The 57,671-nt window shown below is 34.9% G+C and carries 39 protein-coding genes (2 of these 39 running past the window's edge); 13 read left to right on the forward strand and 26 right to left on the reverse strand.

Features of this window, described 5'->3' with window-relative positions; genetic code table 11:
- A protein-coding gene (locus tag BSF42_RS16045) for an AraC family transcriptional regulator (RefSeq protein WP_216360285.1) crosses the window boundary here: on the reverse strand, nt 1–680 show its 5' portion. It extends 118 nt beyond the left edge of the window; 680 of the gene's 798 nt are visible here — the first part of the coding sequence; it begins with the start codon at nt 678–680; its stop codon lies beyond the left edge, outside the window.
- A gap of 340 nt (nt 681–1,020) precedes the next feature.
- Between BSF42_RS16045 and BSF42_RS16050 the strand changes: the two genes are divergently transcribed.
- A complete protein-coding gene (locus BSF42_RS16050; RefSeq protein ID WP_095954105.1) occupies nt 1,021–1,479 on the forward strand; it encodes an RNA methyltransferase in 459 nt (152 codons plus the stop codon).
- A gap of 76 nt (nt 1,480–1,555) precedes the next feature.
- Here BSF42_RS16050 and BSF42_RS16055 read toward each other — a convergent pair whose 3' ends face one another.
- Together BSF42_RS16055 and BSF42_RS16060 are read right to left on the reverse strand one after the other, a co-directional pair.
- Nucleotides 1,556–1,849, reverse strand: a complete 294-nt coding sequence (locus BSF42_RS16055; RefSeq protein WP_141248468.1) for a hypothetical protein — start codon at nt 1,847–1,849, stop codon at nt 1,556–1,558.
- A 129-nt stretch (nt 1,850–1,978) separates the two neighbouring features.
- The gene (locus BSF42_RS16060) at nt 1,979–2,230 is read right to left on the reverse strand and encodes a hypothetical protein (protein ID WP_095954107.1); all 252 of its coding nucleotides are present in this window, start codon (nt 2,228–2,230) and stop codon (nt 1,979–1,981) included.
- Nucleotides 2,231–2,582: 352 nt separating this feature from the next.
- Between BSF42_RS16060 and BSF42_RS16065 the strand changes: the two genes are divergently transcribed.
- The 10 genes from BSF42_RS16065 (at nt 2,583) to BSF42_RS16105 (ending at nt 14,811) form a co-directional block, all read left to right on the forward strand.
- Nucleotides 2,583–3,566, forward strand: a complete 984-nt coding sequence (locus BSF42_RS16065; protein WP_095954108.1) for an SDR family NAD(P)-dependent oxidoreductase — start codon at nt 2,583–2,585, stop codon at nt 3,564–3,566.
- A gap of 200 nt (nt 3,567–3,766) precedes the next feature.
- Nucleotides 3,767–7,012 (forward strand): CheR family methyltransferase, encoded by a 3,246-nt coding sequence (locus tag BSF42_RS16070; RefSeq protein WP_095954109.1) that lies wholly within the window; start codon nt 3,767–3,769, stop codon nt 7,010–7,012.
- A 211-nt stretch (nt 7,013–7,223) separates the two neighbouring features.
- Complete coding sequence (locus BSF42_RS16075) at nt 7,224–9,365, forward strand: catalase (protein ID WP_095954110.1); 2,142 nt, start codon at nt 7,224–7,226, stop codon at nt 9,363–9,365.
- Between the two features lie 17 nt (nt 9,366–9,382).
- Nucleotides 9,383–9,952 (forward strand): ferritin-like domain-containing protein, encoded by a 570-nt coding sequence (locus BSF42_RS16080; RefSeq protein ID WP_095954111.1) that lies wholly within the window; start codon nt 9,383–9,385, stop codon nt 9,950–9,952.
- A 237-nt stretch (nt 9,953–10,189) separates the two neighbouring features.
- Nucleotides 10,190–11,326: a glycosyltransferase gene (locus BSF42_RS16085; RefSeq protein WP_095954112.1), complete on the forward strand. Its 1,137-nt coding sequence runs from the start codon at nt 10,190–10,192 to the stop codon at nt 11,324–11,326.
- On the forward strand, nt 11,323–12,462 hold the full coding sequence (gene glf, locus BSF42_RS16090) for a UDP-galactopyranose mutase (RefSeq protein ID WP_095954113.1): 1,140 nt from the start codon (nt 11,323–11,325) through the stop codon (nt 12,460–12,462). Before BSF42_RS16085 ends, glf begins: the two co-directional genes overlap by 4 nt.
- Nucleotides 12,462–13,601: a hypothetical protein gene (locus BSF42_RS16095; RefSeq protein WP_095954114.1), complete on the forward strand. Its 1,140-nt coding sequence runs from the start codon at nt 12,462–12,464 to the stop codon at nt 13,599–13,601. The genes glf and BSF42_RS16095 overlap by 1 nt, the downstream gene beginning before the upstream one ends.
- A 150-nt stretch (nt 13,602–13,751) precedes the next feature.
- Nucleotides 13,752–13,916 carry a hypothetical protein gene (locus BSF42_RS22500; protein ID WP_172426707.1) on the forward strand — a complete coding sequence of 55 codons (165 nt, stop codon included), beginning with the start codon at nt 13,752–13,754 and terminating at the stop codon, nt 13,914–13,916.
- Nucleotides 13,917–13,922: 6 nt separating this feature from the next.
- The gene (locus tag BSF42_RS22505) at nt 13,923–14,213 is read left to right on the forward strand and encodes a hypothetical protein (RefSeq protein ID WP_095954115.1); all 291 of its coding nucleotides are present in this window, start codon (nt 13,923–13,925) and stop codon (nt 14,211–14,213) included.
- Between the two features lie 190 nt (nt 14,214–14,403).
- Nucleotides 14,404–14,811: a lipocalin family protein gene (locus BSF42_RS16105; protein WP_095954116.1), complete on the forward strand. Its 408-nt coding sequence runs from the start codon at nt 14,404–14,406 to the stop codon at nt 14,809–14,811.
- A gap of 47 nt (nt 14,812–14,858) precedes the next feature.
- On the opposite strand, the gene BSF42_RS16110 is transcribed toward BSF42_RS16105, so the two are convergent.
- Nucleotides 14,859–15,749: a LysR substrate-binding domain-containing protein gene (locus tag BSF42_RS16110; RefSeq protein WP_095954117.1), complete on the reverse strand. Its 891-nt coding sequence runs from the start codon at nt 15,747–15,749 to the stop codon at nt 14,859–14,861.
- A 129-nt stretch (nt 15,750–15,878) separates the two neighbouring features.
- On the opposite strand from BSF42_RS16110, the gene BSF42_RS16115 reads away from it, so the two are divergent.
- Nucleotides 15,879–16,436: a hypothetical protein gene (locus BSF42_RS16115; RefSeq protein ID WP_095954118.1), complete on the forward strand. Its 558-nt coding sequence runs from the start codon at nt 15,879–15,881 to the stop codon at nt 16,434–16,436.
- A gap of 11 nt (nt 16,437–16,447) precedes the next feature.
- Nucleotides 16,448–17,422 (forward strand): NAD(P)H-quinone oxidoreductase, encoded by a 975-nt coding sequence (locus tag BSF42_RS16120; RefSeq protein WP_095954119.1) that lies wholly within the window; start codon nt 16,448–16,450, stop codon nt 17,420–17,422.
- Between the two features lie 97 nt (nt 17,423–17,519).
- Here the strand turns inward: BSF42_RS16120 and BSF42_RS16125 are convergent, their stop codons facing one another.
- The 22 genes from BSF42_RS16125 to BSF42_RS16230 form a co-directional block, all read right to left on the reverse strand.
- Nucleotides 17,520–18,914 carry an aldehyde dehydrogenase family protein gene (locus BSF42_RS16125; protein WP_095954149.1) on the reverse strand — a complete coding sequence of 465 codons (1,395 nt, stop codon included), beginning with the start codon at nt 18,912–18,914 and terminating at the stop codon, nt 17,520–17,522.
- Between the two features lie 100 nt (nt 18,915–19,014).
- Nucleotides 19,015–19,320, reverse strand: a complete 306-nt coding sequence (locus BSF42_RS16130) for a putative quinol monooxygenase (protein WP_095954120.1) — start codon at nt 19,318–19,320, stop codon at nt 19,015–19,017.
- A 93-nt stretch (nt 19,321–19,413) separates the two neighbouring features.
- Nucleotides 19,414–20,208, reverse strand: a complete 795-nt coding sequence (locus BSF42_RS16135) for a type 1 glutamine amidotransferase domain-containing protein (RefSeq protein WP_216360286.1) — start codon at nt 20,206–20,208, stop codon at nt 19,414–19,416.
- A 129-nt stretch (nt 20,209–20,337) separates the two neighbouring features.
- Nucleotides 20,338–20,907: a Crp/Fnr family transcriptional regulator gene (locus tag BSF42_RS16140; RefSeq protein WP_095954121.1), complete on the reverse strand. Its 570-nt coding sequence runs from the start codon at nt 20,905–20,907 to the stop codon at nt 20,338–20,340.
- A 131-nt stretch (nt 20,908–21,038) separates the two neighbouring features.
- The gene (locus BSF42_RS16145; protein ID WP_095954122.1) at nt 21,039–22,067 is read right to left on the reverse strand and encodes a rod shape-determining protein; all 1,029 of its coding nucleotides are present in this window, start codon (nt 22,065–22,067) and stop codon (nt 21,039–21,041) included.
- A 154-nt stretch (nt 22,068–22,221) separates the two neighbouring features.
- A complete protein-coding gene (locus tag BSF42_RS16150) occupies nt 22,222–24,693 on the reverse strand; it encodes a glycoside hydrolase N-terminal domain-containing protein (RefSeq protein ID WP_095954123.1) in 2,472 nt (823 codons plus the stop codon).
- Nucleotides 24,694–24,804: 111 nt separating this feature from the next.
- On the reverse strand, nt 24,805–26,157 hold the full coding sequence (locus BSF42_RS16155) for a glycoside hydrolase family 27 protein (RefSeq protein WP_253251085.1): 1,353 nt from the start codon (nt 26,155–26,157) through the stop codon (nt 24,805–24,807).
- Between the two features lie 83 nt (nt 26,158–26,240).
- Entirely contained in the window at nt 26,241–28,661 is a 2,421-nt protein-coding gene (locus BSF42_RS16160) for a sugar-binding domain-containing protein (RefSeq protein ID WP_095954125.1), read from the reverse strand.
- A 65-nt stretch (nt 28,662–28,726) separates the two neighbouring features.
- Nucleotides 28,727–30,706: an alpha-L-arabinofuranosidase C-terminal domain-containing protein gene (locus tag BSF42_RS16165; protein ID WP_095954126.1), complete on the reverse strand. Its 1,980-nt coding sequence runs from the start codon at nt 30,704–30,706 to the stop codon at nt 28,727–28,729.
- A gap of 20 nt (nt 30,707–30,726) precedes the next feature.
- Nucleotides 30,727–32,166 (reverse strand): glycoside hydrolase family 28 protein, encoded by a 1,440-nt coding sequence (locus BSF42_RS16170; protein WP_095954127.1) that lies wholly within the window; start codon nt 32,164–32,166, stop codon nt 30,727–30,729.
- A gap of 257 nt (nt 32,167–32,423) precedes the next feature.
- A complete protein-coding gene (locus BSF42_RS16175; RefSeq protein ID WP_095954128.1) occupies nt 32,424–34,061 on the reverse strand; it encodes a sodium/sugar symporter in 1,638 nt (545 codons plus the stop codon).
- 55 nt (nt 34,062–34,116) lie between these two features.
- Complete coding sequence (locus BSF42_RS16180) at nt 34,117–35,259, reverse strand: acyltransferase family protein (RefSeq protein ID WP_095954129.1); 1,143 nt, start codon at nt 35,257–35,259, stop codon at nt 34,117–34,119.
- 227 nt (nt 35,260–35,486) lie between these two features.
- Complete coding sequence (locus BSF42_RS16185; RefSeq protein ID WP_095954130.1) at nt 35,487–38,627, reverse strand: glycoside hydrolase family 2 TIM barrel-domain containing protein; 3,141 nt, start codon at nt 38,625–38,627, stop codon at nt 35,487–35,489.
- A gap of 43 nt (nt 38,628–38,670) precedes the next feature.
- Nucleotides 38,671–39,549 carry an inositol oxygenase family protein gene (locus BSF42_RS16190; RefSeq protein ID WP_095954131.1) on the reverse strand — a complete coding sequence of 293 codons (879 nt, stop codon included), beginning with the start codon at nt 39,547–39,549 and terminating at the stop codon, nt 38,671–38,673.
- A 622-nt stretch (nt 39,550–40,171) separates the two neighbouring features.
- A complete protein-coding gene (locus BSF42_RS16195; RefSeq protein ID WP_095954132.1) occupies nt 40,172–44,206 on the reverse strand; it encodes a two-component regulator propeller domain-containing protein in 4,035 nt (1,344 codons plus the stop codon).
- A gap of 52 nt (nt 44,207–44,258) precedes the next feature.
- The gene (locus tag BSF42_RS16200; protein WP_095954133.1) at nt 44,259–46,085 is read right to left on the reverse strand and encodes a metallophosphoesterase; all 1,827 of its coding nucleotides are present in this window, start codon (nt 46,083–46,085) and stop codon (nt 44,259–44,261) included.
- Between the two features lie 248 nt (nt 46,086–46,333).
- Nucleotides 46,334–47,185 (reverse strand): DUF4861 family protein, encoded by an 852-nt coding sequence (locus BSF42_RS16205; RefSeq protein WP_095954134.1) that lies wholly within the window; start codon nt 47,183–47,185, stop codon nt 46,334–46,336.
- A 356-nt stretch (nt 47,186–47,541) separates the two neighbouring features.
- Nucleotides 47,542–48,108 carry a hypothetical protein gene (locus BSF42_RS16210; RefSeq protein ID WP_095954135.1) on the reverse strand — a complete coding sequence of 189 codons (567 nt, stop codon included), beginning with the start codon at nt 48,106–48,108 and terminating at the stop codon, nt 47,542–47,544.
- Between the two features lie 13 nt (nt 48,109–48,121).
- Complete coding sequence (locus BSF42_RS16215) at nt 48,122–50,398, reverse strand: GH92 family glycosyl hydrolase (protein ID WP_095954136.1); 2,277 nt, start codon at nt 50,396–50,398, stop codon at nt 48,122–48,124.
- A gap of 109 nt (nt 50,399–50,507) precedes the next feature.
- A complete protein-coding gene (locus BSF42_RS16220) occupies nt 50,508–52,829 on the reverse strand; it encodes a GH92 family glycosyl hydrolase (protein ID WP_095954137.1) in 2,322 nt (773 codons plus the stop codon).
- A gap of 312 nt (nt 52,830–53,141) precedes the next feature.
- Nucleotides 53,142–54,755, reverse strand: a complete 1,614-nt coding sequence (locus BSF42_RS16225; RefSeq protein ID WP_095954151.1) for a RagB/SusD family nutrient uptake outer membrane protein — start codon at nt 54,753–54,755, stop codon at nt 53,142–53,144.
- Nucleotides 54,756–54,774: 19 nt separating this feature from the next.
- Nucleotides 54,775–57,671, reverse strand: partial view of a TonB-dependent receptor gene (locus BSF42_RS16230; protein WP_095954138.1) — the 3' portion only. The gene runs 115 nt beyond the window's last position; 2,897 of the gene's 3,012 nt are visible here — the last part of the coding sequence; its start codon lies beyond the right edge, outside the window; it ends in the stop codon at nt 54,775–54,777.

Genomic DNA, 57,671 nt, shown 5'->3' on the forward strand with positions numbered 1-57,671 from the left:
TTTATCGATTTTGTAGTGTGGTAAATCTGCTTTCGCGCATGCACCATAATTCTTTCGTGAATAATATCGATAGGCGTTCTATCTGATAATGAAGAAAACAAATTGGATAATGTTTTGGGAGATTTATTTAGCTTTGAAGCATAAAAGGCAACGTCGTGATGTTTTACAAAGTAATTTTCGACCAGAAATCTAAATTCTCTTAAAATATCTGCTTCACGTTCTGAAGATGTGGTGTTGTTTTCTTTTTTTAACTTCCTGGCGCAAAGAATAATAATCTGTTTTAAGATCGATTGCAGCATATCGTACTGCATATTATCTTTCGATTTCATTTCATTGCAAAAAATATCCCAAGAGTTTTCAAAAACATGAAGTTCATTTTCTGCAATAGACAATATAGGAACGCTGGTTATATTAAAAAATAAGGTTCCTTTAAGACTATTTTCTACTTCATCTCCCATATTATAAATAAAGGGAAGATTAAACTTTATTAATCTAGCCGATTCAAAACCAATATTTTCAATACTATGATGATTGGTCAAAATAATGATATCGTTCTTACAGACCGTATAAACTATTTGGTTGACAACAATATTCATGGTGCATCCTCTATTCCATACAAAAGTCATATCTGTTGAAATGGTGTCAAAAGGAACAGCGTTAGTTACCTTGTTAATTTCCATAACTTTAAGTAATTCAAGAGTATTGTTTTCAAAAACCATAATTACGAGCTTTAGTATGTTTTGTCTATCAAATGGCTTTACTATAAAAAATTACCTTCATAACTAAAAGCAATTTATCCCAAACCATTTCATTTTAAAAAGCCAAAACATATACCAAAAAAGGAACAGGCATGATTAACAGCACATTGGTCTGGAATAACAAAAATTAACTCTCGAAATAAGAGAAATGAAATTGAAGCTGTCGAAATATCGAGACTATATTTTAAAGAATTCCAGTTGAATTTGGATTGTACCGCAATAAAAATTGACTTATGTATTTTGAGTTTGTACTTTTGCCCTTATGAATGATAACTTTGTAAACGAATATTTTGGCATAGGAATACAAAATGGTAAAACACCAGAAAACTTAGGTGTTTTGTGGCGGTCTGCTCAAAACTTAGGCGCTACATTTATATTTACCATTGGTAACCGATATGCAAAACAAGCCTGCGACACTCATGATGCTGTAAAAGCTATTCCTTACTTTCATTATGAAACTTTTGAAGCTTTTTTTGAAAACCTGCCTAAAGGTGCGCGATTAGTCGGAGTAGAATTATCTGAAAGCGCAGCTGATTTAGAAACATTTGAACACCCAAGACGCTGCGTTTATATATTGGGTGCTGAAGATCATGGTTTGTCCAAAAAAGTAATGGACAAATGCCATCATTTAGTAAAATTTAAATCTGTAAAAAGTTTAAATGTAGCCGTGGCGGGAACTATCATAATGTACGACCGAAATCTGGCTAAACCGCGTTCTTAAAAATGCTTTTATCTTCACATAAAAAAACTCTCAATTATGTTGAGAGTTTTTTGTTTTTATAAAAGAAGAGCATTTTTTAAATAGAGTCTGTTTTTACATTCTGATTTCCTTTCTGTTTGGAACCTTCTGTACCAGAGCCTGTCGATCCTTCTCCAGTTGCTCCTGTAGTTCCGTTTTTTCCATTTTCATCAGATTTTAAAGTTGCAGATGAATCTACCGCCGGAGCAATCGTATCTACAGACATGTCCATTGTGTCAGATTTCATCTCATTAGAATTTACATTGTTAGCATCTCCATTCTTTTTACATGAAAATGCGAATACTGTTATTAAAAATAGTATTACGATTTTAGTTTTAAAAAGTGTTTTCATTGTTGTTTTATTTAGGATTATTAATTTTTGGAGCCCAAAATAAAATTTATTTCGCGCCTGATTCAACATATAAAAAAAGCCTATTAAATAGGCTTTTTAATGTTCAATTCTAATCACAGTCCATTCAATTTAAGGATTTTTAGGGGTTGTTTTAGAACCCGAAATAGTATCCTTACGATTTGTAGTTGTGGCAGGAGCTGTACTTTTTGATTTTTTTCCAGCTTTATTTGTATGCTGGCTTTTCAATGTATCCGTTTTCTGCGTTCTGCTTTTCTGCATCGTAGAATCTGCTGTGGTTTTTGTTTTTGTTGTCGGCGTCTGCTGTGCGCTTGCTGCTCCAGCAAAAATTAATAGTGCACAGCTTAAAATTAAATTTCTCATAATATTGATTTTTAATACGTTAATAATGAACAACAGAAATTACTATCTATTGATTGAAACAAATATTAGAAACAAAATGAACATTTTTTTACATATTTATAAAAACAACCTTACATCATTACCACAATAACAATTTGATTTTCAACAAATTAAAAGCATCAAATAAATTTCGTACCGATTATCTGCTGAAAAAAACACTTAAAAGAAAAACTTATTGAAAAGCTTGGTTCAAGTTTCTATTTTAATACGCTGTAAATTAAAGTTTTCTTAAACCTCACTTCCTGAGCAATTATTTTTAGTACCTTATATACAGATTATTAGATATTATTATTCGCTACTTAAAATACTAAACATGGAAGATATAAAAACAGACGAAAACAGCCTTAAAGGAAAAATTGTAGTCATTACAGGTGCAAGCAGCGGTGTAGGCCGTGCTGCAGTCGAGGCTTTTGCAAATCAGGGATGTAATATAGTGGCAGTTGCCAGAGGTCAAGAAGGTATAGATGAGGTGGTCGACTATTGTCGTCGGTTAAATGTTTTGGCTGTTGGCGTATCTGCAGATATGTCAATCGCTGAAGATGTGGAAAGAGTAACCAAAGAAGCCTTGTCTATAGGCGGAAAAATTGATATTTGGGTTAATAATGCCGGAGTCATGGCGAGTGGAAAATTTGAAGAAATTCCTTTAGAAATTCACCATCAGGTTATTAAAACCAATTTATTTGGGTATATGCACGGTGCTTACAATGCCATCAAAGTTTTTAAAGACCAAAACGAAGGAATTTTAATCAATAATATCTCTATTGGCGGCTCTATGCCTGCGCCTTACAGTGCTGTATATTCTGCTTCAAAATTCGGAATAAGGGGAATGATGGAATGTCTTCAGGGTGAAATATCCAGTCGTAAACATATTCATATTTGTAATGTCTATCCGCAATTACAAAATTCAACAGGAAATCTGCATTCAGCGAAATACTCTGGCTTCGATATGAAAATTCCTTTTATTGCATCTGATCCGCGTGATACCGCCGCTAAAATGGTTGAATTGGCTAAACATCCCAAAAAAGATTCGTTTCCAGATTTCCGTTCCGGAGCCATCACAAACATGTACCGATTATTTCCAAAGACCATAAGTAATACCACATCTGCAGCTGTTCGTCTAAAAATGAAACTTAATAATGATAAACAGGATAATCCAGGAAATGTTTTGCAGCAATCTAAAGAACCATTACGTGTCTATGGAAATCCACCAACAAAAACGTCAAAAAACTTAAGCTTGGCATTATTTGCAGGATTAGGTTTCGGAGTCGCTTTAATGTTGATGGGAAAGAAATCATAAATATTGTTTGTTGAAGCTTAAGATAACAACCTAAAAGTATGGCAATTATAGAATTATTATCTTTAATAATACAAATTCAAAACTTAAAAACTAATTACATTTAGAGGTTATGTCCTATCAATAAACTGCTGGATTTCTAAGGAATTTTAGTAGAAAAATTTTAAGCATAATGAATCTTTTCATTTAAAACTTAAAAATGCATGAACAAGCCTAAAGAAATTGAAGACAAGATAACTTCTCCCCTATTTCCAGTTGTTGGTATTGGTGTAACAGCTGCAGAAATTGAAATATTAAAAAAAATAATTTTTGAAATTCCTGCAGTATCAGGTATGAGTTATTTGATTATTGAAAATTTATATTTTCCGCAATCAGAAAAGCTGGCAGAACAGCTTACGGCATTTTCTAAAATTCCTGTTGTCGAAATTATAAATGAAATAGAATTACATCCCGATCATATCTATATTGTTCCCGAAAACAATTTTTTGGTTTTAGAAAACGGAATTTTAAAACTTAAACCGAGAACACGAAGCAGCAGGGTTAACAACTGTCTTGATGTTTTTTTCGAATCTCTTGCCACGGTTTATAGTACTTATGCCTTAGGAGTAATTCTATCTTCAAATCCGTTAGATGGTGCGGCGGGACTAAAAAAACTTAAGGAATTTGGCGGGGCAACAATTTCAGTTTTATCGAATAAAAATCAAAATAACTATACAGCAGAATTTATAGATTATTATGCTGAACCTGAGAGAATTGTTTCTAAGCTACTAGATATACAAAATAGTTACTTAATAACTCATGCTTACTTTGAGGGAGAAATTGATGTTAGTGAACAAGAACTTTTTAACGAAATTGTTTCCATTGTATCTGTTAAAACAGGAACCGATTTTCATCGTTATAAATACCAAACCCTTCGAAGACGTATCGCCAAAAGAATGGTAAATACCAAACAGGATACCATCGAAAAATATTTAAAATTACTTAAAGACAATACAAAGGAACAGGATCTTTTATTTCATGATTTTCTAATTCCTGTAACTTATTTTTTTAGAGATCAATCGTATTTTGATAATCTGGCGATGACTGCGTTTCCTTCACTAATTGAAAATGTAAGCAATAAGAATATCCGAATCTGGTCGGCTGGCTGTTCAACTGGTGAAGAAGCTTATTCTCTTGCTATTTGTATAGATGAATATCTCAATAAAACGAACAATAACGATATAAAAATCCAAATTTTCGCTTCTGATTTATCTGAAAAAAATATTGCGAAAGCGCGTACTGGTGTATATACGCTGCAAGATTTGAAAAATATAAGTGAAGAAAGAATCGAACAGTATTTTACTAAAAAAGACAGCGGTTACCATGTCAATAAAAACATTCGTGACAAATGTGTTTTTGCCATTCATGATTTAACGAAAGATGCACCTTTCGCCAAAATTGACTTTGTATCCTGCCGAAATGTTCTTATTTACTTTGATCCGAATCTGCAAAATCAAATCTTTGAATCCTTTCATTATGCACTTAGAAATAAGGGAATTTTATTTTTAGGAAAAGCAGAATCGGCAAATAATGTCCAGAACTTGTTTACCTTATTAGAAAAACAGGAAAAAATATACATTCGCAAAGATGCTGCAATAAAACACAAAATTTTTCACCCAGATTTTAATATCGCAGCCAGCAAAATAAAAAATATTCCTTCTATCACAAATAATGAAATCGATTATAGAAAAATTGCCACTGATATTCTTTTAGAACAATATTCTCCGGCCGCCGTCATAATTAATGAAGATTTGGAAATTGTACATTTTCATGGAGATACCAGTCCGTTTTTACAGCCTCCTCCCGGAAAACCAAGTTTCAATATTTTAAATATGGTTAACGATGAAATTGGTTTCGAGCTAAGAAATGCTGTTTTAAAAGCCCGAAATGAGAAAAAGAATTTTTCTGGAGAAAGTATTGCCGTCAAAAAACTTTCTTTTATAACCTCTTTTGAAGTTATATTTCTTCCTTCTAATATCGAATTACTATTGATTATCTTTTGTAAAAAAAACATTTTACCACCAGAACAAAATAATTCAGGCGAAAATCGAACCGAAGAATTAGAACGAGAATTACTGCAGCTTCGCGGTGATTTTAAAAGGGTTACCGAAGAACAGCAGATTTATTTTGAAGAACTGCAGACTACTAATGAAGAATTATTAAGCAGCACCGATGAATTACAGCTTATAAATGAGGAACTTGAAACTTCGGCAGAAGAACTCCAGTCTAATAACAAAGAATTATCCTGTATCAATGATGAGCTTCAGGATGGCCGTGATGAACTAGCCTCGATGCGTAATTTTTACGAATCAATAGTCAATACAATTCGAGAGCCTTTAATTATTATTGATAAAAATTATATCGTTAAAAATGCAAATCCTTCTTTTTATAAATATTTTAAAACCCAGCAGGAAAAAACAGAAGGATTTTCAATTTTTGAAATTGCAGACGCGCAGTGGAATATTCCACAATTTAAGGAAACTGTTTTAAAGAAATTAGCTCAAAACAATATCGTTGAAAACTTTAAAATAGAATTTCGTACTCCAACAGGTGAGCAGCACATATTGATTCTTAATGCCTCTCCTATTTTAAACTCAATTCCTGAAGGCATGATTCTTATAGCTTTAGAAGATGTTACTGAACTGGAACACAGCGACGAATCTTTAAAAAGTAAAAACATGGAGCTTTTGGGATACAGCAGACAATTAGAATCTTTTACTGACGCTGCCAGTAATAACCTGTTAGAACCCATAAGAAAAATATATATGTTCGGTAAAAAAATTCTGGACAATGAAGCCAATTTAACCGAATCTGGCAGGCATAATGCAAAAAGATTATTAAGTGCGGCAGTAAATATGAATCAGCTTATTGAAGACCTTATAGATTATTCAAAAATAAATTTTTCAAAAAAAGAATTCAAAAAAACAGATCTCAATATAGTACTCAAAAAAACACTCAGCGACTTAAAAACTGCAATTAGCGCTTACAAAGCTGTTATAATAAATGATCCTCTTCCGACTCTTAGGGTTATAGCGCCGCAAATGCAGCTGCTTTTTACCCATTTAATTTCAAACGCTATTAAATACACCAAACAAGGCACGACACCTGAAATTAAAATCAGTATAGATTATCCGTCAACGGAAGCAATGGCAGATTTAGGTGCCGATCCAGAAATAAATTATATCAAAATTTATGTAAGCGATAACGGAATTGGTTTTAATAAAGATTTTGAAAAGTTGATTTTTACACCTTTCTATAAACTTGACAGCAATGATCTGCAATACGGAAGCGGACTCGGATTAACTTTGGTAGAAAAAATTACAGCTAATCATAAAGGTTTTATAAAAGTTTCCAGCCAGCCATCAATAGGAACAACTGTAAATATTTTTCTTCCCTTACAGGCAATATAAACAGACGAAATTCTAATATTTAAGTATAATTATTTTCTTATTCAATTGAATTACTGGTAATTGTAGAACTATATATTGTAATAATATAAAAACGTCACTTTAGTATAATTTAATTTTGGATTGAAAGAAAAATCATAACTCTAACTAGTTACTACAGGCAAGAGTTATGATTTTTCTACAATTTAAATGTATTTAACTAATATGATATTTTATGAAAAATTTTCAAGACGAAAAACAACGCGATTTATCAGTCAACAAATCAGATGGCACTAACAAATTCCTGACTACAGATCAGGGCCTGCGAATTAATGATGATAATAATTCGCTGAAAGCCGGTGAAAGAGGACCTTCTCTACTCGAGGATTTTATTTTGAGGGAAAAAATAACGCATTTTGACCACGAAAGAATTCCAGAAAGGATTGTTCACGCACGCGGATCAGGAGCTCATGGATTTTTCGAAGTAACAAATCCAATTCCAGAATTAACCAAAGCTGGTTTCTTAAAAGAAAAAGGTCTAAAAACACCCGTTTTTACGCGGTTTTCGACTGTTGCAGGCTCAAGAGGTTCTACAGATCTTGCAAGAGATGCCAGAGGATTTGCAGTTAAATTTTATACTCAAGAAGGTATTTATGACTTAGTTGCCAATAACATTCCGGTTTTCTTTATACAAGATGCGGCGAAATTTCCCGATCTTATTCACGCTGTAAAACCAGAGCCACATAATGAAATACCACAAGCTGCATCTGCACACGATACTTTTTGGGATTTTATTTCCTTAATGCCAGAATCAATGCACATGATTATGTGGGTAATGTCTGATCGTGCCATTCCGAGAAGTTATAGAATGATGGAAGGTTTTGGCGTTCATACTTTTAGACTAATCAACGAAAGAGAAGAATCTGTTTTTGTGAAATTTCACTGGAAACCAAAATTAGGAACGCACGCAGTTGCTTGGGATGAAGCTCAGAAAATTTCAGGAAAAAATCCAGATTTTCACAGACAAGATTTATGGGAAGCAATTGAAATGGGTAATTTCCCAGAATGGGAATTAGGCGTTCAGGTAATTCCTGCTGAAGATGAAAACAAGTACGAATTTGATCTTCTGGATCCAACAAAATTGGTTCCCGAAGAATTGGTGCCTGTTACTATCGTCGGGCGAATGGTCTTAAACAAAAATCCTGATAATTTCTTCGCAGAAACAGAGCAGATTGCCTTCCATCCAGGTCATATTGTACCGGGAATCGATTTTAGTAATGATCCACTTTTACAAGGAAGATTATTTTCTTACACCGATACACAGCTTTCTAGATTAGGAAGTCCAAATTTTCATGAAATCCCGATTAACAGAAGTGTTGCGCCGGTTCACAACAATCAGCGTGACGGACATATGCGTCAGGAAATCAATAAAGGCCGTGTAAGTTATCATCCCAATTCACTTGGCGGAGGCTGTCCTTATCAGGCAAAAATCGAAGAAGGCGGTTTTGCAAGTTTTAATGAAAGAGTTGACGCACACAAAGTGAGAGAAAGAAGTGAAAGTTTTAATGATCATTTCGGACAAGCCAAATTATTTTTTAACAGCCAGACGCCAGAAGAAAAAAGTCATATTGTAAAAGCACTGCGTTTTGAACTTGGAAAAGTTGAAACAACCGCTATACGCGTAAGAGTTTTAGGTCTGCTTTCTCAAATCGACAGCAATCTTGCTGAAAAAGTAGCTCTTGGACTTGGTGCAACCGTTCCGCCAATTTTGGAAACGCCAATTAACAAAGGTGTGTCTCCAGAAAACGAAGGAGGACCTCAGGAACCACAAACGGTAGAATCGTCTGTTTCTTCGTCAGAAGCATTGAGTATGATTAAAAATCCAACCAACTCACCAACAATTGCTTCAAGAAAAGTAGCTATTATTTGTTCAGACGGCGTTTCTGAAGCTGCTGTATTGAATATGAAAAGTGCACTAAAAAAAGAAGATGCCAAAGGATGCATTATTGCACCTCATCTTGGATCTATAGTAACTGACGCAGACGGTGCAATTCCAGCCGAATTTAGTTTTTTAACTGCATCATCGGTATTATTTGATGCTGTTTACATTCCACACGGTTTAGGATTGAATGCATTGGCTGAAAATGATGATTTATTTGAGTTCCTTAATGATGCTTACAAACACTGTAAAGTAATTGGTGCAGATGGCGAAGCTTCAGAAATTATAAGCAGCGCTCCTTTCGCATCAAAAATCACAAATGACGATGCTGGAATTATTTTGACAAGCGACATTGCCGCTCAAGGATTTGCACAGGATTTTATCGCCGCAATGACACTGCACCGTTTTTGGCAGCGTGAACCAAACTTATACAATTAAAACAAAAAAAAACAACCATGAAAAATTCAGAAAAAAACATAGAAAACAAAGGAGTTAAAAACAACATGAAAAACAATTTTGTTGAGCCGGCATCAGACGCTGCAACAGAATTGAAAGAACTTTTTATTGACAGTCTTAAAGATATTTACTGGGCAGAAAATGCATTAGTGGGCGCTTTGCCAAAAATGGCGGATAATGCTACTTCTGCAGCACTTTCAAGCGCGATTTTAGAACATCTTGACGTAACCCAAAATCAAGTTAAGAGATTAGAAGAGGTTTTTGAACTTTTAGGCGAAAAAGCCGAAGGAAAAAAATGTGAAGCAATGGCTGGACTTTTGAAGGAAGGAGACAGTATTCTTTTAGAAACTGCTCCTGGAGCCGTTAGAGATGCTGGAATAATTGCTGCATCTCAAAAAATTGAACATTATGAAATTGCAACATACGGAACCTTAGTCGCTTTCGCGAAAACATTGGGTGAAAACAATGCTGCAAAACTTTTAACGCAAACTCTTGCCGAAGAAAAAGAAGCCGACTGCGTATTAAATGACGTTGCTTTAAATGCTGTAAATATTGTAGCAGCCGAATAAGATTTTTCGAATCTTAATCCTTACTTCTATTATCATAAAAACATCTGTACGCTGTACAGGTGTTTTTTTTATGCTTTAATTTAAACATAAATAACTGACTGTGAATTATGTAACCCTCATGATTCTGTATGTAAATAACGTCTATACTTCCCCAATACATTTGCCTCATTCCTTTTTTGTCCCTCCCTACACAATACTAACGAGTCATGAAAATATGACTTACTTAATTCAAATCAGATGATAAATAATTTAAAGAAAGCAAAAAAAAATAATGATTTAGAAATACATCATTTAGAACAAAAAGCCCAACATTATGATATGATTGTTTTTTGTCATTTAAGATGGCAGTTTGTATATCAGCGCCCGCAGCATATTATCAGCCGAATGGCTCAAACTATGAAGGTTTTATTTATTGAAGAACCTTTATATAATGACTCGCTTAAAAGTTCGGAAAACCTAATTATAGTTAATGAAATGCTTCATGTATTACAACCTAATACTAAAGACATAGAATCAATTACAAGAATTATTTCAAATTATGTGAAAAATAAAAATATAACTGTTGGATGGTTTTACTCGCCCTCTTTTTCTCCTTTGTTAGGTTCTTTTGATTTTGACACGATAGTTTACGATTGTATGGATGAGCTTTCGTTGTTTAAACAAGCTCCCGCTCACTTAATTGATCAGGAAAAATATTTAATGGCTAATGCCGATATTATTTTTACCGGTGGTAAATCATTATACGAATCTAAAAAACAATTTAACGCCACGGTACATTGTTTTCCAAGTTCTGTAGACGAACAGCATTTTGCGCAGGCTCTAAACGGAATCGCCCTTGCAGATGATATTTCGGATATTCAGCATCCAATTGTTGGTTATTACGGTGTGATCGACGAGCGAATCGATTTAGAACTGCTTCATGAAACTGCCAAAAGGCTTCCAAATGTTTCTTTTGTAATGATTGGACCATTAGCCAAAATCGACGAAACTGATCTCCCTAAAGAAACGAATATTCATTATCTCGGAATGAAATCTTATAACGAACTGCCGCATTATTTAAAAGCGTTTGATATTGCAATGATGCCTTTTGCGCTTAACGATGCAACCAAATATATAAGTCCAACCAAGACTTTAGAATATATGGCTGCAGGAAAACCCATTATTTCTACTAAAATTATTGATGTCATTCGCGATTACAGCATCTGCGTAAGCTTAATTGAAACTGCAGCCGATTTTTGTGAAGAAATTAATTTTCTATTGAATAAAACAGATCGTCTTTCAATGGAATTAGAATATTATAAAATCCTAAAGAAAACATCTTGGGATAGTACCGTTGAAAAAATGAATTTAATCGTTAAAAGCTTCGCAAAATGAAAAACATCGACATTTTAATCATAGGCGCAGGTATCTCAGGAGCTGTATTGGCAGAGCGCTATGCCTCAATTGGAAAAAAAGTTTTAATTATTGAAAAACGGAATCATATTGCGGGCAACTGCTACGATTACGTAGATGAGAACAAAATATTAGTTTCTAAATATGGAGCGCATCTATTTCACACCAACGAAGAGTCGGTTTGGGAATATGTCAATCAGTTTTCTGACTGGTATTTTTGGGAACATAAGGTAATTGCAAGGGTTGATGACAAAATGGTTCCAATTCCGGTAAATATTACAACGGTCAACGAATTGTTTAATACGAATATTTCCACCGAAGACCAAATGAAAAACTGGCTGGAAGAAAATCGGACACCTTTAGAAAAACCAGCAAATGGCGAAGAAGCAGTTTTAAATCGGGTTGGTCCTATTTTGTATGAGAAAATGTTTAAACATTATACCAAAAAACAATGGGACAAATATCCTGCTGAACTTGATGCTTCTGTTTTAGACCGAATTCCGGTAAGAACGAATTATGATGATCGTTATTTTTCTGATATTCATCAGGCTTTGCCCAAAGGAGGTTACACGCAGTTATTCGAAAATATATTAGACAACCCGAATATCGAAGTCCTTTTAGAAACGGATTATTTTGATGTAAAAGATGAATATGCCAATTATGAGAAACTGTTTTATACAGGACCAGTTGATCGTTTCTTCGAATTCAAACACAGCCTGCTGGAAAAACTGGAATACCGCTCCATTAATTTTGTTAGTGAGACGGTCGATGGCGAATTCTATCAGGAAAATTCCGTTGTAAATTATCCGGGAACAGAAGTTGATTTTACCCGAATTATAGAATACAAACATTTTGGAAACCAGATTTCAGAAAAAACCACCGTTGTCAAAGAATTTACGGTAGACGAAGGCGAACCTTATTATCCAGTTCCAAATCCGCGAAATCAGGAAATTTATGCACGCTATAAAACAGAAGCGGATAAACTGATTGATGTTCATTTTGTGGGAAGGCTGGCAAATTATAAATATTTCAATATGGACCAAGCTTTTAAAAATGCCTTGGATCTTTTTGATTTACTTGAAAAAGAAAATGAACCATTATTTAAAACTGCTGTATAATGGAAATTTTCAATACTTTTTTTATGGGAGGATTTGAATGTGCCGACCATATTAACCGTTCGGGCAGCAGGGTGAATCTTTTAAAAGAAACCCAGCACGATATTCGCTGTTACGAAGATTACGAAAATCTAGCAGCTATAGGAATAAAGACCGTTCGTGAAGGTATCTGCTGGAGTTCGGTAGACACTAATTCTTCTTTCTTTAATTTTTCAAATGTTCTAGTTAGAATCAGAGCAGCAGAGAAATACGGAATTCAGCAGATCTGGGATTTAATTCATTTTGGATATCCAGACGATTTATCTCCTACGCATCCTCTTTTCTGTAAGCGTTTTGAGCAATTATGCCAGGCTTTTGCAACTTTCTATAAAGAGAATTCAAAGCAAAAATTATTTGTTGTTCCAATAAATGAAATCAGCTTTTTGTCTTGGCATTCCGGCGATGTGCGAGGAACTGTGCCATTTGCAACAAACAGCGGATGGGATATTAAATATCATTTGTGTAAAGCAGCCATTTTGGGTATAAAAATGCTCAAAAAAACAGATCCGAACTGCACTGTTATTTTGGTTGAACCGCTGGTAAAAATTCATGCCTCAGAAATTTACGATGATGTCAATCTATTAAACGAACCTCAGTTTCAGGCTATGGATATTATTGCTGGAAGAATGTGTCCTGAACTGGGCGGTTCTGAAGATTTACTTGAAATTCTCGGCTTTAATTATTATTGGAATGGCCAATGGAAAGGAAATGGAGAGCCTTTTAACTGGCCCGATTACCAGCATAAGAGAATTCCATTTTCTCAAGTGTTACGAACCGCATACGACCGTTATAAAAAACCAATAATTCTTACTGAAACGGGACACTTTGGAAATCTTCGTGTAGAATGGCTTGAAGAAATAACAGCCGAATGTGTATTGGCTAAAAAAAATGGAGTGGATTTACAGGGAATCTGTATTTATCCTGTCACAGACCGTCCAGACTGGGACGATTTATCGAATTATTGCCAGTGCGGGATTTGGGATTTGGACGAAAATTTTAATCGAATTCCCTATCAGGAATATATTGACGCTCTTGTAAAAGCACAAATAAGTTTTAAGAAAAAGAAATATAAAATTCATCATTTCATGGATCTTTTTAGATAAAGGAAGATTAAAATAATCAGCGGGCAGAAATGCAATTAGAAATATTGTAAACTACTGTTAATTATACAATTAATACCGCCCTTAAATATAAATATGTAATATGCCACAACTGTACATTTACCATTATTAACAATTTAAATATTATTTATTATGAATACTTCAAACGCAAAAAAAAGCACTGATAGTGCTAAGGCATCAGATAAGAAAACTGATAAAAAAGAAAGTACATCAAAAAGCGATTCTAAGAATGATTCAAAGAATGATTCAAAATCTGCTGCTGATACAAAAAAAGGAACAACCACAACTAAAAAGTAATTATTTATGAGTTTAGATGAAAAAGAAAATTACGGTCAGGAAGACCAGTTTTTTCAAAATGACAGAAAACAATATGACGATCCTGATATTGATTCACCACCTGATCATACGATAACAGAAAATGCAGAACCAGACTACAATACTGATCTCGTTTCTAATAGAGATGAACTTGAAGAGGAAGATGATTATTTAGAAAATGATCTTGAGGACGATGACGACGATGATCTTGAAGATGACGATGAGGATTCAGAAGATGATGATATTGAAGAGGAAACAAACACTTATGATAAAGAATAGTTGATATACTCTTTAAAAAGGAAGCCGCCTAGATTTAGGCGGTTTTTTTATTGGTATCATTAGCTTAAAAAATTCAACACTAAACTTAACATTCTAATAATCTAAGAATTACAAGATTAATCTTATATTTGATTTCAAGAATTCAAATTCTTAGAATCCTGTAAAGCTAAATGAGTCCTATCTAAAGATTATGAAAAAATTATTACTATTGTCACTTCTTCAAAGTATCTTAATTTCTTGCTCAAACGATAATGATATCATTCCCGACGGTACATCTGGTGATATTCATGGCTCATGGCAGTTAAAAGCCGTATATGTTTCAGGAGTTAGACAGTCTTTAAGTGAATGCCGTCTTTATGAAGGTGTAGCATTTGAAGATAATTCTATTATAATGGTGAAAACTGAAGAAAAAGTTAGTGCACCTTGCACAATTACCACTGTCGAAGGAACTTTTCAAAGAACAGACAATACTTTATCGATCACATTTCCTAATGAGAACAAGAAATCTAAGATCAAGGAACTTACATCTGTAAAATTGGTTTTAATTTCTGAAAATGCAGCAGAAACGCTGGAGTACGAAAAAGCGACACCTCTTTAAAATATTACTAAAACTTACTGTATTTCATAATGACTGATTAGGGTTATCTAAACCAAGTTTAGCATGGTCGCTTTTTTCTTAATTAAATTATGAAAAAGCACAAGTGACGCTTTTCTATAAATTCCTGAAGGAAATATAATAGTTGCTTCACGAGTAATATTCTTGCTTTCTATTGGAACTGCTGTAAGTTCGGAAAAATGAAATAAAGAAGTATCCATTAATATAGTGGCCCATTTTTTTGTATTAACCAGTTCCAACAAGCTGTGAATATCGTTGATCTCTATTTTGGCGTTTAATTTTGTATTATTTTTTAAAAGCGTTTCATCTAGGAAATTCCTTATGCTGTAACTTTCCGACGGCAGCACTAAAGGCAATGCTGCTATTTTTTGAAATGTAATTTTTTTAAGGGTACTCAACGGATGTGATTTATGAACAATCAATGAAAGATTTGCAGAAAAAAGAGGTATCACATCAAGTTGATTATCGTCGGACGAAGGCATAAAGGAAAGCATACAATCAATTTCATACGAACGTATTTTTTGCATTAAATCTGATGTAGAACCTAATACAATCTGAATCTGAATATCTGGAAATTCCTCATTAAATTCTGTAGCCGATTGCAGTAATAAATTTACAAGACCATAAGTAGATCCAATAATTATTTTTCCTGTTTTCAGGTTATTCAAATCCATTAAAACCTGTTTTCCTTCTTCTGCCTGACGAATCGTTCTTCGCGCATATTCAAGCATTATTTCTCCTGACTCTGTCAGTTTAACCCTCCTGCCAATTCTATCAAAAAGAAGCACATTTAGTGACGTTTCCAACTCTTTGATCTGATGTGATAATGTACTTTGAGTAATATATAAATCCTCTGCAGCCTGAGTGAAATTTAAAAGTTCTGCCGCACGGACAAAATATTTTAATTGACGAAGTTCCATCTTATCTAATTTTTTATAAAAATACAATTCTAAATCGAAAATTTCGATCGTTTAGATCTAAAAATATCATTTCCACGATTGGTATACATTATCGAACTTTGACATAAGTTAATTTAAAAAATAGAAAAGATGGAAATCGTACAAAAACCCGAAAATGCATTATCAGCATCAATTGTTTCAGCAATAATAAATGCTCCAATTGAAAAAATTAATATAGCCGACTGGCTTCTAAATCTGCCGGATGCCGAATACCAGCGTTGTTCTGTGAACCATATTGCTGCCGGAATTACTTCAAATTTTGAAGGAATACCCATGTCAATTAATGTAGAATATGTGGGAACTGCACTTGTTGTACAACACTATATCTTTGATCAATATCGTGCTGATTATTGCCGTATGTTATCTGTTTCTGATACTATTACAGCAAGTGGAAGATCTAAAGTACAAGTTCTTTGGGAATTGAAAGCAGAAAGAATCGATGAAAAAACATCCAAATTCACCAATACAATTCATGCAACTGCTACACCTGAATTTTTAAATTTCATCAAAGCAAACGGGATTTCTTTAGCGGAAGCAGCAAAAGCAAGACAAGAAGCCTCTGATGCCCACAACCACGAAGAAACGCCTCTGTTTGCAAAAAGTATTGAGAACAAAGCCTTATTTGGAAAATATAATCTACCTTTTTAAAAAATTAGATTATGAAAGCTATTACAATAACAAAATTTGGAGGTCCTGAAGTTTTGCAGTTAACAGAAGTTCCTGATTTAGTTCCTTCTAAAAATGAAGTCTTAATTCAAGTAAAAGCGTCTGGTATTAATAGAAGTGACATTCTACAGCGTCAGGGAAAATATGCCGCTCCAGACAGTACTTCTAATGAAATTCCAGGTCTTGAAGTATCTGGTATTATTACAGCATGTGGTCCAGAAGTTACACAATGGAAAAAAGGAGATGAGGTTTGTGCCCTCCTTGCTGGCGGCGGCTATGCCGAATATGTTGTTGTTAAAGAAGGTCAGTGTCTGCCTATTCCAAGTGGTTTCAATTTTGTAGAAGCGGCCAGTCTTCCTGAAACGGTATTTACAGTTTGGTCTAACATTTTTGAGCGAGGAAAACTCAAACCTGGTGAATCTCTATTGGTTCACGGAGGCAGCAGCGGGATCGGAATTACAGCTATTCAAATTGCTCACGCTCTAGGCTCAAAAGTTTTTACAACAGTTGGTTCAGAGGAAAAAGCAAAGTATTGTGATGCATTAGGTTCTGATATTTCTATTAATTATAAAACAGAGGATTTTGAAGAAATTTTAAAAAGCAAAGGTGTAGATGTCATTCTTGATATGATAGCCGGACCTTATTTTCAAAAAAATCTCAATATATTAAATGAAGATGGAAGACTGATTCATATTAATGCGGAGAATGGTAAAGACGTAGACCTTGATATCTGGCAGTTAATGGTAAAAAGAATCACGATTACTGGAAGTACTTTACGCGGAAGAGATTATGACTATAAAAAACGATTAACAAAAGAAGTTTCCCAAAATATTTGGCCATTAATTGAAAATGGAAAATTCAAACCTGTTATTTACAAAACATTTTCATATCAAAATGCAGTAAAAGCTCATCAATGCATGGAAGAAGGCAGTCATATAGGTAAAATTATACTGGATTGGGAATCCTGAAAATTATTCTTTAATTGGAATCAACCCCTCCAAAATTATATAATTTGGAGGGGTTGATTATCTTTAACGCAATCTTGGAAGATGATGCATTTTAAAATTACAGAAATTTACTTTTAAAAACAGTTAGTTTTTCTCTAGTCATATCCTCTATTGTATAGGAGATTCCGCCCATACCTAATCCCGAAGAATCTCTGCCGCCAAACGGCATCCAGTCTACTCTAAAAGCTGTATTGTCATTGATCATAACAGCAGTTGCGTTTAATTTTTTAGCCGTGTCTAATGCCATATCAATGTTTTTTGTAAAAACTGCTGCTTGAAAGTGAACTTCCAATGCATTTGCTTTTTGAATGGCTTCGTCCCTATTTGTAAACGGATAAATACAAACAACAGGACCAAAAATCTCGTTGGTAGAAACTTTTGAATTTTCTGAAGGATTGAATAAAATGGTTGTTTCAAAACAAGTATCAGAAATACGTTTTCCGCCTGCAATTAATTTGGCACCTTCTTCAATCGCTTCGTTAACCCATTCTTCAACTCTATTTACTTCTTTTGTCGTAATAAGCGGACCTACATCAGTCTTTTCGTCAAACGGGTTTCCAACAATCAATTTATTCGCAGCTTGAGAAAACTCTTCCACAAAGCGATCACAAATTTCCTGATTCACATAAATTTTCTGAACCGAAACACAAACTTGTCCTGCATGATAAAAACCGCCTTTTACCAAATCTGGAATCATTTCGCTGAAATCGGCATCGCTTTCTACAATTACAGGCGCTGCTCCTCCGTGTTCTAAGGCACATCTCGTTCCTGGCGGCAATTTGCTTTTTAGAGACCATCCCACTTTCGCAGAACCTATGAAAGTTAAAAAATGAATTCTCGAGTCGGTTACTATTAATTCAGCTGTTTCATTATCACATAAAACGACTTGCAGCCATCCATCGGGTAAACCAGCTTCTTTCAAAATATCGGCCAACGCAAGACCAGACAACGGCGTATTACTTGATGGTTTAAATATAACCGGACAGCCTGCTGCTACTGCAGTTGCAATTTGATGTACCGCAAGATTTAGCGGATGATTAAACGCACTAACTGCTGCAACAACACCAATAGGTTCTTTTGTTGTAAAAGCAATTCTGTTGACAGAAGCTTCTGTAAGTCCCATCGGAATCTGCTCGCCTTTAATTTGCGCTATATGTTCCGCAGCCAGTTTTACTCCTTTGATCGCTCTTAGAATTTCTGCTTTGGAGTCTTTATAAGGTTTTCCGCCTTCGCTGATTGCCAAATGTATCAGCTCTTCGCTTCTATCATTCATTATTGCAGCTGCTTTTTCTAATATTTCAATTCTTTTAAAAGCAGGAATCCAATTCGATTGATCATTAAATAAACTCTGTGCTGTATTCAGTATAATATCAACTTCACTTTTATCTAGCAGCGGTAACTCTTTTACCAGACTTAGATCGTATGGGAATATAATTTTCGTTGTCTTTTCCATAATTATTTTTTTGTACATGAATCTTACAATTTCATGATATGCACCTTAAATTTAATCAATTTGTGAAGGATTACAATGGTTTAATCCACAATAATTGAAATTAATATGCTAAAGGTTTTGCTAAAACAATTTCTCTATTTTCTAATAAAGGCACAATTTTTCCGATTACTATATCCTGAAAATATGCTGCATTTCTATGTTCTGTAATTGCAGATTCTGTAGTGTAGCCTTCAAATAATAGAATTGTATTTTGATCTGAAATGCTTTGATGAATTTTGTAAAACAAATTCCCTTCTTCTTTTATACTTTCGTCATGTACCGTTTTTAATAATTGTAAAACGTTTTCTACCTGACCTTCTTTTACTTTCCATGTTGCGAAAACATGAACTGGATTTTGATTTTCCATTTTGATTTCTTTTATAATTATTTTTTCAGTTTTAATAATGAAATTATACTGACCTTCATCCAGAATTTGAAGAAGGTCAATATAATTAGAAGATCACTTTTTAGAAGCTTCTAAGATAACAATCATTTTTTCGGCTACACCTTTTGCAGAAGCAGGATTTTGTCCCGTAACCAAATTACCATCTGCAATACTATGTGCCGACCAATTTGCTGCAGCGTGAAATTTTGCTCCTTGTCTGGTTAATGCAGTTTCAAGTAAGAAAGGCACATCCGCAATAGCGTAACCTCTTTCCTCTTCATCTGTAAATGAGGTGATATTTTTACCATTTACAAGATAAGTTCCATTGCTTAGTTTTACGTTTAATAAAGATACTGGACCGTGACAAACCGCTCCAACAACTGCATTTCGCTCGTACGTTTCTTTAATTACTTTTTTCAAAAGTTCATTCTCTGGCATATCCACCATTGGTGCTAATCCGCCTGGTACAAAAACGGCATCGTATTTACTTACATCAACATTTGAAAGTTTTACGGCTTTCTGCATCGCTTCCCATCCTTTTCCTGTTAGAAATGCAAGATTGTCTGGATCATTAGCCAAATTAAGGGCATCTAAATATGGTGTATCGCCCGTTAAACTGGCAAAATCAATTGCATAATCTGCTTTGTCAAATTCGGCATAAGGGTGTGCTACTTCAGGAAGAAAAGTTCCCGTTCTTCTGTTATTTGGTCCAATTGCATTGGCATTTGATACGATAATTAAAATTTTCTTTTCCATTTTGGTTTCTTTTTTAAGGGTTGTTTTTTGTTTTACTACTGTGTTCTCTTTTTGATTTTGTGCATTTGAAGAAAAAAAGGCAATGGCCGCTGATAGAATCAGAATCTTTTTCATGTTGGTAATTTTTAAATTGGTACTGAATTATTTATAGGGCAAATTTATACCAGCTCCCCTCCTCAATACGAGGATGAAAGTCACAAAAAAAGTGTGACGAAAATCACACTTTGAGAAGAAATAGCTATGTTATTTGTTGCTGGAGTAAAGCCTGCTGAGGGTTTCGCGGCTTACACCCAGATATTCTGCAATATATTTTTTGGGAATTTTTTGCATTAGATTTGGATAAAGTTCTGCAAATTCTTTATATCGCTGCTGCGGATTACTGGACAGTAACGATATTATTCTTTGCTGCAGCGCCATATAACCTTTGGTTAATTTTACCCTGAAAAAGTGTTCCATTTTATGAAGCGTAACAGAGAGCTGTTCTCTTCCGTCGAGTGTGAGACATAAAACTTCTCCCGGCTCCATGCAGACGACATACATATTCGCCGTCTTTTGATTGAAGTAGGAAATATAATCTGACATCCACCAATTTTCTGTAGCAAATTGTACGATGTGCTCTTTTCCTTCTTCATCAAGATAAAAAACCCTGAAAATGCCGCTCATAATAATGTATTCATATTTTGCGTCATCACCTTGTTGAATAAGATATTGATTTTTCAATACCTTTCTTATCGTAAAAAAGGGCTTGATAGATTCAAACTCTTCATCGCTGATGGGTATAATTTCTTCAATATGTTTTCTAAGTTTTTCCATAGGTTGTTTTTACCTTTTCAAAGATAATATTGTATTCCGTTTCGACCATAGGTTCTTATAAAAGAAAAAAACATTTTAGCGATTGCCAAAATGTTTTTTTCTAACTCCTAACTTTTTTTAGTAAGTAAGTTCTATTTTAGTAGCACACTTTTATATTTTGCTATATTTTTTAAAACGGTTCCAGTTCCTCTTACTACTGCTCTTAAAGGATCCTCTGCAATGTAGACTGGTAGATCTGTTTTCTGCGAAATTCTTTTATCCAGACCACGAAGCATTGCGCCTCCTCCTGCCAGATACAAACCGGTATTATAAATATCAGCCGCAAGTTCGGGCGGTGTGACCGAAAGTGTTACCATTATGGCGTCTTCAATTCGCAGCACCGATTTATCTAAAGCTCTTGCAATTTCTCTCGAAGTAATCCTTACCTCTTTGGGTTTACCTGTAAGCAAGTCTCTTCCGCGAACCATCATGTCTTCTGGGGCATCTTCCAGTGTTTCGATTGCAGCGCCTACCTCTATTTTTATCTGCTCCGCTGTAGCTTCACCAATATACAGGTTATGATGCGTTCTCATATAATACAGTATATCGCCCGTAAACACATCGCCAGCAATTTTTATGGATTTATCACAAATAATTCCACCAAGTGCAATTACGGCAATTTCTGTAGTACCTCCTCCAATATCAACGACCATATTTCCTTTAGGAAGCATAACATCTAATCCCATTCCTATAGCGGCTGCCATTGGTTCATGAATTAAAAAAACTTCTTTTCCATTTACTCTTTCGCAGGACTCTTTTACGGCTCTCATTTCAACTTCTGTAATTCCGCTTGGAATACAAACTACCATTCGGAGTGCAGGAGTAAAAAAGTTTTTCTTTAATTCGGGAATATTCTTTATAAACCAGCTGATCATTTTCTCCGAAGCATCAAAATCGGCTATAACTCCATCTTTAAGCGGACGTATTGTTTTAATATTCTCGTGTGTTTTCCCCTGCATTAAACTTGCTTCTTTACCGACAGCAATAATTTTTCCGTTTCTAATATCTCTTGCCACAATTGAGGGACTATCTACAACAATTTTTCCATCATAAATTATCAAAGTATTTGCTGTTCCCAAATCCATTGCAATTTCCACTATCATAAAATCAAATAAACTCATAATATCGTTTTATTTAAAAAACGGTATTATTGGTATTTTATTCTTTACGAATTGAAATTAGAGTATAATTGAATAGTATTAATACTAAAAAGCAGTTGAAATAAATCGAGCTTTCAGTTTATTGTATTGACTTTAATTTTAAATTTAGGAAAATCTATTTTGATGAGATCAGACGATAAGAAGTTCCTTTTTTAGTTTCAAATACAGCAGTATAACCAATAGACGATTTTTCGCTTTTGATGTTAATATTTTCAATTGTAAATGGTACCGAAGCTCTTACTGCACACTTACCTCCTTTATTAGAAACTATTTTTGCCTGCGTTATTTTGCTGTCATTCCATTTTATGTCTACGGTAAAATTACCTTTTGCCGTAATACCTTTTATTTCACCGTCTGTCCATTCGTCTGGAAGAGCTGGCAGCAAATGAATTTCTTTATTCTGACTTTGCATTAACATCTCAATAACTCCAGCAGTTCCAGCAAAATTTCCATCTATCTGAAAAGGCGGATGCGCATCAAAAAGATTCGGGTAACATCCTCCTTGTCGTTTGTATTTTGGATCGTTATCTTTTGTCAGCCTCAATTGATTTTTGAACAATTTATAAGCGTGATTTCCATCCAAAAGTCTCGCCCACATATTTACTTTCCAAGCAAGGCTCCAGCCTGTACCATCGTCTCCGCGAAGTTCTAATGTTTTCTTTGCGGCAGCTGCCAAATCTGGTGTATTAAGAGGTGATATTAAATTGGCAGGATGCAATGCGTAAAGATGCGAAGTATGTCTGTGATGCGGATCTTCTTCTTCAAAATCTTTATACCATTCTAAAAGCTGCCCTTTGTTTCCTATCTTAAAAGGCAATAGTTGATCTGCCGCTTTGTTTACGGTCTGTCTGAATTCTGAATCAATATTTAGAACTTCAGCTGCTGCTATGGTATTTTCGAATACATCTTTTATGATGCCAATATCCATCGTCGAAGCAGTGGTTACTGTTCCTTGTTTCTTTCCATCATAATAATATTTGTTTTCGGGTGAAGTTGAAGGCATGGTTACCAAATAACCATCTTTATCTTTTTGAAGCCAGTCTAAACTAAACTCTGCTGCCCCTTTTATTATCGGATATACTTTTTTTAGATAATCCTTGTCGCCTGTATATTCGTAATGTTCCCATAAATGTCTGCTGAGCCAGTTGGCTCCCATATACCAATTGGCCCACATAGGATCTCCTTTTCCAAAATCGCCTACAGGATTGGTCATCGCCCATATATCTGAATTATGATGCAATACCCAGCCATTCGCATGATAATAACTTTTGGCCGTTTCTGCTCCGGTTACAGAAACGTTTTTAATGAATTCGTCAAGCGGAAAAAACAATTCAGACAAACTTCCCGATTCAACAGGCCAGTAATTCATCTGTAAATTAATATTGGTCGTATAATTACTGCTCCAAGGAGCGCGGAGTTTATTGTTCCATATTCCTTGTAAATTGGCCGGTGCATTGTGTGTACGTGATGAAGAAATCAACAAATAACGTCCATATTGAAAAAATAAAGCTTCAAGTCCGGCATCTTTTTCTCCTTTTGCATACTGCTCTAATCTTAGATCAGTTGGCAGATTGGATTTGTTGGTTTCTTTTTCATTAAGTTTTAAGGAAACTCTATTAAAGAAATGTTGAAAATCTGAAATATGCTCTTGTAATAAGTTATTGTATTTTTTTGCAGAAGCTTTTTTAATGAAACTTTCTACTAATTGATGTTCGTCTTTTCCCTGACTATCAGGACATTTATCAAAGCCATTGAAACTAGTCGCCGCCGAAACGAAAAGCAGTATTTCAGAGGCATTTTTAATAATCAGTTTATCTCCCTCAGAACTTATTTCTCCATCCTTAATAATTGGTTTAATAATCAATTCAAAACGCATTCCTCTACAGCCCGCTGTATCTTCATAAACAATAGCTTCTTTATTATAATCAATATAATTCGGGTCAGCATGTGAAGGCGCTTTTCCTTTTAAAACTAATGATTTGCTTTGTATTGATTTTTGATTTCTTAAAAGACTTGAGGCATCAATAATTATCGAAAGTTTTTTCAGCTGATCTGCCGAAAGCTTTATAACTATGCACTTTGCCGGTGCCGAAACAAAAATTTCTCTTTTATAATTTACCCCATCAGCATTAAATTTTGTCAATGTCAATCCCGTTTGTAAATCAAGGCTTCTGTTATAGGAATCTATTTTTTGTGTGCCAAAATCCTGTTTTAAAATAAGATCTCCCAACGGCATAAAACTTTCACTGTAAGCGCCCTGCATGTTTTTGGTTAAATCATAGGCTTTTTCGAAATCTTCATTTGTAAGCGCTTCTCTAATTAGTGCCAGATTTTTAAATGCATCTGGATTCACATTTTTTTGTACTGGTCCGCCGCTCCACAAAGTAGCCTCATTCAACTGGATTAATTCAGAATCTACTCTCCCAAAAACCATTGCACCAAGTGTACCGTTTCCCACAGGCAAAGCTTCGGTCCATTCAACAGCAGGCTGCTTGTATTGAAGTTTTAAATCCTGCTGTGCAAATGAAGAAAATCCTATAATCAAAGACAGAAACAAAAGATTTATTTTAAGAGAATTGTAAAACATGTATTTTAATTTTTAATTAGAAAAAACCAACGCCAAAACCGCACAAAAACAGTATTTAAAACTAATATGACTTTTAATTTTTAATTACTAATTTTTAATTTTGAAACTAAGCTATATTTTAGTATTTAACTGATACAAAACAGAACTGTGCGGTTTTAAATCTGCTCCTATTTCTTTTGAAGTTATTTTTGTTTTTTCGCCTGTCCACATATTTAGAATTTCAGCAGAGCCTGAAATTCCAAGATCTGAAAGATTTACGGAAACGTTTTGCGAAGCCTTATCTGAAATATTAAACAAAGCGAGATAAACGCTTCCGTCTTTTGCATTTTTTGAAGTCACAGCAATTTTTCCTTCTTTTTGAAAAAGCTGTTTTACTGCCGTACTTTCATTATGCATTTTTACAACATTTTTATTCGTTAATAATGATAATGTAAAAGCATCATTACTTGGCAGGTCTCCCCCAAAAAACAATGGTGATTTTAAAATATTAAAAAATGTAATCAGAGTATATTGCTCGTCTTTTGTTAAGCGGGTCATTCTGTCTTCACCGCGCTCTCCTCTTATGGAAATGCGACCTAACGGAATCATATCACAGTCTGGCCAAGTTCCAGGGGCAATGTGTGGATACCATTTTTGAGCTACATCCATCAAATGTGTAATATGAGGCCATGTATCCCAAACATCATCTACCATACGCCACATATTGGCATGCGTACTTACATGCGGTGCCGCTTCAATTGGTGTTTCACCTGGCGAAGTACTTAACACAATTTTTCGGCCGCATTTATCAATTGCATTTCGAATTAAATTGATTTCTGCTTCATGATAAGGTCTTGATAAATCATCAATTTTAATAAAATCGACTCCCCATTGTGCATACAATTCAAAAATGGAATTATAATATTCTTGTGCACCTGGTTTGTCTGCCAAAATAGTATAATTATCTTTTAACCATTCACACTGAAGCGCTGTGGTATAAATTTGATCTGCCGTTATTCCTTTTGTTCCTTTAATTGGCAGTTTTTCTTCAACCGCTTTTTTCGGAATTCCACGCATAATATGTATTCCGAATTTTAGTCCTTTTTTATGAATATAATCCGCTAGAGGTTTAAAACCTTGCCCGTCTTTCGCTGAAGGAAATCGATTAACGGCAGGCTGATATCTTCCGTACTGGTCTATAACGTAGCGCGGATCCGTTTGGTTGTAACCGCCCGCTTTGTCGTTTTCAACAAACCATCTTATATCAACTACAACATATTCCCAGCCAAATTTCTTTAGCTTATCTGCCATATAATCGGCATTTACTTTTACTTCATCTTCCTTTACAGTTGGCCCATAACAATCCCAGCTGTTCCAGCCCATTGGCGGCGTTTGTGCCCATTGTTTGAATTCTTCTTTTTGAAAGGTTTTGTTTTGAGCATTCGATGAAATCGAAAACATAACAACTCCTAATAAGAGCAACATTTTATTTTTTATCTTCATCTTAATTTCAATTAATTTGAATATTAATTTTTCTACCGATTTGTTAAACAAATGGAGAATTTAGATTATTCCACATTTATAGTTACTTCAACCGGTTTTAACCACTGACTTGTAAATTTTACTTTGATAGGTTCTGCCGTTCCATTTGCCTGAATATACGCTGCGATGTGCCCGTGAAAAACTCGTTGTACATTATCTGTATAATCTGTCATATCAGTATTATTTCCTGCTTCAAGTCCTAAGAGTGTTCCGTTACCGCTTATTGTACACGTTATTTCATTGTCTGAAAGCATTACCGGAAGACCATTCTGATCTTTAACCTGAACCATAATTTTAGCAACTCCTTTGTCTTTACTAATGCCGCTATTTTTGTTGTCGATCGTTAATTCAACTGGCTGCTGTGTTGTATGAATTGCATAACGACTTACTTCTTTATCGTTTTTATCTAAACCAACTGCTTCTAATTTCCCCGAAGAAAACGGAATATCCCAATAGATAATTCCTGTTTTATCATCATACAATTTAGTTTCGCCTACCACTTTTCCGTTCAATTCTAAGCGGGCTTTTGCTGCATTGGTGTAACACACAACGCGGATTTTTTGTCCTTCGTCGTAATTCCATATCGCCCATGCATCTTTAGAAATATCCTTATCATTTGTCCATACATAAGTTCCTAAGTAAGTCATTGGTTTATCTGACCATAATGATTGACGGAAATAGCCGCGGGGTTTGATAACTCCCGCAAAATCGACTAAACCTGAATAAAATCCTCTTGAAGGCCATCTTCCCGATTCTCCCAAATAATCAATTCCTGTCCAGAGAAACTGTCCAAAAATATATTTGTTGTTTTTTACTGCCAGCCAAGGTTCCATATTATGTGTATTTTCACTTCCGTAAATTACTCTTTTAGGATATTTTTCGTGGTCAGATTGGTATTTGCTTTCTGTATAATTATATCCTGTGATGTCTAATGCACCCGGATATTCTGTTTCGTTAGACATTGCAACTCCAGCCAAGCCGGCAGTTGTTGGACGGGATTTATCGTATTTTTTAACTGCCGCAACCAAACGTTTTGCAATAGCGCCAAGACGCATCGCATCTGGAGCCTCTTTTTTATAACCGCCGTAAGCTGCCTGCCCAAAACCGTTGGTTCCTTTATCTAAAACTGGATGCGAATAAGGATCGTTTGGATAATCTACTTCGTTACCGATGCTCCATGCAAACACCGAAAGATGATTTCTGTCACGTCTTACAAAATCTTCTAAATCTCTTTCTGCCCAATCTGCAAAAATATCAAACGAACCTTCAAAACCTGGCTTGCCATAATTCCAGCCTTCGAGCCATTTACGTTTTGGAAATTCCCATTCGTCATAGGCTTCATTCAAAACCAATAAACCTAATTCGTCGCAAAGTTCGTAGAAGTCTGGTGCCTGCGGATTATGACTTGTACGAATAGCATTTACTCCAATTTCTTTCAGCGTTTGTAATCTGGTTTTCCAAACTTCTCTTGGAACGGCAGAGCCTAAAACTCCAGCATCATGATGCAGACAGACTCCCTTCATTTTCATCCATTTCCCATTGAGGGCAAAACCATTATTAGGGTCAAATTCAAAAGTTCTAAAACCCGTTTGTGTTACGGTTTTATCGATTTCTTTTCCGTCTTGTAAAACTGTGGTTTTAAGTTCGTATAAATTTGGGTTTTCTAAATCCCACAATTGTGGATTTCTTAAATTGATTTTTGCCGCTATCTTTCCTTTCTGATTTGCTGCAACCTGAACTTTAGAGGAAACTTTTGCAACAGATTTTCCATCCTTAGAAAAAAGCTCATTTACAATGGTCAGACCTGCATTTGTTTTTGAACTATTCTCCAAATCAACTTCAATATTCAAAATGCCGCTTCCTTTTTTCACTTCAGGATATGCATAAACTCCCCATTGTGCAATGTGAACTGGGTTTGCGTAAACTATCCATACATTTCTGTAAATTCCAGAACCGCTGTACCATCTGGAATCGGCACTCTGACTGTGATCTACGCGAACAGAAATAGTGTTTTCGCCTCCATATTTTACAAATTCTGTAGCGTCATATGCAAAAGAAATATATCCATTTGGACGTTTTCCTAACGAATGTCCGTTGATGAAAACTTCACTTCGATTGTAAATTCCTTCAAAATACAAATAAACTTTTTCCCCTGCTTTGCTTTGCGGAATAGTTATCGCTTTTCTATACCACGCAATTCCTCCCGGTAAATATCCTGTGGAGCTTGCTAAAGTCGGACTCAATTGCCCTTTTACACTCCAATCATGCGGTACATTTACTTGTTTCCATTTACTGTCGTCAAATGAAACATTTTTAGCATCAGAAACGTCCTGAAGATTAAATTTCCAATTGTCATTAATTTTGTTTGAATCTCCAAACGAAATCTGGCTGAAAGCCGATAAACACGAGAAGAGAAATACGGGCAGTAAGATTTTATTTGTTTGCACTTTATTTCGTTTTTATTAATTTTTCTTCTTAACTAATTTAAATAAAACTCTAAAACAATTGATAATTAACTCATTTTAAGTTTTAAAACTGTTACCGAATAAGCCGGAAGATTTAATTGCTGATTTCCTTTTGTTATTTTGTATTCGCTTTGTTTTGGCGTTATCTTTTTCGGATCTGCAAATGTATTTTCATCCTGTGTATTTGGACTTTCAAGTCTAATGATTGTTCCTTTTGATCCTAATTTTGCTCCTTTTAAATCAAGACTAACATCTTGTGCTGATGCTGCTGTATTGACCAATTTCACAATTATTTCTTTGCTGTTTGCATCTTTTACTGCAGAAGCATATAAACTATTTTGTCCCGTTAAAGCTTTTCCGTCTTTGGTAATACTTAACAAATCTGTTCCTTTATTAGTAGAAAATAACTGCTGTACATAATAATTAGCAGAACCGTAAGATTGTAAATTATTGAACCAAATCATATCTGGAGTCCACTGCCAGGCATCTTCGTGCGCCATTAAAGGTGCGTAAGAAGTCAAATGAACTACTTCTGCATTTCTTTCCAAACCAGTCATAAAAGCGGCTTCAGAAAAAGCACATTCCCAATTATTTCTGTTATTCGGATTTGCGCCTGAAACACTTTGTGCGGCATATTCTCCTGCAAATATTTTTGGGCCTTTTCTGTCGTAGTTATCATAACGTCCTGCGTTTTCTCTAAACCATTTTGGGCTTTCGTAATAATGCTCGTCTACCAATTCTGCATTTAGTTTTTTAAGCTCTTCCATAGCAAAATCAAAATGTTCGCCCGCAGGAGAAGGACCGCTTCCCGAAACAATTATAATATTTGGATATTTTGCTTTAATTGCTTTTTCAAAAACTTTAAATCTGTCAATGTAATCTGGTCCCCATTGTTCGTTTCCAACTCCAATATATTTAAGATTAAATGGTTTTGGATGTCCCATATCCGAACGGATTTTCCCCCAATTGGTAGTAACGGCACCATTAGCAAATTCAATTAAATCTAAAGCGTCCTGCACATACGGATCGAGTTCGTCTAAGGGAGCTAATTCTCCTGTATTGTACTGGCAGGCCATTCCACAGCTTAAAATTGGTAATGGTTCTGCTCCAATATCTTCTGAAAGCTGGAAATACTCAAAAAATCCCAAACCAAAACTTTGAAAATAATCGGGTGTTTGTTTGTGGTTGAATTCTACATTCCAACGGTTCATCTTTGTCTCTCTATTTTCTACATTTCCAATTGATTTTTTCCATTGGTAACGATCAGACAATGTTCTGCCTTCAACTATACAGCCTCCTGGGAAACGTAAAAAACCAGGTTTCATATCATATAAAAGCTGTACCAAATCTTTACGAAGTCCGTTTTTTCTGTTCTTCCAAGTATCTTCTGGGAAAAGCGAAATCATATCTAAATCGATTGTTCCTGTCCCTTCAAAAGTGATTTTCAGCTTTGCTTTTGCTTCGGTTTGAGCTGCTGTAACTGATGCCGTATAATTTGTCCATTGATCTGATTTGGGAACAATGCTGGTTTCTCCTATTATTTTTTGGTCTTTATCAATAAGCTGAATGATAATCTTTTGAATTGCCGAATTGTGATTGGCTGCTTTTAACGAAAGATTATATTTTACATCCTTTTTGACTCCCATTCCTCTGAAGCCTTCATTTATTAAAACATAACCTTTTGCATTATTGATTTCTACTCTGCAAAAAACCGTATTGTCTGCCTCCAATTTGACTGGCGCCGCACTTCCGGATTCTTTATTCAAAGAAGATCTTTTTGTATTAGGCTGTTCCCATCCCATCAAAGGTTTATCAAATTCAAAAGACCTGTTTTTAATCAATTCGGCATATAATCCTCCATCTGCAGCAAAATTGATATCTTCAAAAAACAAACCGAACATCGTGGGCTGAATTTTGGTGATGGATTTCGCTGCATCAACTTCTAAAGTTGTTTTTTGAGCATTCACATAAAAACTGCTTAAAAGCATACCGCAAATGGTAAATTTGGTAAGGATATTATTTTTCATAAGTTTTGGAATGGAAGAAATTATTTTTTTACTGCCTCTAATTTAGCAGGAAAAGCTGATTTTCCGTCTAAATTTGTTACGATTAATTCATCTACATTTTTACTTTCGATTGCGTATTTAAAATAGTCCGGTCTGTTTTTTCCCCATTGCACTGTACAATTCTGCACTTTGATACGTTCTGCCGAATCAAAATAAAATCCCGAAGTACTTCCTTTTACAAAACCTTCTACATTAGAAGGGCGTCTGTCGTATACGCCGCCAGGAAAAGAGGTTGTTTTATCAATAAAAACACTCACATTGTCAAAAACAATATTCTTGATTTTATCTTTTGATTCTCCGCTTACAAACACACCATTTTCTCCCGTACATTGAATATTGGAGAAATAAATATTCTTAATTTCGCCTACTTTTCCTTCTGTTGCTCCTTTTGGAAAACGCCAGTTGGCATCTTTATGATTTCCTTTTGCTCTGCTGAAAGCGGTTACATAAATGGGTTCTGCTTTTCCCCACCAAGTATCTGTAGTCAATTTACTTTCGATAATGATATTAGAGAAAATAACATCGCTAACTGTTCCTTCGTCTCGATTCTGAATTCCCAACGCGCGATTGCTGTTTTTGATGATACAATTATTGAAAACCACTTGTCTGATTGCATCCATGTTTTCCGAACCAATTTTAATGGCGCAACTGCTGCTGGTCATCGTGCAATTGGTCACAGTAATATTTTCGCAGGCTCCAAATTCTTCAAATTCTCTTCTGTTTTTTAAACAAATACAGTCATCGCCGCTTTCGATATAACAATCGCTGATTCTCACATTTTTTGAATGATCCAAATCGATACCGTCACTATTACGCACTTTTAAGCTGTTCAATAAAGTAATGCCGCTGATTACAACATCATTACACCCAACCAAATGAATGGTCCAATATGCCGAATTACCGATATGAACATCTTTGATCCTGATATTTTTTCCTCCAATAATGGTCAACACATGTGGACGAGGATCCAGCACATTAAAAGGTTTTAAAACATAAGAATCTTCGAGTTCTTCACCCATAAAAGAAATTCCGTTTCCATCTATTTTGCCGCTTCCGCTAATGGTAAAATCCTCTACGTTTTCTCCTCCAATCCAAATTGTACCTTCTCCCGGATTGGTTCTAAAAGCGCTTTTGGTATATAATTTTTCATCCGGACTTGCCAATAATTTCGCTCCGGCTTCGATATGCAGTTCGACTTTGGATTTTACATCAATTGGTCCTGCCAAAAAGGTAAAAGGTGCGGGAATTAAAACTCTTCCGCCCGTTTTAGTGCAGGCATCAATTGCTTTTTGAATCGCCGCCGCATCATTAGTTTTTCCGTCTCCTTTTGCTCCGTATTTTTTAACGTCGTAAACATTCTGTGCCGCAACGGTTAGCGAAAGACAAAAAAATAGGATCGCGATTATAGATTTCTTTTTCATTTATTTTTATTTTTTTAATACCGCTAAGGCGCTCAATTTTTCTTTGTTATAAACTTTGTGGCGCTGCGTCTTTGCGGGCATTTTTAAACTACTTTTTTATTTAATCTCGCAAAGTCGCAGAGTCGCTAAGATTTTTTTTAAAGCTTAAAATCTTTGGCAAAAAACTTTGCGACTCTGCGTCTTTGCGAGCAATTTTTAAGCTATTCTTTTTTAATAAACTTTGCGCCTTCGAGCCTTTGTGGCAAAATTTCGTAAGCTTACCAAAAAACGGTATATAATGCCACTAGTATTCCGCAGATAATAAACGAGCCGACAATAAACTCTGATGACACTTTAAACATCGATTTATCGACTTCTATTTTATGAATTGCAGCTTCTTCTTCAGATACTGGATTTGCCAGACTAAGACCAATCATTATAAACACAATTAAAAAGAAAACAATAGTCATTCGGTCTAAGAAAGGATAATCAGGAAAAGCGCCTTCTGTCCACATAGGCAGGAATTTCAAAATGGCGGCGAGCGGCACTGTTAATAATGCGCCAGCAAGTCCAGCTGTTGGCGTTGTTTTTTTCCAAAACATTCCCAATAAAAAAACTGCTAATACTCCGGGTGAAAAGAACCCAACATATTCCTGTATAAATTGATAGGCCTGATCTAATGATTTTAATGCCGGTGCTACAATGGCAGCAATGATCATACAAACCACCACACACCATCTTCCGGTACGTACGAGCTTTTTTTCTGATGCCTGCGAATTGAAATATTTTTTATAAATATCTAAAGAAAAAATAGTCGAAATACTATTTGCTTTTCCTGCCAAAGAAGCTACAATTGCTGCTGTCAAAGCTGCAAGAGCCACGCCTTTTAATCCTGCTGGAAGTAAATTCATTAAAGTTGGATAAGCCTGATCTGGTTTTAAAACTCCTGCTGCATCTACCATTTCCTGCTGAAACATTCCGTTAGAATGCATTACGAACATCGCAATACCAGGTAGAACAGCAATAATTGGAACTAATAATTTTAGAAAGGCAGCAAATAAAATTCCTTTTCGGGCTGTTTTTAAATCGGCTCCTAAAGCGCGCTGCACAATATATTGATTGCATCCCCAATACGCCAGATTATTGATTAACATACCACCAACCAAAACAGACATTCCCGGTAATTCAGTATAATGCGGATTTGATTCGTCTAAGATCATGTGCAAATGTCCAGGCGCTTCATCGGCAATAATTGCCAGTCCTTTTAGAATATCTTTTCCAAAACCAAACTGATCTGATAGTAAAGTCAATGCCAAATAAGTGGTTACCAATCCTCCAAGAATTAAAACGATAACCTGAAACATATCGGTGTATCCAATTACTTTCATCCCGCCTAAAGTTACAATCACAGAGAATAAACTCAGCGCAATAACACAAAACTGAAAACTTACTGGAGCAATAGATGAAATGGCCAAAGCACCTAAATAAATTATAGAAGTAAGGTTTACAAACACATAGATCAACAGCCAGATAATAGCCATAATAGTACTTACCGTTCCGCTGTATCTTTTGGCCAGAAACTGCGGCATGGTAAATATCTTATTTTTAAGGTAAACTGGTAAAATAAACATTGCCACGATAATTAATGTAGCAGCAGACATCCATTCGTAAGAAGCAATGGCAAGTCCTATTGCGAAACCAGAACCGCTCATACCAATAAAATGTTCTGCTGAAATATTAGATGCGATCAAAGAAGCTCCAATTGCCCACCAGGTAAGTGATCCCTCTGCTAAAAAATATTCGTTGGAACTAGTTGCTGCGGTTTTCTTGCTTCTGTAAATATACATTCCATAAGCCGTGACTATAACAAAGTAAATAAAGAAAATAATGTAATCTGCGGTTTGTAATACATTCATAATGTGTGGTTATTGTATGGTTAGATAGTAAGATGTATTTAAATTTGAATGTCTCTCAAATTTTTAGAAACCATTTTCTTTTGTATAAAAAGTATAGTAAAAGAAGCTGTATTATTGTAACGGATAAAGCAGCAAAAAAAGGCTGCCATACAAGTGGCGTAAAATTGATAAGTCCGCCAAAAACATAATCTGCCGTATGTTTAAAATCAACTAAACCTTCTGCGGCGATGTAAATCAAAATAGAATTTGAACCGATTAAGATTAATGGAAATGCCCATTTATGAAAACCGAACAAGTCAATGATCAAATAGAAAAAAACAAAAAACAAAATACTGAATCCGCCGACAAAACATACAAATGAACTCGTCCATAAATGTTTATTGATTGGGAAATTAATATCCCAAACTAATCCTGCCATAATTAGAACAATCGCCGTAAGAGTCATTAAAAGCAATTTTACTTTTATAGAAAAAGAGTATTTTTCTTTTAAAAATGTTCCCACAAAAACACCTAATAATGCTGTCGCAATAGCAGGTATAGTTGAAAAAATGCCTTCCGGATCATAAACGGTACTATGCAGTCTGCCGGGTAAAAATAAACGATCAATATATCCTTCTAATGAGCCTTCTTTAGTTAAAACCCCTGCGCCAAACTCAGGCACGGGAATCCATTTCATTGCTGCATAATAGCCAATCAAAATAGCAAAAAACCAAATTAATTGTTTTTTAATGTCAAAATTTAAATAGATGATTCCTGCAAAAAACCAAGCCAGACCAATTCTTCCTAAAACACTTGCAAAACGGGTATGATCAAAACCATCGAATCGCAATAATCCATTTACCACAAATCCTAAAATCAGTAAAATACAGGTTCTTCTGAGCATTGATAAGTAAATTTTCTTCTTTTCGTTGCTTGGTAATTCTTGCGGCGTTTTTACACCAGCGAGTTCCATTTTCTTTTCAAAAGAGTACGGCATTGAAACTCCTGCAACAAACAGAAAAACAGGAAAAATCATATCATAAAACGTAATTCCATTCCATTCTGCATGATGCAATTGCGATGACATCCAGATAAAAACGGGAATTGGGGCAGCTTTGGCAAGAGCATGAATAATATGTTCTCCGCTCATAATCCAAAACATAACAAATCCGCGCAGCGCATCTAAAGAAATTAATCTTCCTTTTGTAGTGTTACTCATTTTTTAGTATTCGGTTTTCAGTGTTCAGTCTTCAGTTTTCGGTCGCAGTTTTCAGTCTTCAGTTTTCAGTCGCAGTTTTCAGTCGCAGTTTTTAGTCGCAGTTTTTAGTCGCAGTGTTCGGTCGCAGTGTTCAGTCTCAGTTTTCAGTCTCAGTTTTCAGTCTCAGTGTTCAGCGCAAACTGCGACTGAAAACTGAGACTGCGACTGAACACTAAAAAATGAATACTTTAAAAAATAGGTTTTATAACAAATCCGTAGCTGTATTCGCTTTGGGTTAATACATATTTTTCGTGCGGCGGTAATCCCCAGCTGTTGTCTCCTCCTAAGCCGCGTTGGGTTAAATCAACACAAACTACTACTTCTTCTCTTGGAGTAATATCGCTGGAATGAATATTTTTCTTAGAAATTCCTCCGTCAAAATCACTCGGATAATTATTTAAAGTACTCATACTTAAAGGCTGCAGACCTTTTATCTCCAAGCCATTTCCTTTATTGCTTGACAACTTAAACCAGCGTATATCCGTCTTGTATCCATTTTCTTGTGGGCGTGTATAAGGCACATATTGGTCTGCAACTTTACTGTAATAAATTCCTTTTAATGCTGCTGTTTTTCTATCTGAATAATTTTCTAAAGGACCTCTTCCGTAATAATCCAAGTTTTCTAATTCATTTTTTAAAGTGAATATCATTCCGAAACGCGGGATTTCCGGCACCGGATTATTACCTTTTTTATAAGATGCTTGAATTTCTAAAGCACCATCATTTCCTAATGAATATTTAATTACATAATCAGAAGCAACATCATTCAGTTTTAATTTGGCAGCGATATATTGCTTTCCGTTTTCCTCTGTCTGCTGAATGCTTTCCAGACTCGTATTTTTACCGGCAGTTCTCCAAACATTCGTTCTAATCTGCATTTTATTTCCAATATCATTATCCGTTGGTGCTCTCCAGAAATTTGGTTCAGGATATTGTTTAAAATATTCCTTCCCTTTTAAGCTGTAATACGAAATCAGTCCTGTTTTTTTGCTGATTTTCACCACAACATTCTCTGAAGTCAAGACAAACTGTTCTTTTTCGTCCTGAATTTTAGCTGCATTTACTTTTTCTGATTTTGTAAAATAATTAGCGTCTTCTATAACAAACTGTTCTTTGGCAATTTCAAAATTTTGAGGAAGCAATTCAGAACTCACTTTCGTGTAAGCAAAAACATTCAATAAATATTCTGTCCCTTCCTTTGATTGTAATTTTGGTAAATCAAGCTTAAACTGTTTCTTTGTTTTAGGATCTAAAGCAACATTAATTGTTCCTTCTTTAATTACTTTTCCGTTTTCTAAAACCTCATATTTAAAGTTGTATTTATTCAAATTTGTAAAACCAAAATCGTTTACAATTTCGATCACTCCGTTTTTGATATTTATTGCATTAAATAAAATATCCTGATATACTTTTTTTACTTCAAATGCACCGGGATGCGGTGTTCTGTCAGCGTAAACTAATCCGTTGTGACAGAAATTTTCATCATTTAAATAATTTTGGCTTCCCAAATCGCCGCCATAAGCCCAGTATTCTCTGCCAGCTTCATCTTTTCTTTTATAACCCTGATCTACCCAGTCCCAAATGAAACCACCCTGCATGTTTTTGCTTCCGCGAATGATATCCCAGTATTCCTGAAAATTTCCGCTGCTGTTTCCCATCGCATGCGAATACTCACACATGATATAAGGGCGTGTCACTTCTTTACGTGCCGCATATTCTTTCATGTACTCTATTGTCGGGTACATTGGGCAAACGATATCGGTATTTTCGTTTTCTTTTGCCTGCTCAAACTGAACCAATCTTGTATTATCTCTTTTTTTGATCCATTTGTAGGCTTCGTGAAATACAGGTCCGTTGGCACTTTCGTTACCTAATGACCAAATAATTACGGATGGCATGTTTTTATCTCTTTCAACAAGGCTATAGATTCTATCCAAATGTGCTTCTCTCCATTCTGGAAGAAAACCTGGATTCGTTTTTGGGTTCATCCAAATTAGAGGCTGTCCCTCTACTCCCATTCCATGACTTTCGATATTGGCTTCATCTACCAAAAACAAACCGTATTTGTTACATAGTTTTACCCATAAAATATTGTTTGGATAATGACTGCAGCGCACTGAATTAATGTTCAGCTGCTTCATCATTTTGATGTCTTTCATCATCGTAGCTTCGTCCTGATAATGTCCCGTTTCTGGATTGTGTTCGTGAATGTTTACGCCATGAACCATTAATCGAACTCCGTTTACCAATAATTGTCCGCCTTTTAATTCTACTTTTCTGAATCCGATTTGAGTTGAAACCGTTTCTATAATATCTCCTTTTGCATTTTTTAAGGTTAAAAGCAACGTGTATAAGTTTGGTGTTTCACTACTCCATAACTTTGGGCTTGATATATTCTGAGCAAAATTGATTATCTGAATTTTTGATGCTTCAAAATTGACATTCAATTCTTTTGTAAATACATTTTTACCTGAAGCATCTACCAATTTTGCTGTTAATTTTTGATTGTTAACAGCAGTCGAAGTCAGGTTTTTCAAACTTACTTCTACATTCATACTTCCGTTTTTGTATTTGGCATCTAAGTCTGGTTTGGCAAAAAAATCTGAAATTCGAACATTATCTGTACTGTACAAATACACATTTCTATCAATTCCAGAAAGTCTCCACATATCCTGATCTTCCAGATACGAACCGTCACTCCATCTGTAAACTTCTACAGCAAGATCATTTTTTCCTGGTTTTAAATATTTAGAAATATCAAATTCTGCCGGACTTTTGGTGTTTTCAGTATACCCTACTTTTTCACCATTTACCCAAATATACATAGCCGCTGTTCCTGCTTCAAAATGAAGAAAAACATGTCGGTTTTTCCAGTTTTCAGGCAAAACAAAATCTTTTTTATAAGACCCAACCGGGTTATCCCAATGATTGATAAACGGCGGATTTTTTTCGAAAGGATAGGTTATGTTGGTGTAAATTGGGACACCATAACCATGAAGTTCCCAATTCGACGGCACTTGAAGTTCTTTCCAATGCAGCGTACTGAAATCTGTTTTGTAAAAATCCTTTGGACGCTGATCTGGTGTCGGCGACCACGCAAATTTCCATTGACCGTTTAGAGAAAAATACCATGGAGAGTTTTCATATTTATCGCTTATTGCAGAAGTTTCGTCTGCATAAGGAAGAAAGGCAGCGCGAGCCGGTTCTCTGTTAATTTGAAATACTTGCGGATTTTCCCAATCGTTACGATCTTGTTCCTGAGCAGAAACAAAATTTCCGCAAAGTACAAGCAGGCTTAATAAAAGTATTATGGTTTTGATTTTATACATTATTGTGGTTTTAGATAGCTTTCAAATGAAATTTCTGATATTTCTAGAAATTCAATTTTTCAGGTAAATATTTAGCAACTAATTCTTTATAATATGGAAGTAATGCTTTTACATCTGGTTTAACCGGAGCCTTAGTGTATAAATCGTACGGATTGAACTTTCTTACCCAGTCAAACATTTCTATGTCTTTTTCATTCATTAAATGAGCATAAGCATTTTCTTTGTGCTGTGAATAAAAAGAATGATAACGAATCATGTATAAAGCCGGATCCGGAAGATAATCTTTCATAATCTGATACAAATATTCGTCATGACCCCAGCTCATTTTTACCTTTTCCAATCCGCAGTTCTGGGTATACACACCAAATTTGGTATTGAATCTTTCGTCTGTATAATCGGGGTTTTCTTTGAAAAATTCTGAGTAAACAATTTTGTCCGAGTAAGCACATCCAACTGGAAATGTATCGCCTACAACGGCCCACTGCGGTTCTCCGAACAAACATAAAATTTTACCCAAATCATGAATAAAACCTGTTAGTACAAACCAATCTGGGTGACCGTCTGCTCTAATGGCTTCAGAAGTCTGTAAAAGGTGTTGTGTTTGGTCTAAGTCAATATCTGGGTCGCTGTCGTCTACAAGTGTGTTTAAAAACTCAACAGCTTCCCAGATTGACATTTCTTTTTTATTGAATTGTAGAAATTCTGCTTCTTTATTACAAACAAAATCATAGGTTTGGTAGGTATGATTTATTCTATAAAATTCCTTAACGGTTTCTACTCTTTCTGAATCGACATAATTCCTAAATTCTTCTTTTTGCTTTTCAGGAGCACTTTCAGAAGGATCTGGATATCGCAGTAACAAATCATCTTCCCATTCATCTAAATTATTCAACGGATTGTCTGTGTCTATATTCTTTTTCATGGTCTAAAAGTTATAAGTTATAAGACAAAAATAGAATTACATCTACCGTTGAAAATGGATTAATACATCAAAAACATGGATAATTCTTGTTTCTGTAGGATTTTTATGGATTATTTATATAAAAAACATCTGTTTCACGTTCTTGTTGGTCATTTCATATTGCTTTCCTGTGGTTGAAACCACAGGCTATGTTTTTAATATTGAAATAAAAAAAATTACGCAATAGAATTTCAAATATAGCCCGTGGTTTCAACCACGGGAGACGTATTGGGCGAAATTAGATTGTGGCTATACATTGCGTTCCCGTGGTTGAAACCACGGGTTATGTTTTTAATATAAAAATGAAAAAATTACGAAATTCCATATCAAATATAGCCCGTGGTTTCAACCACGGGAGACGTTTGGGAAGAAATTAGATTGCGGATATACATTGCGTTCCCGTGGTTGAAACCACGGGCTATGTTTTAATATTGAAATAAAAAAAATTACGCAATAGAATTTCAAATATAGCCCGTGGTTTCAACCACGGGAGACGTATGGGAAGAAATTAGATTGCGGATATCCATTGCGTTCCCGTGGTTGAAACCACGGGCTATGTTGCTCTTAATAGAAAATGGAAACATTAATTAATCAGCTTGCTAGGCGGGAAACCAAACTGCTTTTTAAAACATCGGCTGAAATATAGAGGATCATTAAAACCTACCAAATTAGTCACTTCTGAAACATTGTATTTTTTAGATTTAAGCAGTTCAGCCGATTTTTTTAAACGAATAGTTCTAATAAATTCGTTTGGAGCCAGATCGGTTAGTTCTTTAATTTTTCTATATAATTTAGAAGAGCTCACCCCCAATTTATCGCACAAGAAATCTGTAGAAAGATCCACTTCGCTTAAATTATCATTGATCAGATTCGTCACTTTTACCATAAATTCTTCATCAATTGGAGAATGAGTCAGCATGCTGACCTTGCCTTCTACTTCGCCTGAGAATTTTTGTTTTAGCTCTAATCTTGATTTGATCATATTTTCTATAACCGTTTTCAATAATAATGGCTCAAAAGGTTTCACTAAATAGCCGTCTGCCCCCATGTCATAGCCTTTTACTTTATCCATATTTTCAGAAAGTGCGGTCAGCATTACAACTGGAATATGACTGATAAATTCATCATTTTTAAGTTCACGGCAAAATTCCAATCCGTCCATAACAGGCATCATGACATCGGTAACACATAAGATTGGTTTAATTTGTCGGCAGATTTTTAAACCTTCTAGTCCATTTTCTGCGTCATAAACTTTATAATAATCCGATAAATAGTCCACCAAATATTTTCTAAGTTCACTATTGTCTTCGATCACCAATATTTTTTCTTTTAAATCTGTGTTCTGAATGATCTTCTTAGCTGCTTTTTCTGGAATAAGCATACTTAGATTATCATTTTTAAGTGCATATTCAAACACCTCTTTATGCTCGTACGAATCGCGGTCAATCGGAATTTCAACTCTAAAAGTACTTCCTTTTCCGGGAGTACTTTCGACGGTAATAGTTCCTTTATGAATCGCCACTAAAGATTTTACCAATGATAAACCAATACCCGATCCCGTATTATTTGCTTTACTATTGGTTGCCTGATAAAATCGTTTGAAAATTTTCTCCTGACTTTTTAACGGAATCCCAATTCCATCATCGGTTACTTCGATCACTAAAATATCTTCAACTGTATCCTTAAGTCTGATATACAAATCGACATTTCCATTTTTATTGGTAAACTTTAGGGCGTTCGACAATAAATTGTATAGAATTTTGTCATATTTATCATTGTCCAGCCAGCCGTTTATTTCATCATCTTCCGAAACAAAATTGAGCTTAATCTTTTTATTATAAGCCATTTCCTTAAAGGAATCGAAAATATTTTTAGAGTAAACCAACACATCCGTTTTTGTTACTTTCAGTTTCAATTCACCCGATTGTGCTTTTCTAAAATCCAAAACCTGATTCACCAAATTCAGTAATCTGCTGGCATTTTGATAAATTAAATTGTACCTGCTTTTTTCATAATCAGTTGCATTGCTGCTTTCGTCTAAAAGCTGTTTCGCCGGACCTAAAATAAGCGTTAACGGCGTTCTTAATTCATGCGAAATATTAGTAAAAAAACGTAATTTCTCATTATTTAATTTAATGTCGTGTTCTCTGTTTACTTTCTCGGTAAGGAGTTCTTGTTTTAAACGAATTCGGTTTTTAATTTCTTTTCTAATGAAATAAAACACACCAAATAAAAGTGCTAAAAACAGTAAAAAAGAAGTTGGGGTTAACCAAAAAGGCGGCAGGATTTTTATTTTATAAGAAACTGTTTTACTCCAAAATCCATCGCTGTTGCTTGATCTTATTTTAAAAACATAATTTCCAGGATAAAGATTGGTATATTGAACAATTCTCGAAGTACTATTTGCAGTAATCCAATGTTTATCAAATCCTTCCAGCATATATTGAAACTTATTCAGTTTTTCGTTTGCAAAAGATGGAGCCGAAAACTGAAGCGAAAAATTGCGGTTTTTATGGCTCAGTTCTATTTCTTTTCCATAGTTTAAATCTTTGGAAAGCGGAATTTCTCCATTAATTTCCATTTCTGGAAAAACTTCTTCATTCTGAATTTTAAATTCGGAAATAACTGGTAAAGGCGACCAATTATTTCTTTTCATCGCAGGCGGTGAAAAAGAAATAATTCCATTTTTTCCACCCAGAAAAATATTAGAATTATTAAAATAAAAGAACCCGCTTGAACTAAAAACGTCCAACCTGTTACCACTGTTTACGTGATAAATGCTGATATCTTTTAAATTAGATTTAACAAATGCAATGTTATTGTTATTGATATTCAGCCACAAATTCCCTTGTGCATCTGACAAGATATCTGTAATCCATTTGCCCGAAAGTTCTTTAAGATTTTTTACGGGTTCAAATTCGTTCTTTTTCGGATTGAACAAACACAATCCAAAACGTGTTGAAGCCCATATTTTACCTTTTGTATCCACCAAAACATCGCTTACATTTTCATCATGGGGCACTCCTTTTTCTTTGATAAAAAGCGACGAATAGGTTTCAATTTTTCCAGAGTTGATATTGTATTTTACAACTCCCGTTTCTGTGGCAAACCAAACGTTATTTTTGGCATCTCTTTCAATGGCATTAATCTGAAAATCCGGCAGAAGTTTGCTGGAAGTTTGTACCTGAAGCGTTTTAGTATTTAATATTACGGCTCCTTCTCCAAAAGAACCTACAATAATCGAATCATCTGTAATCTTTCTAAAAGCAAAAACCGGCGATTTTTCGAATCCTGCCTTTATTTCTCTGGAAGAATTTGTGATGTAGTTGTAAACTAATATGTTTCCGTCCCAAAGCCCGCAATAAAAGATTTTTCCATCATCAGAATAAATGCTGGCAATATCTTTTCCTGTATTGTGTAAAGGTGTTGAGCCTTTTGTATTCGAAATAAAAAGTCCGTTGTGATACGTTGCTACAATGATTTTTTCGTCGTACGTTTTAGCAAAACCTCTTATACGCGGTGCCTGATTGCCAATGGAACGCGAAATATCTTTGTTTAAAGTAAACTGATTTTCATACGGGTCATATTTGTCTAAACCGTCTTCCGTGCCAATCCATAATACGCCGGATTTGTCGAAATAAAGTGCTGAAATTAAATTATCTACCAGCGAAGTATCATCAGATAAAATAGAATAATACCATTTGTAATTCCCTTTTTGAATGTCTTCTAATTGATCACATACAAGCAATCCACCTAAAGTTCCTACCCAGTATTTTCCGTCGGGAGCTTGTGCAACGGATAAAAAATATGGGCCTAGAGCGCCTCTAATCTGTTTATTTTCTATGTATAAATTGACAAATTGATCGGTCGATTTATCCAACTTATATAAACCTTCGCGGGTTCCCACAAAAATATTGGATTTGGCATCTTCGTAAATGAAGTTAATGTATGGATTTTTTATGTTGGAATACGGAACAGAAAGTGTGTAATTATTAATTCGCACAATTGCTCCTTTGGCATCCATTGTTATTTTTGCGACACCCGATTTTTCATAACTTCCAACCCAGATATTGCCTTTTTTGTCTTCAAAAATTTCTTTTACATAATCGAAACCTTTAAGCTTAATTTTTTCAAATCGGTTTTCTTTCAAGAAGAACAGATACATACCTTTTGTTTTGGTACCTACCCAGACTCTTTTAAATTTATCTACATAAACAGATCTGACTTCATCATCGGGCAGACTGTTTGGATCTTCTTTTTTATGAAAAAAGGTCGTAAAAACATGCGTGTCCATCTGGAAAAGTGTCAGTCCTTTTCTGGTACCAATCCATAAATGATTTGAAGCTTCATCCAGTTCCAAAGCTGTAATATCATCATTATACAATTTATTTTTTCCCAGCGTCGAACTCATGTAATTTTTGAACTGATAACCGTCGAAACGATTTAATCCTGAGAAAGTTCCAAACCACATGAAACCTTTTTTATCCTGTACAATATGGCGCACCGAATTATGAGACAATCCGTTATTATCATTATAATGCGCAAATTTTATATTCTGTGAATAAGAATGATAAAAAACAGCAAAAAATAAGAATAGTATAAAGGATTTTGGTTTCATCGAAATAAATTATAAACGCAATTTAATGTTTTTGATTTAATAAATATCAAAATTATTTAACAGATAAATTATCAATCTTGTTATTTTTTACATCAATCTTAAAATGATCGGAAGGCTCGCCATTCATGGTTTTGGAAAAAATTTCTGTCCATAAAATCAGTTTAGGATCACTAGCTTTTTTTAACTGTCTGCAAACCAATTCATATTGCTTTAATCTCTTGTTTCCAATTTCAGAAAAGGCTAGTTCATCAGCATTTTTTAAACGGTAAAAATCAAAAATCATATCAAAACCAGTCCAGTCAAAATTGGAAATATTTAGAGAATTTGATTTCAACTCTTCATCAATTTCTGAGGGATTTTTATTCATTTCCAATAAATCTTTTCCTGAAAGATTTACAATTGATTTTAAAAAATCGGCTGGAAAATCTTCTGGCAGAAATCTCAACCGAACTAATTCTTTTAAATGCCAGTTTGTAAATGCTGCATAATCTTTGGCTTTTAAAATTTCTTTGTTCCAAATTTTATCACTTCTACTATTTTGTAAATGAGCATATTCTTCCTCATAAAAAGGAAATAAACTATTGAATTTAGGCACTTTACCAATTACAACCGTTTCGACTTCAAATTCAGAATCAGAATGAATCGTTAATATTTTATAAGCTGGCATATACGCAGCAAGCGAAGGCGTTTGAATATTAAACAATGTATTTCCGTTTGCTGATGTTCTTACGCCAGTATCGTTTATATGCATGTGTCCGCCAAAATGAATCTGAATTCCTGCATCTGCAAACTGCTGTGCTACTTCTTCGTCTGGAACTCTATGTAACTGCATTTTATCGGCACCAAAAAGCTGTTTTAATTCTGGCGAGGCATTATCATTAAATTCCACCATCGGGTAATGACTAAAAGCAATCAGTATTTTTCCTTTTTGTTTCGCTTCCGCGGAAACCTTCTTTACCCAGTTTAATAAATGGTTTTTATAAATCAGAACGTTATTGTAACCTGTATTGGCTCCCGAAAAATCATGTGGATCATCTAGTTTTCCTGATAATTTCTCATTTGGAACATAAGCATTGGCATCAATCGCCAAAAGCCAGATTCCTTTAATGGGTTCAACGAGATAACTTGCATCCGGCAGAAACAAATTGGTGTTTTTAATTAGATACGTTCTTTTTTCTAAAACAGATTCTTTTTGAGCTTCTTCAAAATTATATTGTTCATAAGTATAGTTGGAAAAAGGCGTTTCCCAATATAAATCGGTCTTTTTAGGAAAAAAACCAAAATCTCTCATTTCGTTAATGGTTTCCTTATAACCCCAGTTTTTTATATCGGCAGTAATAATGGGTTCGAGTTCGCTTTTGATTTTATTGAGGTTATTTTTTGAACTGCTGATGATCTGCTCTTTTCCGTCTTTACCTAAAAAATCAGTTTTAGCCGCATCTTGCGAAAATGGTCGTACAACATCATGATTTCCTGTTGTAACATAAAAGGAAAGAGCGTATTTTAGAGAATATTCGTTGAGTATTTTTTTCAATCCGCGAACGTGAACGGGCTGTCCGTCATCGCTAAAATCGCCCGGAAGTACTACTTGTTTAATGCCTCTTTTGACAATATTATCTAAGGCTTCTAAAAAGGCAAAATAATTTTCATTGAAAATTCTGGTAGAATGCAATTGAGCATTCATCGTCCTAATATTGGAATATTCTCCCGTAACCGGATTTTTGATTCCCTGATAATTATTATCTTCAAATTTTGCAAAAATATCTTGTAAATGAACATCGGCTATAAAAGCAATTTTAACTTCTTTTTTAGCGGTCTGCTGTGATTTGCAGGAATATAAAGAAAGTAATAGTACTAGTATAGCCGATATTCTAAACATTTATTTTGTATTCTAATTTTTAATAATTATCTGTTACTTGTATTTTTTTTTTTAGATTATACCGATTATATATCCATGAAATGTCCTTAAAATTAGACGCGGATTAAACAGATTCGCTAACGCGAAGACGCGGATTAAAACGGATTTTTATTAATCTTTTAAAAAATACAAATAGATTATCCGTTTTAACCCGCGTCTTTACGAAGTAAATCCGTTCAATCCGCGTTCTTACTTAAAGGATAATTCTATTACTTTTTAATATATGCTTCTAATTTATCTAAAGTATTTAATTCGGTTTCTCTTGCGCTCGAAGAAATGATTTTTGTTTCTAATGTTTTTGCAGGTTTTGAGATTAACAAATATTGCGTTCCGTCATCTGTAGTTTTCTCATAATCTTTCGGATTGTACATAATTGCTGCTCCAATCTCGACGATTTCTGCTGCGACATCTTCTGGATGTTTTCCCCAGACTGCGATATAATTGGTTCCTTTTTTAGTTCCAAAATCTTTGAAATAATTGATTCCTGTAGCAAATTGTACTTTTTCTCCGTTTAAAGAAACAGCTTCTACTTTTGCTTCTCTTTTACCAGAAAACACCGTAACACGAACTAAAATGTCAACTTTTTTTCCTTTGTAAGGCACCCCTCTTGAAATCATTTCCATCCACGAAGTCGTATCAGTTTTTCCAACACGTGCTAAACGATTTGTTACCGGATTTAAAGGCACAACTTTTTCGCCATCCCAAAGTTTTACACCTCCCAAACCTACAGTTGATGCTACTTTATAGTAATCTGCTCCCCAGCCTTCTTTTTGCTGTGCAGGCGTTGGATACCAATTTGCTTTTCTCAATTCTAGACCTGGTTTCGCTTTAGAATAAACATCAATCGCAACTTTATCGCTGAAGTAAATTCGCAAAGCCATCCATTCATTTTCGACCGCAGGCCCGTGATGTCCAATTGTTTTGTATAAATCTCCCGTTTCTGAACCAATATCTGTCAGATAGGTAATTTTATCAGACTTCATATACAAACTTGTATCTGTATTATTTTGTCCAAAACAAATGCCGCAAAAAAGTAAAGTGGTCAAGATTGATAATCTCATAATTTCAATTATTAATAGTTTAAAATTTAATTTTCGTAAATTTAAACTAACATTTCAATACTTTCACTATTACGCAAACGATTTCTCAATAAATAATCATTTTGTTATAAAAAAGGGGTAAATACAATAACAAAAACTAGATCGCAAAATGTTTTTGTATTTATTGCTAAAGGATTCTTAATTATTTTTAACACATAGAAACATAGATTTTGATGCTTTTTAAGAGGCGTTTCACTTGCATTAACAAACATAGCCTATGTGTGAGAAACTAAGTTTCTTTTTGTTGTCTTTTTATACACAACTAAACTATGTTTCTATGTGTTGGATTCTTTCTTAATTACACCCAGCGGGTTATATTATTTATCTGCTGCTTTAACCAAAGTGAAATTTATTCCTAAAGGATTCTTAGCTATTTTACAGATTAATGGATATTCTGGATTTTTGATAATCCACATTTCAGTTTCATCAATCTGTGCGATTACATGTAAAGCTTCAATTAATTTTCCGTCAATCGAAACACCGTTTTTGTCTTCGTTTTTATCTAAAACATAAGTCGTATTATTATAAACGAATGAACTATTTTTTACTAAATCCTGATATGCCGATCTTGAAATCATAAAAAAGGTTTCTGTAGGTTTTAAGTTTAAAACTGGGGCGTATTCTCCTTGGTTAAAACTTAAGGCATTTCCGTTTTTTACTGCTTCAGGAAGCATGACAATACTGCTTTTTACGCCTCTGGTTTCCAGTTTAAAAGTTAGTCCGTCACCTGCCGTTTGAGCTATAAGTGATAAAGTTCTGGTTTGGCCGTGCAGTTTGCAGACGTAATTTAGTTCTGTATTGTTTTTTAGTGTTGGAATGTAATTCTGCGCTGTTCCTTTTTGATAAACGATACAAAAAAGAATCATTAAAAATATATTTTTCATCTTGCTTATCATTTTATTTAGCTGGTGGTAAAATAGTAGTTCCCCAAGCCGAAGGTTTAGAGTCCATTTCTAAAACTAACTCTCCTCCGTTATTAATATCATTGTGTAAAATCCATGCTTTGTTGTATGGTTTACCGTTTAAAGTAGCCGCTTTTATGTATTTGTTTTTATCGTTCATTTTTTTAGCGCTGATTTTAAAACTTTTTCCATTTTCTAATTGCATGGTTGTTTCTTTTATCAAAGGCGTATTAATCAGATAATAAGGCTGTCCGGCATTTGGATATAATCCCATCATGTGAAAAGCGAGCCAGGAAGACATCGCGCCCGAATCATCATTGCCTGGAAGTCCTTCTCTTGAAGTGTTGAAATTGTTTTTGATAATCGTTCTGATTCGGTCACTGCTCAAATACGGTTTCCCGATCCAGTGATACAAACAAGGCGTTAAAAATGAAGGTTCATTGGCTACATTATACAATTCTGAATTAAAGAACGTATTAAGCCTTTCTTCAAAAGCTTTTTCTCCTCCTGATTTACGAACCACTTCGGGAATATCATGCGGAATACTAAAGGAATATTCCCATGAATTTCCTTCGTAGAAAAACACGCACCAATGGCACACATACCAAGGTGATTCGATAATTACGGGCGTATATTTAAAAGTAGGTTTCTGGATTTTTGATTCTCCAAAAACAACATCATCGAGCCATTTTCCGTCTTTGTCTTTTGGCATGATAAAACCTTTGGCTCCGTTATTTTCGTAATCAGAACGCCATAAATTCTGCCAGCTGTCTGCTTGTTTAATGTATTGATTGTACAAATCTGTTCTGCCTAATCCTTTTGCTACAACGGCAATATTATAATCGTTGTAAGCATAATCGATTGTTCGGTTTCCTGCGCGGTCTGTGCCGAAGGGAACGTATCCTAATTTTAAATAATCTATTAACCCGCCCCTTCCTTCTTTTTCTTCATTTCCTCCCGGCGGAACTGTTGCGTCTTTGAGCATTGCTGCAAGCGCGAGTTCGTAATCTATTCCTTTTAAGTTTTTTACAAAAGCATCGGCCAGAACAACTTCAGCATTTGAGCCGCCTTGCGTTCGTCCATTGTCGTTACCGCTTCTTCCTTCCGGTAAAAAACCTTCGCGTTTGTAAATATTGAGCATGGCATTTATAATTTCGACTTTACGCTTAGAATCTATCAGTGTAATTAAAGGGCTTGAGGTTCTAAAAGTGTCCCAAATCGTATAAAAATCATCGTAATACGGTTCATCATTTGTCCATAAGGGATTTTCTCCGGTTCTATCAACAGGCATAATCATTGTGTGATATAAACCTGTGTAGAACATTTTTTTATATTCATCTGAAGTGTCTGCAGAAAGCTGAATTCGGTTTAATAAGTTTTCCCATTTATTTTCTAAGGTGGATAAAACGGTATTAAAATCCCAATGCGGAATTTCAACCTCAATATTATTTTTGGCTTTTAATTCACTTAAAAAGGAGATTCCTATTTTGACATTCAGTTCTTCTTTTCCTGAATTTCCGAAAGAAAGTAATGCTGCTGTTTTTTTTCCTGAATCAAATTGGGCTTTTTGATTATTATAAAATTTTCCGTCTTTAAAAGTTACATATTTTGCAATTGGCTGATCGAAAACGGCCCAAAAATAAACCGTATAAGCGCGTCCGTTGTTCCAGCCTCCTCTGATTCTGCTGTAACCTCGAACTTCGGTATCAGAAACAATTTCGATCTGCGAACCTACAAACTGCTGTGCTTCTCTGGCGTCTGGAATCTTTTCTTCTCCAAGAAAAAATCCCGGATCTATTTTTAATTCTTTTGATGTATTTTTTGGATAAGTGATACGGTAAAATGATACTTTTTCGCCTGTCGTTATTTCGGTTTTGATTTTATTTTCTTTGAAAATAGTTTCATAGTAACCCAGTTTTACATTTTCGTCTGCTCTAAACGAAGTCTGATCCATTTTATCCAAAGCACCAGAAAATGGCATAATCTGAATGTTTCCGTATTTTGGTCCTCCGCCTGTCCCGCTTACGTGCACTTGGCTGAAACCAGTTACTTCTTTTGGCATTGGCAGCCAGCCACTATTCGGACTAGAGGTACAATCTGGACTTGGTTTTACCATTCCGTATGGACACGACGGGCCTATAAAAACCCTGCCGACTCCTTCTGATCCAATCATTGGGTCGACGTATTGATGAACGGTTTTCTGAGCGTTACTTGTAATTGTTGTAAGAAATGATATTCCTAAAAAAAAGATAAACTTGGATGATATTTTCATTGTTGTTATTTCTGTTTTTTTGTTGGGGTTTTTAATTATTTTTAATATTTCTCAAATAACTATAATTATATATTTCTTTGTGTTAATAGGGTTTTAACCCAACGTTATATTACTGTTTTTCTGGATTTGGATTATTTGCCATTTCTAAAATTAACTCGCCTCCATTTGTAATTTCTTGATGCGAAAGCGTAAAATCTTTTACTGCTTTATTGTTGTATTTTATGTGTTTTATATACACATTTTCAACATTGTTATTATTGGCTTTGATGATAAAAGATTTGCCTGAATAATATTTCGGATTTAGGTCTATCGTGATTGTATTGAATATTGGACTTCCTATTTGGTAAACGGCCTCTTTATCTGTTCCGCCGTTCATTTGAAATAAACCTAATTTCAGCAATACATTCAAACTTCCCATTAATCCTTGGTCTTCGTCGCCATTATAACCTGTAGCAGGCGACAATCCGCTGAAAGTTTCTTTGACAACGTTTCTGGTCCAAAATTGTGCTAGATCTGGTCTTCCTAATACCGTAAAAATATTGGAGGTCTGCATAGAAGGCTGATTTCCAAAATTTACAGGAATTCTGCTAAATTCTGGATGTAATTCTGCATCATGCGATGTACCAGAAGTATACTTTTGTTTTTTGGCCGTTTCAAATTGGGCATTCAATTTTTCAACAGCTTTTTCTTTTCCTCCCATTAAAGTGGCTAAACCTTCAATATCGTGCGGTACAAACCAAGTTGACTGTGCGCCATTCGATTCTATAAATCCATTTTCATATTGGTACGGATCATAATTTTTACGCCATTTTCCTTGTACGTTTTTCGGACGCATCCAGCCTATTTTTTCGTCAAAAACATTTTGATAATTTTTGGCTCTTTTCATAAAATAATCGTAATCTTCCTGATGATTTAGTTTTTTAGCCAATTGCGCCAAAGTCCAATCTTGATACGCATATTCTAAAGTCTGGCTTGCACCATCTTCATGGCTTCCGAAATTACCATCGGGAAGCGGATAAGGCACATATCCTTTTTCTAAGTAATATTTTAATCCACCGCCAATATTGGTATTATGTTCATATCCTGCTTTTTCCATAATACCTCCCGGCATATGATTTTTTTTGAGCGCGATATAAATCTCTTCTAAATTTTCTTTTACAATTCCTTTTTGAACGGCGCTAACAATAAAAGGTGTTGCCGAAGCTCCAGTCATTACATAAGTATCATTTCCTCCCGAAGGCCCGCGCGGGATTATGCCTCCGTCTTTGTAATACTGCATTAACGAATAGACAAATTCTTCCATAATCTCCGGATAAACCAATCCCCAAAGATTATTTATGGTCCATTGTGCGCCCCAGAAAGCATCTGAATTGTAATGATTGAATTTTGGTTTTCCATCAGCGTTTAAAGGCAAATGTCCTACTCTGAATTTTTCTCCTGTATTGTCAGGATAGGCTCCATTTGCATCACTAATCATTTTCCTCCCTTGAAGGGCATGCCAAAGATCCGTGTAAAATCTTCTTTGATCGGTTTGCGTTCCGCCTTCTACTTTTATTCTTCCTAATAAATCACTCCATTCTTTTCTGGAATCGGTCACCGTTTTATTAAAATCCCAATGGAATAATTCGGTTTCTATATTGTTACTGGCATTTTCGACTGAAGTATATGAAATACCAACTTTCATTAATATTTGTTCTTTCGCTTTATTAAAATTAACTAAATAATTACCTGTGCCATTATCTCTTTCTATGGAAGTAATTGGTTGATTGGTTTTAATTTTAAAAAATACGGTTAATGGTTTTGGACGTCTGAAATTGGTACTCAAAACTAATGATCCTGAAAGTTCAAAATCGTTGTTTTTTTCTAATTTTCCATTGGTGTTTTCACAAGGTCCTAAAATAGTTTTTAAATTAAAAAGAACTGCTTTTTGTGCCTTTGTCGGAAAAGTATATTTATGAAAGCCAACTCTTGGCGTGCTGGTTAATTCTGCCGTTATTTGATATCTCTCCAATTTTATGGAATGATATCCTGGCGTTATAATTTCGTTTTGATGACTGAACTTAGAATAAAAATCTTTAAAAATTGTCTGTTTGTTTTCTGATGCTATTGTAACGGGCATAACCGATACGCCAGACATCTGCCATTCGTGAACGTGACTGAAACCCTTAACTGTATCTGTAGTATATTTATAACCGCCTCCCCAATCGCCTTTAATTTCGCTATCTGGATTTAAGTTTACCATACCAAACGGACGGCTTGCTGATGAAAAGTAAAACCATCTAGAATTTTCGGTGTCCAACAACGGATAAACCATGTCTGATAACTGTTTCTTTTTTAAAGCAATAGTTTTCTGAGCATTGCATGACACTAAAAAAATAAGGGTTAAACCTATTCCAATGCGTCCTATTTTATAGATTTTTTTTAGTTCCATTTATTCTGCTTGTATTGTTGGGCAATATGGGTTTATACAGGATTTTTATCAGGATTTACCTGAGAATTATGGGATTATAATGTATTCTCAAAACATAAGTTCAATGAATGTTACAAAGCTTAATCTTTCGTTGATTTTCCGAAACTGCATTCGATTAAGCTTTGTCTTCATTCAAAAAATAAAACTAAACTGATTATCACGAGCAACTGAACAAATCAGTTTTCTTTTAGTAAAAAAGGAGAAGAATTTTGACGCTCTTCTCCTTTCAAAATTAAAATTGGGTTATAAATGCGTACTTAACTAATCTTATTTTTAATAACCATCATTCTGTGTCAGAGCTGGGTTTAAAACCATTGCTGTAGTTGGAATTGGGAAAACGCGTCGATATAAATCTGTATTGGTTTTGTAACCCCATTGTCCTTCATATTTTCCAAAACGAATCATATCGTTTCTATGCCAAGCTTCCTGAGCAAATTCACGGCTTCTTTCTGCATACAATTCTTCTAAAGTTACACCGCTTAATGCTGCTGAAGTTGTACGATTCGAACGAACCAAATTTACTAATGCTTCTGCACTTTGTCCTAATGTTACACCGCCGCCACGAAGAATTGATTCGGCTTTCATTAAAAGTACATCGGAATAACGCAAGAAAGGAACGTCGTTGTTTTGATTACGATTTGTTGAAGTTGCATCTGGATAAAATTTAATATTTCTGTATCCCATGTTCCAAGCAATTTCATCATTTCCAAGATCAAATAATGGTACACTTTGGCGAGGTATGATATTTGGCGTTAAATTTACCTGATAGGTATACGGTGCACTACCATCTGATCCTGTATAGAATTGATCGTATCCTTTTTTGGTTGTAGTAACCATTACCGGAGTAACACCATCATTCATAAACTGAAGACCTGTAAGCCATTGTCTATTACGAATATCATTTGGATCATTAAAGTAAGCATAAAATTCAGGCAGCGTACTTCTTGGTGCACTCGGCGTATAAGAAAGACCGAATTTGGCTCTTTCTGAACGCGGTACATCATAACGGGCGTGATACATTTGTCCGTTGAAACCAACGGTAACTGCTGCTGGATCATAAGGAATTGCAAAAATGAATTCTTTCATTTGCGGCCCGTTATTCGGATAAAACATTTGAAGATAAGTTGCTCTTGGTTCAACAGCATACAAACCAGAGTTAATTACCTGATCGCAGGCTGCTATACAATCATTGTAGCGTTGTGTTCCTGTATATATTTCTGCATTCAAATACAATTTGGCTAACATTGCATTAGCTGTCTGTCTGTTTGGTCGTCCGTAAGTTGTAACTCCTGCAGCAGGATTCAAGTTAGGAACAGCGCTTTTTAATTCGCTCTCAATAAAATTGAAAACTTCTCTTCTAGGCGTTTTGGCATGAGAAGTAAAATCTCCATATAAAGTATCCAAAGGCACATCTCCATAGCTGTCCATTAACATATAATAGGAAATAGCACGCATGGTTTTCAACTCAGAAATCAACGTTTTTTTATCTGCACCTTCTGGCATTGTTTGTCTTAAAATAGAAATTGCCTGATTGCTTGTTCCGATAACTTTAGACGACCAGTCCCAAAGACTTCCTATGATACCATTATCTGCATTCCAATCGTGATAATGCATCGCGATATAGTTTCTATTGTCAAACCAGTTACCTCCTCGTGCAGGCAGAATAGCTTCGTCTGTAGATAAAGACTGCGACCACCACCAGGCAAATGAAAACTCTCCTCTGAAAGCAGCATAAACTGGACCTGTAGTTTGAATGTATTGTGTTGGATTTTGTGGAAAAACTTCAGGCGTCAATTGTGTTGTAATAGGCACTTCTAGATCATCACAAGACCAGATTAAACCAGCCATAAGTACTGGAAACCCTATATATTTTAAAATATTTTTCATAATTTTTAGCATTTAATTTTTAGAAGATCACATTCACACCAAACATATATGTTCTGGTTTTTGGATAGAAATTATTAGAATCTACTCCTGGAGCAGTTCCTCCTTGTTCAACTTCTGGATCAATTCCTGTGTACTTGGTAATTACAAATACGTTATTTATGGTCTGATAAATACGTACACTGCTAATATACCTGCCTACTTTTCCAAAATTATACCCCAAAGTCATGTTGTCTAATCTTACATAACTTCCGTCTTCTATAAATCGAGACGAATATTTATAAGAGTTTAAGTCATTTGGTGACTCATTACCTGCGTCTACTAAGATATTATTGGTCATTGCTGTACTTGGCCTGAATAAATCGGCACGAGTTGCATTGAAAATTTTATTACCAAAAACTCCTCTGAAGAAAATACTTAAATCAAATTTTTTGTATTGAAAGTTATTTGCCCATCCTACTAATAATTTTGGCTGTGCACTTCCTACATAATGGTAATCAACTCCATTTAAAGGTGTTGTAGTTAAATCACCATCTTTATCATAATATTGTGAAACTCCATCAGCATTTTTTCCTGCATATTTTAAGGTAAAGAACTGCCCTAGAGGTTTTCCTTCTTTAAAAATTTGTAAAGTACTTCCTGTTTGTCCGCCTCCATCTGGCTGTACGCGACGAATCGAATCTCCTCCAACAAAGAATGGACTAGTTAATTTTACGATCTCATTTTTGTTATGAGCCAAATTTAAATTAGTTGTCCAGCTGAAATCTGCCGTTTTTATTGGAGTTGTACTTAAACTAACCTCAATACCTTTATTAGACATTGTTCCTCCATTTGCTACAATTGATCCTACTGGTACAAGTACAGGATTCACATTGTAATTAAAGATCATATCTGTTGTTTTTTTGTCATAGACATCAACAGATCCAGTTACTTTTCCTTTTAAGATAGAGAAATCAACTCCAATATTTGCTGTAGCTGTTTTTTCCCATTTCAAATCAGGGTTTGCTGCTTGGTTTGGTCCATAAGCTCCAATTTGCTGTCCGTTATAATAGAAAGTCCCTAAACTTCCAGAAATAAACTGAGCTGTGTAAGCATTAAATCCAGATGAATTTCCTGTTACACCCCAGCTTCCACGGAATTTTAAATCACTAAAAAAGTTCTGATTCTGCATGAAGCTTTCTTTGTCAACTCTCCAAGCACCACCTACAGAAGGAAAATATCCCCATTGGTTATTTGCTCCAAACATAGACCCGCCATCTCTTCTGATTGATCCTTGTAAAAGATATTTGTCTTTGTAATTGTAATTAACACGTCCAAAATAAGCTATTAAACGCGTTTTTTGATACGCTTTACTATCTCCAAAATTCACTACATAACCATTAACTGAAGTATAATTACTTAAAGCTAAGTTATTATACCCAACATTGTCTACAGGAAAGTTTGTTGTTGTAGCCTGAAAACCGTCTCCCAATGTATTTTCCTGCCAGGAGTAACCTGCTACAGCTTTTATTTTATGTTCTCCTATTGCTTTATCCCAAGTAAGGAAACTTTCAATAATATTATTTCTGGTTTCGTAAGAATTTCTCAATGCAGAACCATTTACACCAAAATTAACCAATGTTTTTGTCAAAGGTGGATCTGGGTTGTTGTAAAAGTTGGCACTATTGTATTGTGAGTAATAACTATCATAAAATTCACCGTGAGCAGATGTTAATCTTTGGTGCGCTAAATTCAAATTATACGTAAAACCAAACGGAAGTTTAACTTCTGCAGTAAGGTTACCTACAAGGTTATCTGTTTTAGTTTCATCAGTTCCATGTTCAATTAAAGCTACTGGATTAAAGTATCCTGGGCTGGTAAAGTTTTCATAAAAACTTCCATCATCATTTCTTACAGGAGAAACAGGAAGATAACTAGCTGCCTGCAAAAGAGCTGTATTTCGCTGTGGTACATTTTTATATTTTGTACTAGAATTAGTAACATTTAAACCAAATTTAACCTTATCATCAAAAGCAAATTGTTCAACAGATAAACGTGCAATGATACGAGAAAAGTCACTTTTTAACATTACCCCTTCTTTATTAAGAGAAGTAATACTTGCAGTGTAGTTTCCATGATCGCCGCCGCCGCTCATAGACAAGTTATGACTGCTTGACGCAGCACGTCCTGATCTTAAAATTGCTTTTTGCCAGTTTGTATTCGCTCCTTTATCATTTTCTGGAGTAAAGTTCAAATTATTTCTAGTGGTAAAGTCTCTCAGCTGATCGGCGTTCATCATGTCCAGATTATTTGAAACTTCTTCCCAGCCCGCATAACCATTGTAAGCAATCTGCGTTCTGCCCTTACTTCCTTTTTTTGTTGTTACCATGATAACTCCATTGGCAGCACGGTTACCATAAATTGCCGTTGCAGCGGCATCTTTAAGTACGTCTATTGTCGCAATATCATCTGGTGAAATTACGGAGATATCTACTCCTGGAATTCCATCAATTACATAAAACGGACCTTGAGAACTATTTAATGTCGAGGCTCCACGCAAAACTACAGATGCCGTTTTTGTAGGGTCGCCGCTGGATGAAATGTTTAAACCAGAAACTTTACCCTGCAAAAGCTGTCCAACATCACTAATTGCTCCTCTGTTCAAATCTTCTGCCTTAACAGAAGTTACAGCGGTCGTCAGGTTTTTACGAGATCCTTTTCCATAACCTACTACTACAACTTGCTCTAAGTTGGTGGTTGTAGATTGTAATTTAATAGAATAATTTGTTTTTGTCCCGTCTAATTTTACAGGCTGATCCTCAAATCCAATAAAAGAAAATACAAGTGTTGTGTTTTTGTTTGAAACAGAAATTTTAAATTTCCCATCAAAATCTGTTGTTACAGTATTCGTTGTACCTTTTTCAAGTACGTTGGCGGCTG

Origin of the sequence: Flavobacterium sp. ACN6, assembly GCF_002304005.1 — a bacterium.
GTDB lineage: Bacteria > Bacteroidota > Bacteroidia > Flavobacteriales > Flavobacteriaceae > Flavobacterium.

What these genes read in the sequence shown, in the direction of transcription:
- BSF42_RS16130 (WP_095954120.1), bottom strand. Translation starts at nt 19,320, where the DNA reads ATGGAAAATCAAAATCCAGTTCATGTTTTCGCAACATGGAAAGTAAAA.
- BSF42_RS16085 (WP_095954112.1), top strand. Translation starts at nt 10,190, where the DNA reads ATGATAAATAATTTAAAGAAAGCAAAAAAAAATAATGATTTAGAAATA.
- BSF42_RS16215 (WP_095954136.1), bottom strand. Translation starts at nt 50,398, where the DNA reads ATGAAAATATCATCCAAGTTTATCTTTTTTTTAGGAATATCATTTCTT.
- BSF42_RS16060 (WP_095954107.1), bottom strand. Translation starts at nt 2,230, where the DNA reads ATGAGAAATTTAATTTTAAGCTGTGCACTATTAATTTTTGCTGGAGCA.
- BSF42_RS16050 (WP_095954105.1), top strand. Translation starts at nt 1,021, where the DNA reads ATGAATGATAACTTTGTAAACGAATATTTTGGCATAGGAATACAAAAT.
- BSF42_RS16120 (WP_095954119.1), top strand. Translation starts at nt 16,448, where the DNA reads ATGAAAGCTATTACAATAACAAAATTTGGAGGTCCTGAAGTTTTGCAG.
- BSF42_RS16075 (WP_095954110.1), top strand. Translation starts at nt 7,224, where the DNA reads ATGAAAAATTTTCAAGACGAAAAACAACGCGATTTATCAGTCAACAAA.
- BSF42_RS16165 (WP_095954126.1), bottom strand. Translation starts at nt 30,706, where the DNA reads ATGAAAAATAATATCCTTACCAAATTTACCATTTGCGGTATGCTTTTA.
- BSF42_RS16150 (WP_095954123.1), bottom strand. Translation starts at nt 24,693, where the DNA reads ATGTTTTACAATTCTCTTAAAATAAATCTTTTGTTTCTGTCTTTGATT.
- BSF42_RS16170 (WP_095954127.1), bottom strand. Translation starts at nt 32,166, where the DNA reads ATGAAAAAGAAATCTATAATCGCGATCCTATTTTTTTGTCTTTCGCTA.
- BSF42_RS16070 (WP_095954109.1), top strand. Translation starts at nt 3,767, where the DNA reads ATGAACAAGCCTAAAGAAATTGAAGACAAGATAACTTCTCCCCTATTT.
- BSF42_RS16210 (WP_095954135.1), bottom strand. Translation starts at nt 48,108, where the DNA reads ATGAAAAATATATTTTTAATGATTCTTTTTTGTATCGTTTATCAAAAA.
- BSF42_RS16055 (WP_141248468.1), bottom strand. Translation starts at nt 1,849, where the DNA reads ATGAAAACACTTTTTAAAACTAAAATCGTAATACTATTTTTAATAACA.
- BSF42_RS16180 (WP_095954129.1), bottom strand. Translation starts at nt 35,259, where the DNA reads ATGAGTAACACTACAAAAGGAAGATTAATTTCTTTAGATGCGCTGCGC.
- BSF42_RS16205 (WP_095954134.1), bottom strand. Translation starts at nt 47,185, where the DNA reads ATGAGATTATCAATCTTGACCACTTTACTTTTTTGCGGCATTTGTTTT.
- BSF42_RS16065 (WP_095954108.1), top strand. Translation starts at nt 2,583, where the DNA reads ATGGAAGATATAAAAACAGACGAAAACAGCCTTAAAGGAAAAATTGTA.
- BSF42_RS16110 (WP_095954117.1), bottom strand. Translation starts at nt 15,749, where the DNA reads ATGGAACTTCGTCAATTAAAATATTTTGTCCGTGCGGCAGAACTTTTA.
- BSF42_RS16140 (WP_095954121.1), bottom strand. Translation starts at nt 20,907, where the DNA reads ATGGAAAAACTTAGAAAACATATTGAAGAAATTATACCCATCAGCGAT.
- BSF42_RS16220 (WP_095954137.1), bottom strand. Translation starts at nt 52,829, where the DNA reads ATGGAACTAAAAAAAATCTATAAAATAGGACGCATTGGAATAGGTTTA.
- BSF42_RS16175 (WP_095954128.1), bottom strand. Translation starts at nt 34,061, where the DNA reads ATGAATGTATTACAAACCGCAGATTACATTATTTTCTTTATTTACTTT.
- BSF42_RS16200 (WP_095954133.1), bottom strand. Translation starts at nt 46,085, where the DNA reads ATGTTTAGAATATCGGCTATACTAGTACTATTACTTTCTTTATATTCC.
- BSF42_RS16155 (WP_253251085.1), bottom strand. Translation starts at nt 26,157, where the DNA reads ATGTTGCTCTTATTAGGAGTTGTTATGTTTTCGATTTCATCGAATGCT.
- BSF42_RS16135 (WP_216360286.1), bottom strand. Translation starts at nt 20,208, where the DNA reads ATGAAAAAGATTCTGATTCTATCAGCGGCCATTGCCTTTTTTTCTTCA.
- BSF42_RS16185 (WP_095954130.1), bottom strand. Translation starts at nt 38,627, where the DNA reads ATGTATAAAATCAAAACCATAATACTTTTATTAAGCCTGCTTGTACTT.
- BSF42_RS16080 (WP_095954111.1), top strand. Translation starts at nt 9,383, where the DNA reads ATGAAAAATTCAGAAAAAAACATAGAAAACAAAGGAGTTAAAAACAAC.
- BSF42_RS16125 (WP_095954149.1), bottom strand. Translation starts at nt 18,914, where the DNA reads ATGGAAAAGACAACGAAAATTATATTCCCATACGATCTAAGTCTGGTA.
- BSF42_RS16225 (WP_095954151.1), bottom strand. Translation starts at nt 54,755, where the DNA reads ATGAAAAATATTTTAAAATATATAGGGTTTCCAGTACTTATGGCTGGT.
- BSF42_RS16145 (WP_095954122.1), bottom strand. Translation starts at nt 22,067, where the DNA reads ATGAGTTTATTTGATTTTATGATAGTGGAAATTGCAATGGATTTGGGA.
- glf (WP_095954113.1), top strand. Translation starts at nt 11,323, where the DNA reads ATGAAAAACATCGACATTTTAATCATAGGCGCAGGTATCTCAGGAGCT.
- BSF42_RS22500 (WP_172426707.1), top strand. Translation starts at nt 13,752, where the DNA reads ATGAATACTTCAAACGCAAAAAAAAGCACTGATAGTGCTAAGGCATCA.
- BSF42_RS16105 (WP_095954116.1), top strand. Translation starts at nt 14,404, where the DNA reads ATGAAAAAATTATTACTATTGTCACTTCTTCAAAGTATCTTAATTTCT.
- BSF42_RS16115 (WP_095954118.1), top strand. Translation starts at nt 15,879, where the DNA reads ATGGAAATCGTACAAAAACCCGAAAATGCATTATCAGCATCAATTGTT.
- BSF42_RS16190 (WP_095954131.1), bottom strand. Translation starts at nt 39,549, where the DNA reads ATGAAAAAGAATATAGACACAGACAATCCGTTGAATAATTTAGATGAA.
- BSF42_RS16095 (WP_095954114.1), top strand. Translation starts at nt 12,462, where the DNA reads ATGGAAATTTTCAATACTTTTTTTATGGGAGGATTTGAATGTGCCGAC.
- BSF42_RS22505 (WP_095954115.1), top strand. Translation starts at nt 13,923, where the DNA reads ATGAGTTTAGATGAAAAAGAAAATTACGGTCAGGAAGACCAGTTTTTT.
- BSF42_RS16195 (WP_095954132.1), bottom strand. Translation starts at nt 44,206, where the DNA reads ATGAAACCAAAATCCTTTATACTATTCTTATTTTTTGCTGTTTTTTAT.